At 48.9% G+C, this 45,557-nt stretch carries 45 protein-coding genes and 2 CRISPR repeat arrays; of the genes, 35 read left to right on the plus strand and 10 right to left on the minus strand.

Features of this window, described 5'->3' with window-relative positions; translation table 11 throughout:
- The first annotated feature begins 145 nt into the window (after nt 1-145).
- The 34 genes from QZ375_RS06650 to QZ375_RS06815 all read left to right on the plus strand — a co-directional run bounded on the left by QZ375_RS06650 (nt 146) and on the right by QZ375_RS06815 (nt 32,770).
- Complete coding sequence (locus tag QZ375_RS06650) at nt 146-1,057, plus strand: YicC/YloC family endoribonuclease (protein WP_295217140.1); 912 nt, start codon at nt 146-148, stop codon at nt 1,055-1,057.
- Between the two features lie 13 nt (nt 1,058-1,070).
- The gene (gene gmk / locus QZ375_RS06655) at nt 1,071-1,673 is read left to right on the plus strand and encodes a guanylate kinase (protein WP_295217143.1); all 603 of its coding nucleotides are present in this window, start codon (nt 1,071-1,073) and stop codon (nt 1,671-1,673) included.
- Nucleotides 1,670-1,882, plus strand: a complete 213-nt coding sequence (rpoZ, locus tag QZ375_RS06660; RefSeq protein WP_365728528.1) for a DNA-directed RNA polymerase subunit omega — start codon at nt 1,670-1,672, stop codon at nt 1,880-1,882. Before gmk ends, rpoZ begins: the two co-directional genes overlap by 4 nt.
- A 3-nt stretch (nt 1,883-1,885) precedes the next feature.
- Nucleotides 1,886-4,339 (plus strand): primosomal protein N', encoded by a 2,454-nt coding sequence (priA, locus tag QZ375_RS06665; RefSeq protein WP_295217146.1) that lies wholly within the window; start codon nt 1,886-1,888, stop codon nt 4,337-4,339.
- A gap of 83 nt (nt 4,340-4,422) precedes the next feature.
- Complete coding sequence (def, locus tag QZ375_RS06670) at nt 4,423-4,893, plus strand: peptide deformylase (protein WP_295217147.1); 471 nt, start codon at nt 4,423-4,425, stop codon at nt 4,891-4,893.
- Nucleotides 4,890-5,813 carry a methionyl-tRNA formyltransferase gene (gene fmt / locus QZ375_RS06675; RefSeq protein WP_295217150.1) on the plus strand — a complete coding sequence of 308 codons (924 nt, stop codon included), beginning with the start codon at nt 4,890-4,892 and terminating at the stop codon, nt 5,811-5,813. Before def ends, fmt begins: the two co-directional genes overlap by 4 nt.
- A gap of 19 nt (nt 5,814-5,832) precedes the next feature.
- Nucleotides 5,833-6,531 carry a zinc metallopeptidase gene (locus QZ375_RS06680; RefSeq protein ID WP_295217152.1) on the plus strand — a complete coding sequence of 233 codons (699 nt, stop codon included), beginning with the start codon at nt 5,833-5,835 and terminating at the stop codon, nt 6,529-6,531.
- Nucleotides 6,528-7,826, plus strand: coding sequence for a 16S rRNA (cytosine(967)-C(5))-methyltransferase RsmB (gene rsmB, locus QZ375_RS06685; protein ID WP_295217155.1), 1,299 nt, complete (start codon nt 6,528-6,530; stop codon nt 7,824-7,826). Before QZ375_RS06680 ends, rsmB begins: the two co-directional genes overlap by 4 nt.
- A 141-nt stretch (nt 7,827-7,967) precedes the next feature.
- Nucleotides 7,968-9,038: a 23S rRNA (adenine(2503)-C(2))-methyltransferase RlmN gene (gene rlmN / locus QZ375_RS06690; RefSeq protein ID WP_295217158.1), complete on the plus strand. Its 1,071-nt coding sequence runs from the start codon at nt 7,968-7,970 to the stop codon at nt 9,036-9,038.
- Nucleotides 9,035-9,772 (plus strand): Stp1/IreP family PP2C-type Ser/Thr phosphatase, encoded by a 738-nt coding sequence (locus tag QZ375_RS06695; protein ID WP_295217159.1) that lies wholly within the window; start codon nt 9,035-9,037, stop codon nt 9,770-9,772. Before rlmN ends, QZ375_RS06695 begins: the two co-directional genes overlap by 4 nt.
- Before the next feature lie 19 nt (nt 9,773-9,791).
- The gene (pknB, locus tag QZ375_RS06700) at nt 9,792-11,930 is read left to right on the plus strand and encodes a Stk1 family PASTA domain-containing Ser/Thr kinase (protein ID WP_295217161.1); all 2,139 of its coding nucleotides are present in this window, start codon (nt 9,792-9,794) and stop codon (nt 11,928-11,930) included.
- A 1-nt stretch (nt 11,931) separates the two neighbouring features.
- Complete coding sequence (rsgA, locus tag QZ375_RS06705) at nt 11,932-12,822, plus strand: ribosome small subunit-dependent GTPase A (RefSeq protein ID WP_295217165.1); 891 nt, start codon at nt 11,932-11,934, stop codon at nt 12,820-12,822.
- Nucleotides 12,819-13,436: a thiamine diphosphokinase gene (locus QZ375_RS06710; RefSeq protein WP_295217168.1), complete on the plus strand. Its 618-nt coding sequence runs from the start codon at nt 12,819-12,821 to the stop codon at nt 13,434-13,436. The genes rsgA and QZ375_RS06710 overlap by 4 nt, the downstream gene beginning before the upstream one ends.
- A 227-nt stretch (nt 13,437-13,663) precedes the next feature.
- Nucleotides 13,664-14,584: an ATPase, T2SS/T4P/T4SS family gene (locus QZ375_RS06715; RefSeq protein ID WP_295217171.1), complete on the plus strand. Its 921-nt coding sequence runs from the start codon at nt 13,664-13,666 to the stop codon at nt 14,582-14,584.
- Nucleotides 14,578-15,081 (plus strand): stage III sporulation protein AB, encoded by a 504-nt coding sequence (locus QZ375_RS06720; protein ID WP_295217174.1) that lies wholly within the window; start codon nt 14,578-14,580, stop codon nt 15,079-15,081. The genes QZ375_RS06715 and QZ375_RS06720 overlap by 7 nt, the downstream gene beginning before the upstream one ends.
- A gap of 109 nt (nt 15,082-15,190) precedes the next feature.
- On the plus strand, nt 15,191-15,385 hold the full coding sequence (gene spoIIIAC, locus QZ375_RS06725) for a stage III sporulation protein AC (RefSeq protein ID WP_295217177.1): 195 nt from the start codon (nt 15,191-15,193) through the stop codon (nt 15,383-15,385).
- A complete protein-coding gene (locus tag QZ375_RS06730; protein WP_295217181.1) occupies nt 15,382-15,774 on the plus strand; it encodes a stage III sporulation AC/AD family protein in 393 nt (130 codons plus the stop codon). Before spoIIIAC ends, QZ375_RS06730 begins: the two co-directional genes overlap by 4 nt.
- Complete coding sequence (locus tag QZ375_RS06735; RefSeq protein WP_295217184.1) at nt 15,771-16,925, plus strand: hypothetical protein; 1,155 nt, start codon at nt 15,771-15,773, stop codon at nt 16,923-16,925. The genes QZ375_RS06730 and QZ375_RS06735 overlap by 4 nt, the downstream gene beginning before the upstream one ends.
- A 30-nt stretch (nt 16,926-16,955) precedes the next feature.
- Nucleotides 16,956-17,405, plus strand: a complete 450-nt coding sequence (locus tag QZ375_RS06740; RefSeq protein WP_295217249.1) for a stage III sporulation protein AF — start codon at nt 16,956-16,958, stop codon at nt 17,403-17,405.
- Entirely contained in the window at nt 17,386-17,934 is a 549-nt protein-coding gene (locus tag QZ375_RS06745; protein ID WP_295217187.1) for a hypothetical protein, read from the plus strand. Before QZ375_RS06740 ends, QZ375_RS06745 begins: the two co-directional genes overlap by 20 nt.
- Nucleotides 17,935-17,962: 28 nt before the next feature.
- Nucleotides 17,963-18,625, plus strand: coding sequence for a SpoIIIAH-like family protein (locus tag QZ375_RS06750; protein ID WP_295217189.1), 663 nt, complete (start codon nt 17,963-17,965; stop codon nt 18,623-18,625).
- A 253-nt stretch (nt 18,626-18,878) separates the two neighbouring features.
- Nucleotides 18,879-19,325, plus strand: a complete 447-nt coding sequence (gene nusB, locus QZ375_RS06755; RefSeq protein WP_295217191.1) for a transcription antitermination factor NusB — start codon at nt 18,879-18,881, stop codon at nt 19,323-19,325.
- Nucleotides 19,303-20,259 carry a peptidase M22 gene (locus QZ375_RS06760; RefSeq protein ID WP_295217194.1) on the plus strand — a complete coding sequence of 319 codons (957 nt, stop codon included), beginning with the start codon at nt 19,303-19,305 and terminating at the stop codon, nt 20,257-20,259. Before nusB ends, QZ375_RS06760 begins: the two co-directional genes overlap by 23 nt.
- Nucleotides 20,247-21,440 (plus strand): exodeoxyribonuclease VII large subunit, encoded by a 1,194-nt coding sequence (gene xseA / locus QZ375_RS06765; RefSeq protein WP_295217196.1) that lies wholly within the window; start codon nt 20,247-20,249, stop codon nt 21,438-21,440. Before QZ375_RS06760 ends, xseA begins: the two co-directional genes overlap by 13 nt.
- Nucleotides 21,441-21,468: 28 nt before the next feature.
- A complete protein-coding gene (locus tag QZ375_RS06770) occupies nt 21,469-22,239 on the plus strand; it encodes a methyltransferase domain-containing protein (protein ID WP_295217251.1) in 771 nt (256 codons plus the stop codon).
- Between the two features lie 217 nt (nt 22,240-22,456).
- The gene (gene xseB / locus QZ375_RS06775; RefSeq protein ID WP_295217198.1) at nt 22,457-22,672 is read left to right on the plus strand and encodes an exodeoxyribonuclease VII small subunit; all 216 of its coding nucleotides are present in this window, start codon (nt 22,457-22,459) and stop codon (nt 22,670-22,672) included.
- Nucleotides 22,656-23,549, plus strand: a complete 894-nt coding sequence (locus QZ375_RS06780) for a polyprenyl synthetase family protein (protein WP_295217200.1) — start codon at nt 22,656-22,658, stop codon at nt 23,547-23,549. The genes xseB and QZ375_RS06780 overlap by 17 nt, the downstream gene beginning before the upstream one ends.
- Nucleotides 23,550-23,598: 49 nt before the next feature.
- Complete coding sequence (gene dxs, locus QZ375_RS06785; RefSeq protein WP_295217203.1) at nt 23,599-25,509, plus strand: 1-deoxy-D-xylulose-5-phosphate synthase; 1,911 nt, start codon at nt 23,599-23,601, stop codon at nt 25,507-25,509.
- Nucleotides 25,496-26,302: a TlyA family RNA methyltransferase gene (locus QZ375_RS06790; protein ID WP_295217206.1), complete on the plus strand. Its 807-nt coding sequence runs from the start codon at nt 25,496-25,498 to the stop codon at nt 26,300-26,302. The genes dxs and QZ375_RS06790 overlap by 14 nt, the downstream gene beginning before the upstream one ends.
- A complete protein-coding gene (locus tag QZ375_RS06795; protein WP_295217208.1) occupies nt 26,299-27,171 on the plus strand; it encodes an NAD(+)/NADH kinase in 873 nt (290 codons plus the stop codon). The genes QZ375_RS06790 and QZ375_RS06795 overlap by 4 nt, the downstream gene beginning before the upstream one ends.
- A gap of 8 nt (nt 27,172-27,179) precedes the next feature.
- The gene (locus QZ375_RS06800) at nt 27,180-27,626 is read left to right on the plus strand and encodes a hypothetical protein (protein WP_295217210.1); all 447 of its coding nucleotides are present in this window, start codon (nt 27,180-27,182) and stop codon (nt 27,624-27,626) included.
- Complete coding sequence (gene recN, locus QZ375_RS06805; protein WP_295217212.1) at nt 27,627-29,330, plus strand: DNA repair protein RecN; 1,704 nt, start codon at nt 27,627-27,629, stop codon at nt 29,328-29,330. It abuts the gene before it with no gap.
- Entirely contained in the window at nt 29,327-31,180 is a 1,854-nt protein-coding gene (gene recQ, locus QZ375_RS06810; RefSeq protein WP_295217215.1) for a DNA helicase RecQ, read from the plus strand. The genes recN and recQ overlap by 4 nt, the downstream gene beginning before the upstream one ends.
- A gap of 63 nt (nt 31,181-31,243) precedes the next feature.
- Nucleotides 31,244-32,770: an MATE family efflux transporter gene (locus tag QZ375_RS06815; RefSeq protein ID WP_295217217.1), complete on the plus strand. Its 1,527-nt coding sequence runs from the start codon at nt 31,244-31,246 to the stop codon at nt 32,768-32,770.
- Here the strand turns inward: QZ375_RS06815 and QZ375_RS06820 are convergent.
- The 7 genes from QZ375_RS06820 to sigK all read right to left on the minus strand — a co-directional run bounded on the left by QZ375_RS06820 (nt 32,730) and on the right by sigK (nt 38,106).
- Entirely contained in the window at nt 32,730-32,957 is a 228-nt protein-coding gene (locus QZ375_RS06820) for a PF20097 family protein (protein WP_295217220.1), read from the minus strand. The two genes, QZ375_RS06815 and QZ375_RS06820, sit on opposite strands and share 41 nt — an antisense overlap.
- Nucleotides 32,958-33,072: 115 nt before the next feature.
- Nucleotides 33,073-33,492 carry a hypothetical protein gene (locus QZ375_RS06825; protein WP_295217223.1) on the minus strand — a complete coding sequence of 140 codons (420 nt, stop codon included), beginning with the start codon at nt 33,490-33,492 and terminating at the stop codon, nt 33,073-33,075.
- A 2-nt stretch (nt 33,493-33,494) separates the two neighbouring features.
- A complete protein-coding gene (locus QZ375_RS06830; RefSeq protein WP_295217226.1) occupies nt 33,495-34,031 on the minus strand; it encodes a hypothetical protein in 537 nt (178 codons plus the stop codon).
- Between the two features lie 128 nt (nt 34,032-34,159).
- The gene (gene ybaK / locus QZ375_RS06835) at nt 34,160-34,660 is read right to left on the minus strand and encodes a Cys-tRNA(Pro) deacylase (RefSeq protein ID WP_295217229.1); all 501 of its coding nucleotides are present in this window, start codon (nt 34,658-34,660) and stop codon (nt 34,160-34,162) included.
- Nucleotides 34,661-34,749: 89 nt separating this feature from the next.
- On the minus strand, nt 34,750-36,072 hold the full coding sequence (xylA, locus tag QZ375_RS06840; RefSeq protein WP_295217231.1) for a xylose isomerase: 1,323 nt from the start codon (nt 36,070-36,072) through the stop codon (nt 34,750-34,752).
- Nucleotides 36,073-36,186: 114 nt separating this feature from the next.
- On the minus strand, nt 36,187-37,110 hold the full coding sequence (locus tag QZ375_RS06845; RefSeq protein WP_295217233.1) for a hypothetical protein: 924 nt from the start codon (nt 37,108-37,110) through the stop codon (nt 36,187-36,189).
- 318 nt (nt 37,111-37,428) lie between these two features.
- Nucleotides 37,429-38,106, minus strand: a complete 678-nt coding sequence (gene sigK / locus QZ375_RS06850; RefSeq protein WP_295217235.1) for an RNA polymerase sporulation sigma factor SigK — start codon at nt 38,104-38,106, stop codon at nt 37,429-37,431.
- Between the two features lie 199 nt (nt 38,107-38,305).
- Between sigK and cas6 the strand changes: the two genes are divergently transcribed.
- Nucleotides 38,306-39,025, plus strand: a complete 720-nt coding sequence (cas6, locus tag QZ375_RS06855) for a CRISPR system precrRNA processing endoribonuclease RAMP protein Cas6 (protein WP_295217237.1) — start codon at nt 38,306-38,308, stop codon at nt 39,023-39,025.
- Here the strand turns inward: cas6 and QZ375_RS06860 are convergent.
- Genes QZ375_RS06860 through QZ375_RS06870 form a run of 3 tightly spaced genes read right to left on the minus strand, consistent with a single transcriptional unit; the run spans nt 39,010 to nt 42,284 of the window.
- Nucleotides 39,010-39,915: a hypothetical protein gene (locus tag QZ375_RS06860; RefSeq protein ID WP_295217240.1), complete on the minus strand. Its 906-nt coding sequence runs from the start codon at nt 39,913-39,915 to the stop codon at nt 39,010-39,012. The genes cas6 and QZ375_RS06860 overlap by 16 nt on opposite strands.
- 15 nt (nt 39,916-39,930) lie before the next feature.
- A complete protein-coding gene (locus QZ375_RS06865; protein WP_295217242.1) occupies nt 39,931-40,539 on the minus strand; it encodes a TM1812 family CRISPR-associated protein in 609 nt (202 codons plus the stop codon).
- A 5-nt stretch (nt 40,540-40,544) separates the two neighbouring features.
- Complete coding sequence (locus tag QZ375_RS06870; RefSeq protein ID WP_295217244.1) at nt 40,545-42,284, minus strand: TM1812 family CRISPR-associated protein; 1,740 nt, start codon at nt 42,282-42,284, stop codon at nt 40,545-40,547.
- A 391-nt stretch (nt 42,285-42,675) separates the two neighbouring features.
- A CRISPR array of direct repeats spans nt 42,676-42,931; the repeat unit is 38 nt; unit sequence GTTGCAACCAACTTTAACTCCGTAAGGTGATTGAAACA.
- A 1,102-nt stretch (nt 42,932-44,033) separates the two neighbouring features.
- Nucleotides 44,034-45,518: direct repeats of the CRISPR family, unit length 37 nt; unit sequence GTTGCAACCGACTTTAACTCCGTAAGGTGATTGAAAC.
- Nucleotides 45,519-45,557: the final 39 nt, after the last annotated feature.

A 45,557-nucleotide genomic window follows, 5' to 3' on the forward strand; every position in this document is an offset into this window, starting at 1 on the left:
ATCTCAATCGCTTTTTCTATACCCTTGAGGTCTCACTTCTATTGTAACACTACAGTGTATCTGTGAAATTTTCGCATTTCCCCTTGATTTTTCTTCAGTGAAATGGTATAATAAGATATTATGAAAAAAATAAAGGGGTGATAGCATGAAGAGTATGACGGGATATGGCCGTGCATCGGCGCAAAACGGCGGTTATGATATCACTGTGGAAATTCGGGCGGTGAACCATCGGTTTTACGAATGTTCTGTAAAGCTGCCTCGTGTCTATAGCTACCTAGAAGAAAAAATCAAGGAGCAGCTGCAATCCCGGATCGCCCGGGGAAAGGTTGAGATATCTCTCACTATGCAGGCTGTAGGCGGGAAATCCCTGGAAGTTCAGGTGAATCATGCGGCAGTTTCTGCCTATTTTCGTGCACTGTTGGAGGAAAACCGGCGCTTGGCAGAGGAATTGGACGGTGGTGTTTCGGAACATGCTTTTTTAAAGCAGGATCTGTCGCTTTCCACTTTGCTGCGTCTGCCGGATGCATTTCAGATCCAGCAGGTGACAGAGGATGCAGAAGTGGTCTGGGCATCGGTGGAACCGCTGCTGCACGATGCACTGACGCAGTTTCTGTCCATGCGTGCAGTCGAGGGCGAACGACTGAAGGCAGATGTTGCGTTCCACCTGGATGCACTGGATCAAATGACAAATCGTGTGGAGGAACTGGCACCGGAGACAGTGCAGCTGTATTATGATAAGCTGTATCGGAAGATCGGGGAATTGCTGGCAGACCGTACAGTGGAGGAATCCCGTCTTGTGACAGAGGCGGCGGTTGTGGCAGAAAAAATTGCTGTAGATGAGGAATTGGTGCGGCTGCACAGTCATATTGCTCAGTTCCGCACCCTGTTGGAAAGCGATGTGCCTGTGGGGAGAAAAATGGACTTCTTGGTGCAGGAAATGAATCGTGAAGTGAATACCACCGGCTCAAAGGCACAGTCTCTGGAAATCACAAAGCTGGTTGTGGATATGAAATCGGAGATCGAAAAGATCCGGGAACAGATCCAGAATATTGAATAAAGGAAGCATGAAGATGAAAAAAGGCACATTGTTCGTGGTGTCCGGACCGTCAGGCTGCGGAAAGGGAACCATTTTGCATGAGGTACTCCAAAACCCTAATTTGTATTATTCTGTGTCGGCAACGACAAGGGAAATGCGTCCCGGCGAAGTGGACGGCGTGAACTATCAGTTTCTGACCAATGCGGCGTTTGAAGCGCTTATTGCCAATGACGGCATTCTGGAATATGCCCAGTATTGCAATCATTACTACGGTACGCCGAAGCAGCCTGTGGAAGATCATTTGGCACAGGGACAGGATGTTATCCTGGAAATTGAAGTAGTCGGTGCAATGAAGATTCGGGAAAAGTGTCCGGATGCCGTCTTTTTATTTATTATGCCCCCGTCTCTGTCCGAGTTGGAACGTCGTTTGCGGAAACGCGGTACAGAAGAAGGGGCAGTGGTGCAGAATCGTGTGGCACAGGCATCCCGTGAGATCGGTTGTGCTGCGCAATACGATTATATTGTCGTAAACGGCGAGCTGTCTCAGGCAATCGCTGATGTGAATGCGATTCTGCGTGCGGAATCGTGCAAAACAGAAAAATGTCAGACTTTAATTGAAGAGGTGCTTGGAAAATGAATATGTTGAGACCGTCTGTGAATCAGTTGATCACAAAAAATGAAAGCAGTTATTCCCTGGTCATCGGTGTGGCAAAACGTGCCCGTGAGGTTGCTGATGAATTGTACGAGGAGGGAAAAGTTCTGGAAGAAAAGCCGGTGAAAACCGCTATCCGGGAACTGGCTGCCGGAAAATACCGTATCGTAGAAGACGACGAAACGACACACTGATTTATGGAAACTTGTTCGGGTCTGCCCCAGATCTGGTGCGTTGGTGTGGCAGTCTGTGCAGCTGCCTATTCCTTTGACCGGCTGTTTTCTTATGTGGCAAGACAGGAAATCGCTGCTGGCTGTCGTGTGATCGTGCCTTTTGGAAAAGGCAATGCCAAACGTGTAGGGATCGTACTTTCTTGTACCCGGCAGGCACAGACGGAACAGCAGTTGAAATCTGTTTTGTCTGTGGTCGATGAACAGCCTATTCTCTCACCAGAAATGTTGGATCTGGTATTCTGGCTCAAGGAAATGACCTTTTGTACCTACTATGATGCTGTGCGGACGATTCTGCCTGCCGGGATGCAGGTGCAGTTGGTGGAGAGCATTTCACTTGCAGAAGTGCCGCCGCAGTTGCCGTTGACAGAGGAAGAGGAACACCTGCTGTTCTTTTTGCGGAAAGCCAGGACAAAGCGGGAATTCCGCCGGATCCTTGCAAATACAGACAGCCAGGGAAAGCAAATTGTGGATGTGCTGGTGGAAAAAGGGTTTTTGCACCGGGTGGAAACTGTCAAGGAAAAGACACATGGTCAAACGGGAACCCGTATGCTCCGCATGGCAAAAGGAAAGGATGAATTGCCCCAGGTGACGAAAACTCAGCAGAAGCTGGTACGGCTTATGCAGGAAGTGGGATCGGTCTCGGAAAAAGAGGCGTGCTATCTCAGCGGCGTTTCCACTGCTGTGGCGAAAAAGCTGGTGCAGCTGGGGGTGCTGGAGTCCTATATTGCAAAACCGCCTTTGCATTCGTACACGATAGAAAAACAGACCCAATCCCCAGAAGATCTGATCTTATCTCCGGAACAGCAGTCTGTCTATGAGCGGGTAGTGGCAGCACTCCATGAGGGAATGCACTGTTTTTTGTTACATGGCGTTACCGGAAGCGGCAAGACCAGCGTCTTTATCCGGCTTATTGACACAGTGGTGAAACAGGGCAGACAGGTGATCCTGCTGGTGCCGGAAATTGCACTGACGCCGCAGATTGTCGGACGATTTTACAGCCTGTTCGGGGAAATCGTTGCCGTGGTGCACAGTGAACTTTCACTGGGACAGCGCAGCGAAACCTGGCGGAAAATTGCTTCCGGCGAGGTAAAGATCATCATCGGTACCCGAAGCGCCGTCTTTGCACCGGTGCAGTCCCTGGGACTCATTGTGGTGGACGAAGAGGGCGAACGGACTTATAAATCCGACAGCGCTCCAAGATATCACGCCATTTCCGTGGCGAAAAAGCGATGTCAGACCCATGATTGTCCGCTGCTTCTGGCATCGGCAACGCCGTCTATTGAAAGTTACTATTATGCCAAACGTGGTGTATATACTTTATTGGAAATGAAACAACGCTATAACCAGGCACCGCTGCCCACAGTGGAAGTGGTGGATATGCAGGAGGAACGCACTGCCGGCAATGACAGCATGTTTTCTCTGACTCTGGCTGAAGCGCTGAAAGACAATCTGGCGGCTGGGAATCAGTCCTTGCTGCTTCTCAACCGCCGGGGATATCATACCATAATCAGCTGTGCATCCTGCAACAAGCCGGTGTACTGTCCCAATTGCAGCATTCCCATGACGTATCATAAGGTCAACGACAGCTTGATGTGCCATTACTGCGGCCATACCCAGGATCTGGTGCAGGTGTGTCCCACCTGCGGCAGCAAGCATTTGCGGAAAATGGGCTTTGGCACCCAGCGGCTGGAGGAGGAATTGCAACAGATCGTACCGGGAGCACGTATTCTGCGGATGGATGCAGATACCACCATGTCCCGGTATGCCTATGAAGAACGCTTCACGGAATTCCGGGAGGGAAAGTATGACATCATGCTGGGGACGCAGATGATCGGCAAGGGACTGGATTTCCCCCGTGTCACTCTGGTTGGTGTTCTTTCAGTGGATAAGGCGCTCTATGCCGGAGATTTCCGCAGCTACGAGCGAACCTTTTCCCTGGTGACCCAGGTGGTGGGACGAGGCGGCAGAGGCGATGCTCCCGGCCGTGCCATTTTGCAGACCAGTATGCCGGATCATTATGTGCTCCGATTGGCGGCGCAGCAGGCATATCCGGAATTTTATGCCCAGGAAATTGCCCTGCGGCGGCAGCTGATCTTTCCTCCCATCTGTGACATCTGTGTGATCGGTTTTACCGGTGCACGGGAACAGGAAGTACAGACTGCATCCCGGAAAACAGCAGAGATCCTGAAATCCCAGATAAGGAAACAGGAATTTTCCTATCCCATCTGGGTGCTGGAGCCAGTGCCGTGTATTTATGGGCGCATCAATGGAAAATATCGCTATCAATTGGTGATCAAGTGTAAAAACACAAAGCCGTATCGGGAACTGATCCATGCGGTACTGGCAGAAGCCGGTACAGACCGCAGCTGCGCAAGAGTGCATATTTATGCGGACATGAATGGTGACATCGGCGTATAATAGAATAGGTTGCGTTCAGGCAGCATTGCAGCGCAATGGGCAGACAAAAAGTATCAAAGCATTGAAATTGGAGGGAATGATCCATGGCGATCCGACGAATTGTAAAAGAAGGAGATCCGATCCTGCGGGCGAAATGCCGTCCGGTGACGGAATTTGATGAAAAGCTCCACCAGCTGCTGGATGATATGCACGAAACATTGGATCAGGCAGACGGTGTGGGACTGGCAGGACCTCAGGTAGGCTATTGCCGCCGTCTGTTTATTATGCATCTGGGTGATGTCCGGGTGGAGGCAATCAATCCGGAGATCGTAAAAACCAGCGGCAAGCAGCGTGTGTTGGAAGGCTGTCTTTCTGTACCCAACTGCTGGGGCTATGTCACACGTCCCAATAAGTGCAAGCTTCGTGCCCAGAATCGCAATGGTGAGTGGTTTGAGATGACGCTGACTGCATTGGGCGCACAGTGTACTTGTCATGAAAATGCGCATCTGGACGGTCAGCTATTCGTGGACGTGGTAGAGGAATTTGTAGACCCAAAGGATCTGGAGGAAGCATGAGAATAGTCTATATGGGAACGCCGGATATCGCTGTGCCGTGTCTGCGCCTTCTGGCGGAGAGCAAGCATGAGGTCGTTGGCGTTTTTACACAGCCGGATCGTCCCAAGGGACGTGGACATCATACCATTCCCACACCGGTAAAGGCGGCAGCGTTGGAATATAATATCCCGGTGTATCAGCCTCTGTCCCTGCGGAGAGGGGAGGATGCGGAAGCTGCTATGGAGACCCTGCGCCAGTTGGCACCGGATCTCATTGTGGTCATGGCATATGGACAGATCTTGCCAAAGGCAGTGTTGGATTTGCCGCCGCATCACTGTATCAATATGCACGCATCCCTGCTGCCGGCATATCGGGGCGCTGCTCCTATTCAGTGGGTGATCCTGAACGGTGAGACAAAGACCGGCATCACTGCCATGCAGATGGCAGAGGGACTGGATACGGGAGATATGCTCCTGAAAAAGGAAATTGACATTGGCTCGGAGGAAACGGCGGCTGAGCTGCACGACCGTCTGGCGGAACTGGCAGCAGAAACACTCCAGGAGACCTTAGCGGCATTGGAAAATGGAACGCTCACAGCAGAACCCCAGGACGATGCGCTGTCCAGTTATGCCAGCCGTATCACAAAGGAAATGTCAGAGCTGGATTTCACGAAGCCTGCCGCTGAACTGCATGATCTGATCCGGGGCATTACTGGATTCACCATGCTGGACGGTAAACGGCTGAAGGTCTACGCTTCAAGAGTAGTCGAAGATGTTTCTGGTGCGCCGGGAACGATCGCAGATCCAGCAGAATTTGTGGTGGCATGCGGTGACGGCAACGGACTGCGGCTGACAGAAATTCAGCCGGAGGGAAAACGCCGGATGGCTGCAGCGGATTTTTTACGGGGAAAGAAACTGACAAACGGGGAAACGCTCGGCTGAGCAGAAAGCGAGGCGTTATATGCTGCTTTACGGCGGTTACGGACTGGTGATCCTGGGACTGATCATCAGTCTCTGGGCATCATGGAATGTGAATGCCACATTCAAACGGTATGAAAAGGATTACAACAGCCGTGGGCTGACGGCAGCCCAGGTGGCACGGCAGATCCTGGATGATAACGGTCTATATCAGATTTCTGTTGAGCGTGTTTCGGGAAAGTTGACGGATCACTACGACCCACGTGCAAATGTCATCCGTTTGTCGGATTCTGTGCACGATTCTATTTCTGTTGCGGCAATTGGCGTAGCAGCACATGAATGCGGTCATGCGGTACAGCATGAAGTGGGATATTTTCCTATGAAAGTCCGCAGTGCAGTGATTCCGGTGACACAGATCGGGTCAAAATTCTGGTATATTATTTTTGTATTGGGGCTGATCCTAGGCGGCTCTTATATGGGCGAAACCTTGCAGCTGGTGGGAATCCTGCTGTTTACAGCAATCGTCTTTTTCCAGCTCATTACGCTGCCGGTGGAATTCAATGCCAGCAGCCGTGCCATGCAAACCCTGGAATCCCGGTATATTCTTGCAGGAGACGAACTGAAGAAGTCCCGGAAAGTGCTGACAGCGGCTGCATTGACATATGTGGCTGCGCTTCTGAACAGTATTTTGCAGTTGCTGCGGCTGATCTCCATTGCAAAGGGGAATGACAGACGAAGATGAATGCAAGAAAACTGGCGGTACAGCTATTAGACCGTACCGAACTGGAGCAGAGTTATTCCAATCTGCTGTTAGATAGTGCGCTGTCCCAGTCAGATCTAGAAGAACGGGACAAGCGGCTTTGCGCAATGTTGTATTACGGTGTTATCGAACGGCGCATCACATTGGATGCTGTTATTTCCCATTACAGCAAGCAGCCGCTGCGGAAACTGGACGGTACAGTGCGAAATATACTGCGGCTGGGTGTGTATCAGCTGTTGTATTGCGACCAGATCCCGTCCCGTGCGGCGGTCAATGAAAGTGTGAAGCTGACGAAAACCTGCCGGAAAGCAAGTGCTTCCGGGTTTGTGAATGCAGTGCTCCGGGGATTTCTCCGGGATGACTGTAAGATTCCCTATCCCAAGGACAAAAAAGCTGCTATGGCGGTAGAATATGCTGTGCCCCAGTGGCTGTTGGAACAACTGATGGATGCTTATGGTGAACAACGGACACGAGCTTTTCTGACAGATGCCCTGGAGCCGGCACCACGGTTTATTCGGCGTAATTCTCTGGCGTGTACCAGAGAAGAACTGGAGCAGGCGCTGGGGGATCAGATCACACCGGTGTCCCTTTTGCCGGATGCCTATACGCTTTACGCTGGAGATATCCGCAGCCTGCCGGAATTCCGGAAGGGCTGGTTCTATGTGCAGGATCTGGCATCCCAGATCTGTGCCCTGTCCATCGGCGCACAGCCGGGAGAAACTGTACTGGATCTCTGCGCAGCACCCGGCGGAAAGACCTGCACCATGGCAATTCAGATGGCGCAGTCAGGCAGGGTCTGTGCCTTTGATCTGGCGGAGCATCGGGTGAAGCTGATCGAGGAAAATGTGAAGCGTCTTGGGCTGACCAATGTGACGGCGGCGCAGGGAGACGCTCTGGTGTTCCAGGCGGAATATGCCGGCGCAGACCGTGTGCTGTGCGATGTGCCTTGCTCCGGCATGGGCGTTCTGCGGCGAAAGCCGGAGGTCAAGGAGAAAGATCCTGAGGAGTTGAAATCACTCCCGGCATTGCAGTTGGAAATTCTGGAAAATGCAGCACGTTATGTAAAATCCGGCGGTATTTTGCAGTATTCTACTTGTACGGTGCTGCCTGCGGAAAATGAACAGGTGGTGCAGCAGTTTTTGCAGAATCATCCGGAGTTTACACCGGAGTCGGTATGTCCGGCGTTGGGTGAAGCTTTTGAAAAGCCTATGATAACGCTGCTGCCGGAGCTTTGCGGCAGTGACGGCTTTTTTGTGGCGAAGATGAAACGAAACTAGCGGCAATACCGCACAAAGAGCGCCTGGCGGCTTTGCACGCCATATGCTTGCATCTTTTCCGTCATATGACGAAAAAACTGACGGCGCATCTGACGCACAATCCTTGTGCGATATTGCCTAGTCTTTTCCCGGAGGGAAAGTATGGAGCGAATGGATATTTTGTCTCTGCCTTTGGATGTGCTGGAGGCGCATATGGCAGAGATGGGCGAACCAAAATTCCGTGCAAAACAGATTTTTAACTGGCTGCACCAGAAGCAGGTGACGGAATTTGCACAAATGACTACACTTTCTCTCCAACTGCGGGAGAGATTAGACAGAATTTTTTGTATAAATAGACTAAATATTGCGAGAAGGCTTGCATCTTCCATAGATGATACGGTAAAATACTTATATGAGCTGCCGGACGGCAACTTTGTGGAGACCGTTCTCATGGACTATCACCATGGAAAGAGCCTGTGTATTTCTACGCAGGTGGGCTGCCGGATGGGTTGTCAATTTTGTGCGTCTACGATTGCAGGTTATGTCCGGGATCTGACTCCGGCAGAGTTGTTGCTGCAAATTTATGAGACGCAGCGGGATGCAGGCTGCCGGATCGACAGCCTGGTGCTCATGGGGATTGGTGAGCCTTTGGACAATTTTGAAAATGTGATACAGTTCTTTCGGCTGTTGTCAGATCCAAATGGCTTTGGCATGAGTCTGCGGCATGTGACATTGTCTACCTGTGGGCTGGTGCCCAGAATCCGGGCGCTTGCAGAGATGAAGCTGGGCGTGACACTTTCGGTCTCCCTGCATAGTCCCGATAACGGCCGGCGCAGTGAGATCATGCCGGTGAACCGACGGTATTCGGTGGAGGAACTGCTGGACGCATGTCGGTATTATTTCGAAAAAACCGGGCGGCGTGTGACGATGGAATATGCCGTTATTGATGGGGTAAACAGTACGAAAGCGGACGCAAAACGGCTGGCAGAACGGCTGCGTGGGATGCAGTGCCATGTGAATCTGATCCCGGTGAATCCCATTGCAGAGCGTGACTTCCGGTCGATGCGTCAGACGGTGGAACGGTTTCAAAAGGAACTGACAGCATTGGGTATACATGCGACCATCCGCCGGACGCTGGGCAGCGATATCCAGGCGGCATGTGGTCAGCTGCGCCGGGATGCAGATGGACGGAAAAATGCCCGGGGAATTTCTGATGGAGGTGGTAGAAATTGACGAGTGCATCGCAAACGCACATCGGATATGTACGGGATGAAAATCAGGATCGTGTGGGAATACGACAGTTCGGAGAAAATCTGCTGTTGGTGGTCTGCGACGGCATGGGCGGTGAACGCTCTGGCAGCAAGGCGAGCACCATGGCAACAGATGTCTTTTTCGAACATTTTGAAGAGGGATATATAGAAGATATGGACGCCTATAGTGTGCGTTCTCTGCTGCTTTCCTCGGTTTCTGCTGCAAATTCCGTGGTGTATACGACCGCACGGATGGATTATCAGAATTTTGGAATGGGTACGACTTGTGTTGCCGCTTTTGTCAGCGATACCTACATCGCTGTGGCAAATGTGGGGGACAGCCGGGCATATCTTTTGACAAACGAGAATATGGAGCAGATCACCACGGATCACACAGTGGTGCACATGCTCATGGAAAAAGGAGAGATCACAAAGGCGGAAATGGAAACCCACCCACAGCGGCATATGCTTATGAAAGCGGTGGGTGTGGAACGTACAGTGTGCCCGGACTTTTTCCGCATTGACCTGGAAGAGAATCAATCATTCCGGCTGCTGCTCTGCTCTGACGGACTTTCGGGATTTTGCTCGGATGCAGAGATCCAGGCGATCTTGAGTGAAGAATTACCGGCAGAGGAGATCACCCAGAAGCTAGTGGATGCAGCACTGGAAAAGGGCGGAAGAGATAATATTTCTGTTGCGATCGTAACAGCGTCATAAAATGGAGGAATCAGAAGGTATGGACAAGGATAAATTCATTGGAACAAGACTTGACGGCCGCTATGAACTGACAGAGCTCGTGGGCGAGGGCGGCATGGCAAATGTGTACCGTGCTATTGATGTGCTGGACAACCGCATGGTGGCTGTGAAAATTCTCAAAACGGAATATTCTGAGAGTGAAGAATTTCAGCGTCGGTTCCGCAACGAATCCAAGGCAATTGCAGTGATGTCCCACCCGAACATTGTCAAGATCTATGACATGGGCTTTTCGGATAAGGTACAGTACATTGTCATGGAGTATATTGACGGCATTACCCTGAAGGATTACATTGACAGTGAACGTGTTCTGAACTGGAAGGATGCGGTACATTTTGTCATCCAGATCCTGCGTGCTTTACAGCATGCACACAACCGCGGCATTGTCCACCGGGACATCAAGCCCCAGAATATCATGCTGCTGACCGATGGCACCATCAAGGTCATGGACTTTGGTATTGCAAAATTTGCCCGGGAAGAGAGCCGCACAGCAACGGATCAGGCAATCGGTACGGTGCATTATATCAGTCCAGAGCAGGCACGCGGCGATGTGACAGATGCGAAGAGTGATATTTATTCTGTGGGTGTTATGTTCTATGAAATGCTCACAGGAAAGAAGCCCTTTGATACGAACAATCCTGTATCTATTGCAGTGATGCATATGCAGAATGTGGCAGTGCGTCCCAGAGATATTAATCCGAATATTCCTTCCGGTCTGGAAGAGATCATTATGCACGCTATGGAAAAGGATTCCTCGAAACGATACCAGAGCGCCACAGACATGATCCGGGATATTGAAGCCTTCAAGGCAGACAACCAAATTATTTTTGGTTATTACAATGTGCCGGAATCTTCCGGAAGAACGCAGTACTTCACACCGCCGGTACAGAATGACGGCCGTCCTCAACGCGGCAATCATACCTATGATAATACGAGCCAGGATGATTATTATGGTAATTATACCAATGAACCGGATCAGGAACGAACCAAGTCTTTGGTTATCCCCATTCTGGCCGCGGTGACGTTTGCAGTTGTGGTTGTGGCTGCGATCATTATTTTCCTGATCGTAGGTCAGAGCACCAGCGGTTCCAACAGTTCCACTGACGAGGTGCCCTATGTCATCGGTATGAATTATGAAGAAGCAGTGTTAAATTATCCCAACATTGAATTTAAAGTTGCTGAAGAAGATTATACGGACAAATACGATGTGGATATTATCTATAAGCAGAATATCGAAGCCGGACAATTTGTCAAGAAAAATGACGACGGCAAGGTCGAACTGGCAGTTGCCGTTAGTAAGGGTGTTCAGAAGGTGCAGATTCCTGATCTGACCAATTATACTTCCGATGAAGCGGAAGAGGCATTGAAAGCACTTGGACTAGTTGCAGAATTGAAAAAAACGCAGAGTACCTCGGAGGAGAATATCGAAGCCGGTCATGTTATTAAGACAGACCCGGAGAAGTTGACCGAGGTGGCTGTTGGACAGACAGTTACGATATATGTGAGCCAGGGTGTTGCTGTAGACGAAACCGACGTGCCGAAATTTGTGGGCATGACACTGGAAGAGGCACAGAAGGAATGTGAGCACCGCAACTTGAAGGTAGAAGTGACTGAAGAGCCTTCCACAGAAGAAAAGGATGTTGTTATCAAACAGGATCCGGAGCAGGGCAAGGTCGTGGTTTCCGGCTCTACTGTGAAACTGACTGTCAGCAACGGTGAAGAACCGGAGGGTGAAGTTTCCTACGGCCTGCTGAATTTGCCTACTAGCAGCATGAGCGGTATGTATACCTTGAGTTTTACCACAGATGAAGACGGCGTGATCGCAAGTTATCAATTTGTGGCAGAAAATCTGAACGATGGCTCTGTGACTGCTAAGGTAAAGGGCAAGGGCAGCAAAACCGTAAAGGTTTCTGTAACCAGTTCTCAGAGCGGTAAGACCGCACCTGTGGGCACTTATACTTTTGATTTTGCCAACAAGACCTTTACAGCATCCAGCGAGAGCATCAACCAAGCATTTGCTTCTGTTGCTGTAGAGACAACACCAGCAATGACAGAACCACCTGCACCAGCGGAACCTGCGCCAGCGGAACCTGCACCGGCAGACGGAGCGGAGGCTGGATGATATGAAAAGTCCTGTTGCCATTCCAGAAGGTGCACAGGGCAGAATCTTAACATCGGTAGGAGGTCTCTATACAGTAGAGACCTTTTCCGGTATCTGCACCTGTAAAGCACGGGGTGTATTCCGCAAACGAGGGATTGTGCCCTATGTAGGAGACTATGTGCTGCTTTCTGACGATAATGTTATTTCAGATATCCTGCCAAGAAAAAACAGCATCCTGCGGCCGCCGGTGGCGAATCTGGATCAGATTTTGTTTGTGGTTTCTTCCTGCCATCCCTCCCCGAATCTGCTGCTGCTGGATTCCTTTTTGGCAGTGGCGATTTATCAGGAGATTGAACCGGTTCTGATTGTCACAAAAGTTGACCTGGATGCCGGAGAAGAATTGTGCCGGCTGTATGAACAGGCTGGGATCCCTGTCATGGCTGTGGATTATCAGAAGCCGGAGACGGTGGATGCCGTAGCACAGCGGCTGTCCGGCAGGATCAGTATGATGACTGGTAACTCCGGGGTGGGAAAGTCTACGCTGCTCAACGCCATCGAGCCGTCTCTCCAGTTGCCTGTGGGGGAGATCAGTGAAAAATTGGGACGCGGCAGACATACCACACGGCAGGTACAACTGTATCCCTGCGTCGGAGGGTATCTGGCAGATACACCAGGATTTTCCACCTTTGAGGTAGAGCAGTATCTTCAGATGGAAAAGGAACAGATCGCCGACTGTTTCCCGGAATTCCGACAGTATTTCGGCGAATGCCGTTTCTCGGACTGTGCCCATGTCTGCGAAAAGGGCTGTGCTATTGTAGGAGCAGTGCAGAACGGTGAGATCGCCAAGAGCCGTCATGATTCCTATGTATCCCTCTATCAGACGGCAAAACAGAGAAAGGCGTGGGAATCATGAAACGTGCAGTGATTTTTGGCGGTGCGCCGGTGATTCCATCGGAACAGCCGGCAGTGCCCGAGGCAGATTGTTATATTTGTGCGGATGCTGGAGTGCAGTTAGCACAGGCATTGGGCATAACACCGGACTGGATCGTGGGGGATTTCGACTCCCTGGGGAAAATCCCTGATGGGTCGAATGTGGTGGTCTATCCGGCGGAAAAGGATGATACAGATCTGATCCTGGCGGCGAAATATGCTTTATCGAAAAACTGTACGGAACTGATTTTTTATGGTGCATTGGGCGGCAGACTGGATCATACGATCGCCAATTTGCAGATGATGCGGATGCTGGTGGATGCCGGTGTACAAGGGATTCTGGTGGACGCCAGGCACTGGGTTACTTTGCAGCGAAGCGGTACGGTACGGTATCCCAGGCGTGAAGGATATTTTTCCCTGTTTTCCCTGACGGAGACCTGTGAAGATGTGACTCTGGAAGGTGTGGCATATCCGCTGGCGCATGGAACACTGTCCGGAGTGTTTCCATTGGGGGTCAGCAATGAAATTACGGCGGAGGAAGCCGTTGTAACAGTGGGAAAAGGAGATTTGTTGGTAGTTTTTGCGAGAGATCTGTGAGAGGCACAGACAATGAAGTTTTTGGCTCAATAATTTTTCAAAAATGCTGGTAAGGTCAAGGGACAAAGTCTCTTATTGCCGATCACAGAAAGCAAAATTACAAATATGATATCCGTCTTGCGGTGTGTGCCGCAGGGCGGATTTTTTGTGCCCATGTATCAGGTATATTAGAGACAAGCCGCACATAGAATGGAACAAAGCAACAGACAAGCCGAACAGGAGGACGTATGGAAACGAACGGAATCATGACAGTGATGCGATATTTACCTGCACAGGTACAGGCGGCGCTGCGGCAAATGCCGGGAGAAGAACTGGAACAGATACAGGAGATCCGGCTTCGGGCAGACCGACCAGTGGCAATTGCCATAGGGCGCTGGGAGCAGTTTCTCACGGAACACGGAACAAGAACGGATATTCCATCCCGAGCGATTTCTATGTCTCAGCAGGCAGTGGAACGGGTATTTCAGGCGGTATGTGAATATTCTGTCTATCGGTATACCAAGGAGATCTGCGATGGATTTGTCACTGTCTCTGGAGGAAACCGGGTGGGCATTGCTGGGTCAGCAGTCTATCGAGATGGTGTGTTTTCCCAGATTCGCCATATTAATGGACTGAATTTTCGAATCTCTCATGCAGTGACTGGCTGTGCCCAGACACTTTATGGACAAACATGCAGTACGAGACCCAACAGTTTGCTGCTTGCCGGTGCGGTGGGTTCAGGAAAGACTACCATGCTCCGGGATATGTGTCGTCTTCTGGGGGCATCTCATCGGGTAACGCTGGTGGACGAGCGCAGCGAAATTGCCGCAATGCACCACGGTGTGTCTAGATATGATGTGGGATTACATACGGATGTGCTGGATGGTTTTCCGCGTGCAGAGGGACTGCTAATGGCACTGCGTGTGCTGACACCGGAAGTACTGATCTGTGATGAGATCGGCACAGAGACAGACGCAGAGGCAATTCTTCGTATTCATGGATGCGGCGTACCGGTGATTGCTTCTGCTCATGCAGCGTCCTGGACAGATTTGGAACAGCGTCCGGTGCTGCGGAAGCTCATGGAGGAGGGGGTATTTTCCTATGTAGCAATGCTTTCAACAGAACAGCAGGGGGTGGTGCAGTCACTGCGCCGGGTGGCATCATGCTGAAGCTGTTGGGGCTGCTTTTCATTGTGCTTTCTGGAACTGGAACAGGACTTTTGGCGGCAATGCGGCTTCGTCAAGAGCGGATCGTCATGGAACGGCTTTGTCAGATGCTCCGTGAATTGTCAGTACAGATGGAATTCCATGCAGCTTCGGTACAAGAATTGCTGGAGCAGCTGACGCAGGAACCGGCGTATGAAATGTTTTCTTTTCCGGAACGGATGATGGCAGAATTGCAGTCCGGCGTGCCTCTTTGTACGGCATGGCGAACGGGATTGCAGGAAGATGCAGCAGTACCGGAAAACGCAAGACAGCTGCTGCTGCCTCTGGGGGAGGAACTGGGCGTCAGTGATCTCTGTGGACAAGTCGAAACACTGGCGCAATATCGGCAGCAATTGGAACCTTATGCAGAAGAGACACGAAACCGTTGTATCCAGCGTCAGCGGCTGTATTTCAGTATGGGCGTACTGGGCGGCCTGCTGGCGGCAATTCTGTTTTGTTAATGGGTCATATTTGTAGGGGCGAATATTATCCGCCCGCATACAAACAAACCTTGAAATCTTACCATAATCAAAAATAGCTTAATAAGTGGAAAGAAGGGATGTTTTCAAAATGGATATCGACCTTATTTTTAAAATTGCCGGGACTGGCATCATTGTTGCAGTGCTGAATCTGGTGCTGAAACGTGCTGAACGGGAGGAACAGGCGATGATGACCACCCTTGCCGGACTGGTGGTCGTGCTGATGCTTCTGGTGGATCAGATTGGTACACTTTTCGAGCGTGTCAAGTCGGTGTTCGGGTTATGATCGGCGAGACAACAACTGCTGCCGCAGTTTGCATTATCGCTGCCATTTTTGCAACGCTGCTCAAGCAGTACTGCCGGGAACATGCCATGTTTTGTGTCATTGGTGCTTGTGTGACTGTGGGAATAGCAGCGGTGGCATATCTGACGCCTATTGCAGAAAGTGTGAATGCATTGTTCAACAAAACCGGACTGCCGGCGGCGTATCTGGAAACCTTGTGGAAAGCGCTGGGCATTTGTTATCTTACCGGGATCGCCGGAGATCTTTGTCAGGACTGCGGCGAGACAGCGCTGGCACGGACTGTGGAACTATGGGGGAGATTGTCCTTGGTGCTTCTGGCACTGCCTTTACTGGAAACCCTTTTAAATACAGTGACGGAGGTGCTGGCATGAAAAAAATCTGGATCTTTCTGACGATTACAGTACTTCTGCTGGTGACTCTGGGTAGGTGGTGCGCTGTGTCAGTGCAGGCGGAAGAAGAGAATATGACCCAGACTTTTGCAGAGGAAAGCGGGAGTACAGATGTGACAGACTCACTGGATTGGGACGTGCAGTCAGTGCTGGACAGGCTGGGACTTTCTGTTTCTGATGCCGGGGATATCAGCGATAAATTCACTCTTTCTGCAGTGTGGGATGTGCTAGGGGAATATATTTCGGAACATGTGGAGCGTCCCTTTCAGATGCTTGCCGGACTGTTGACGGTGATTATTTTTGCAGCATTGCTGCAGGGACTTCACAGCGGTAACATGCGTGCCGGGACAGAACAGGTATTTGAGTTTCTCTGTGCTCTGGCGGCAGTGGGAATCCTGGCAGACCCTTTGTGTCAAAGCTTTGCCGCCGTGGAGACTACGCTGAATCAGGGTGCAGAATTTATGCTCATCTTTGTGCCGGTGTTTGCCGGAATCCTGGCAGCAGGGGGTACTGTCAGTAGTGCTGTTTGTTACCAGACAGCTGTTATTGCACTGGCGGATGGGGTCATGCAGATGATCACTCGTGTACTGCTGCCTTTTTGTACCATGGGTTTTGCCCTTGCCATTGTGGATGCAGTCAGCCCCTCGGTTTCTGTCAGCGGACTTCTGACCCTGTCCAAAAAAGTGACCACCTGGGTATTGGGTCTGTTTATGTCCATTTTTCTGGGTGTGCTGTCCATGCAGAACTGGATCACCGGGAGTGTGGATACGGCAGCGACGAAGACCACAAAATATGTCATTTCCAATTTTGTACCGGTAGTGGGAAGTGCTGTTTCTGATGCATATACTGCTGTGCGAAGCAGCCTGCAAATCCTGCGCAGTACTACCGGCGTTATCGGCATAGCGGCAATCTGTATTCTGTTTCTGCCGCCTCTGGTACAGCTTCTGCTGTATCGCGGCGTTGTGGCAATTGGCACGGCGGCAGCGGAACTATTTGGCACTCAGCGCTTGCTGCGGCTGCTGCGAGGAACACAGCAGGCTCTTGCCATTGCATTTGCGTTACTGGTGTGCTTCGGTATTATGTTCGTAGTGGCAACAGCAATCGCTATGACGCTGGGAAAGGGAAATGCGTGATAAGAATGAGGAGGATTTTCTGTGGAAACGATGCGTGCTATTGTACTGATCACATGTGTGATCAGCTTGCTTAGCGGCGTGCTGGATGCTCTTCGTCCGAATGCCAAGTTTGACCGGCAGATGCGGCTGCTGTTGTCAGCAGTATTTTTGTTGGCAATTCTGACGCCCTTGGTGAAAGGTGCAGGGAAAATGCAGATGAACTGGGACAGTGATATGACTGTATCTCAGGATATGGCTGCCGCCATGGCAGTGCAGACAGAGGTTTGTGCTGCGGAAAATCTGGAAAATACATTGCAGGAGTTGCTGCAAAAGGGCGGTGTTACAGATGCGAGAGTAAAGGCGGAAGTGCATATTGCAGAGGATAACAGCATAGAGATAGAGCATGTAACGGTTTTCTGTGGGGATGCTGAGACGGCAAAGTCGCTGCTGGCAGAATGCCTGGGAGAAGAGGTGAAAATTGATGTGGAAACAGCTTCTTGAACGGCTGAAAGGCAGTTTGAAAGGAGAACGTGGTGTACGGCTGGTGGTGATCCTGGGCGTTGCCGGTTTGGCACTGATCCTGCTTTCCGGTTTTTTGCCGGAAAAGGAAAAACAGGCAGAGGAATCTGCGGCGGCAGAACTGTCGTCCTTTGATACCTCTGCGGAATTGCAGGGGTATTGCCATACACTAGAGGAACGTCTGGTGACCATTCTGGAGCAGATAGATGGCGTGGGGCGTTGTCAAGTAATGCTGACTGCTACTGGCACTGCGGAAACGGTCTACGCTCAGGATGAAGAGGAAGATCAGGCAGACTCCCGGACGCAATCCCAGCGGAAGTGTGTGATCGTCTCTGACAGCGATGGTGAACGCCCTTTGGTGCAGCAAATCGTTTCGCCGGAGATCAGTGGAGTCATTGTGGTATGCAGCGGTGCATCCAGCAGTGTGGTACAGGAGCGTGTGACTAACGCCGTACAGGCTGTGCTGGATATTTCGGCGAGTCGGATCTGCGTTGTCCCCACGCAGAAATGAAAATTTATATTGGAAAGGGAAGATTACTATGAAAAAACCATCTTTGATCATCGGAAAAAAACAGATCATTTTGTCCTGCCTGACGTTGATGCTGGCAATTGCAGTGTATGTCAATTATGCCATGTCCGACGGAGAACTGAAAACAGCAGAGGTGCAGTCGGATGACGGTATTACCTATGGCGATACGGCATTTGTCAATGCACAGGCAGAGCCTGTTTCAGAAAAGGATGATGCAGAAGCCACAGAAAATAGCGAAGATGCGACAGCAGAAACTGTCGGCGCATCTTCGACTGCGGCCAATGCAGAGGATGTGGCTTCAGATCTGGAGGCGGCAGGCAGTGCGGAAAATTATTTTGCTCAGGCACGTTTGGAGCGGACTGCTAGCCGGGACGAAAGCGTGGCAACGCTCCAGTCCATTCTGGGCGGCGGTGATCGGACGGAGGATGAGCTTGTGACAGACGCCATTGCTGCAGTGGAAACTTCCAAGCTCATTGAAAGCGAAAGCACCATTGAATCTCTCATCAAAGCCCAGGGTTATCCCGACTGTATCGTCTATCTGGACGGGGAAAGCGCCAAGGTCGTGGTGCAGACTGAAGGGTTGGATGCAGCTCAGGCAGCAGCCATCAAAGACATCATTTTGGGGGAGGTATCAATTTCCGCAGAAAATATTCGAATTTTTGAGGTAAAATAGTTGTCTCAATCGATTTTTTTTGGTATAATAGAAGAAAGAACTTGTTCGGACGGCGGAAATTCCGGTGGCATACTACAGGCGATTTCTTTGGATTATGCAGAAATACATAGTCATATCAGAAGAAAGAAAATCGAAATGTGGAAAGCTGCTGCATCTGCCGTTGCATCAGCTTTCTTTTTTGCTGTATTTCGAATTTAATGGGATCGCCCTTTTTTAGAGGAAGATCTGTAAAAATCAGGATGTGGAGGTTGTTATGACAAAACACGAAACCAGAGAATATGCTTTTTTATTGTTATACGAGGCAATGGTACGAGCTGAGGAAATTGATTCCATCGAAGCGCTGTATACATCAACGGAGGAAATGCTGGAACTGCCCGTGCCGGATCGTGTGAAACGCTATGTTAGCGGTGTGCTCTCTCAGACACAGGAACTGGATCAGATCATCGAAGCACACAGCAAGCAGCGCAGTCTGAGTCGTGTGCCTGCGATCAACCGGTCTATTCTGCGGCTGGCACTCTATGAGTTGAAAAATATGCCGGATATCCCGGTGAACGTGGTTATCAGCGAGGCAGTCCGGCTTTCCCAGGCGTATGCCTATGCGGAGGATACAGCTTTTATCAACGGTGTGCTGGGCGCCTATGCACGGTCTGAGAAGGCGGCAAAGGAGGATGCCGGGAATGGCACAGATTCTGGGGATTGATACCAGTAATTATACCACGTCTGTAGCATTGCTGGATCTGGAGACGGGTGCGGTGCACCAGGAAAAGCAGTTACTTCCGGTAAAAGCCGGTGCAGCAGGACTGCGGCAGAGTGATGCCGTATTTCACCACACACGGCAGCTGCCGGAACTGATGGAACGGCTTCAATCCCGGATGCAGGAAAAGGAACTATGCGCCATTGGTGTTTCATCCCGACCACGGAATCTGGAAGACTCTTATATGCCCTGTTTTCTGACGGGACTGGGGACGGCACGGAGTATTGCTTCTGTGAATGGACTGCCCCTGCATGTGACGTCCCATCAGATCGGTCATGTATTGGCGGCACTTTATTCTGCGGGAAAACTGGCATTGTGCAAGCAGTCCTTTCTGGCATTCCATGTCAGCGGCGGCACAACAGATTCTTTGTACTGTGAGCCGGACGAAACAGATTGGCTGCGGATCACACCCTGCGGCACGTCTCTCGATCTGAAAGCGGGACAGGCAATTGATCGTGTTGGTCTCATGCTGGGACTGCAATTTCCCTGCGGTGCGGCACTGGAACAGCTGGCGCTGCAAAGCTGGAAGCAGATGCGTGTCCGTCCCGTGATCCGGGGCATGGACTGCTGTCTGTCCGGACTGGAAAACAAGTGCCGTTCTATGCTGGAACAGGGCGAGCTGCCGGAGGATATTGCAAAGTTCTGTCTGCTGACTGTGGCGGAGACTATTATTACCATGACAAAGGCGGCGCAGGAAAAGTATGGCGCACTGCCGGTGATCTATGCCGGAGGCGTGATGTCCAACCGGATGATTCGTCCCATGCTGTCTGCCCAGGCGGAATGTTATTTTGCAGAACCGGATTGTGCCTGCGACAACGCCGTAGGCGTGGCAGTCTATGGGGCACTGCGGGAAAAGAGAGGCGCATTATGGCAATTTTAAGTGTAACGCAGCTGAACCGCTATGTGGGATTCAAGCTGAAAGAGGATCATGCTTTACAGGGAATCTTAGTGCGTGGTGAGATCTCCAATTTCACCAATCACTATCGTTCGGGGCATCTCTATTTTACGCTGCGTGATGAAGAAAGCGGCGTAAAGGCTGTTATGTTCCGGGGCAATGCTCAACGGCTGCGGTTTGTACCCCAGGATGGTATGCGTGTCATTGCAGCGGCAACGGCATCTCTCTATGAACGAGACGGCGTATTTCAGCTGTATGTAACAGATTTGCAGCCGGACGGTGCCGGAATGCAGGCACTTGCCCTGGAGCAGCTGAAGAAAAAGCTGACGGCAATGGGTGTATTCGATACGGCAGCAAAGCATCCTCTTCCGCCCATGCCACGGAAAATCGGCGTGATTACGTCGGATACGGGTGCGGCATTACAGGATGTGAAAAACGTGGTGGGACGGCGGTATCCCATTGGGCATCTGCTTGTCTATCCGGCGCAGGTACAGGGAGATGCGGCGGCAGATTCCGTATGCCGTGCCATTGATGCGGCGCAGTGTGACGGCTGTGATGTCCTGATCGTGGGACGCGGCGGCGGTTCAGCAGAGGACTTGCAGGCGTTCAATACGGAAAAAGTGGTCATGGCCATCTACAATTGTACGGTGCCCATTGTCTCCGCCGTGGGACATGAGACAGACTGGACACTGGCGGATGCGGCGGCAGATCTGCGTGCACCTACGCCGTCAGCGGCGGCAGAACTGGCAGTGCCGGATGTGCGGCAGATGATACAGCAGGTACAGGAACTGACACGGCGGATGGAATCAGCTGTGGAGCAGCAGTTGCTGCGGAAACAACAGGAACTGGGACGGCTGTGCGATCGTCTGCGGATGCAGTCGCTGGAGCATCGCCAGGAAATGGCGCAGAAGGAACTGGAATCCTTGTATCTGCGTCTGGTCAAGAGCGGTGCCTCTGTTCTGGAACGCTGTGAGCAGCAATTGCAGCAGCAGGCGACACGGTTGGATATGCTCAGTCCTCTGAAGATCCTGGGGCGTGGCTATGCGCTGGCGTATCACGGGGATACGCTGGTACGCAATGCGCAGCAGGTAAGTGCTGGTGATGTGCTGCGGATCCAGCTGGCTGAGGGTGAGATTAAAGCAGAGGTGTGCAATTCCTGTGAATAAGAGATTTTGGAAAAGGATGGTGTGGATGATGTGGGATGCAATATCTTATCATCGGTTTGAAAAAGAACGAATACAGCCATCTATAGATTTGGCAAATCGGATTGAGATAAAAGAATGCAAACGGATACTGGATGTCGGATGCGGTTCCGGGATGAGTACGATTTCCATCCGAAACCGGTTTCCGGATGCTGAAATTGTTGGAGTTGATTTGTCTGAAAATATGCTGGAAAAAGCAAAGGAATGCATGAATGATGTGACCTGGATCCAGCGGGATTGTAGCAAGCCGCTGACAGATCTGGGGACTTTTGATCTTGTTTTCTCAAATGCATTTTTGCAGTGGCTGGACAATCAGGAAGAATTTATTCAGAACACAAAGGCTCTGCTAAATCCAGATGGTGTGCTGGCGATGCAAATTCCAGACTTTGATGAGATGCCGATTTCTGATATCATCAAGGAAACGGCGCAATCATACGATAGGAAAAATAAGCTCTTTTGCTTTGAACGTACCTGTAACAACTTTTCAGCCAGGGCTTATTATGATATGTTCACATCCTGTTATTCTGATGTGGAGGTCTGGCAGACGAACTATTATCATCAGATGGACAGCAGCGATGCAATCGTAGATTTTGTGCAGAGTACGGCATTGATTCCATATTTATCATGTCTGACAGAAGAACAAGCAGCAGAATTTATTGCAATGCTGAAATATGAAACAGCAAAACAATATCAACCATGCGGAGATGGAACGGTTTTGTTTCCATTCTATCGGCTTTTCTTTATCGCAAGGAATCATTCATAGCCGATGTAGGGCAACACCGCACAAAGAGCGCCTGACGGCTTTGTACGGTATTGCCGTAGGAATAATGGCATTTGAAGAATATTTGGAATAGCTGTGGGAAATGACTCGAAGCTGGAACAGGGGAATCATTATGTTTGGGCGACCAATGGTCGTCTCTACACAAAGTATCCCGATTTTCACAATATGGTTGATATAAAATAGAAAGGAGCGGAGTGCCATGGCATTTGAAGAACACATGAAACAGCTGCGGGAACTGACCCAGAAGCTGGAACAGGGGAGTCTCTCGCTGGAAGAAGCGGTAAATGTATATACACAGGGCATGCAGCTGGCGGCGGCGTGTCAGGAGGAATTGCAGACAGCAAAGCTGCAGATCTCCAAGCAGACTGTGCCCATGCAGGAAAAGGAGGATGCGGCAGATGGAAGCGAAGCATAAACAGCGGCTGGAAGAACTGGCGGCAGCAGTGGAACAGCAGCTTCTGACCTATGTCCAGGTAACGCCGGAGACACAGCGGCAGGCAAAGGTAGTGGAAGCCATGCGTTATTCTCTGGAGGCAGGGGGTAAGCGGATTCGCCCGGTGCTGGTGCTGGAATTCTGCCGGCTCTGCGGCGGGACACAGGAGCAGGCGATGGCGGCAGCTTGTGCCATTGAAATGATACACACCTTTTCCTTGATTCACGACGATCTTCCGGAAATGGATAATGATGATTACCGCCGGGGCAGACCGTCTTGTCACAAGGCATTCGGCCATGCAGTGGCATTACAGGCAGGAGATGCGCTTTCGACAGCAGCATTCGGGGTACTGATCGACGATCCTGTGTTGGAACCATCTGTGAAGATACAACTGCTTCATATTCTGGTGGAGATCACTGGCGCTGCTGGTATGATCGGCGGTCAGATCATGGATATGGCATTTGAGACACGCAGCGATGTGACACTGGAGGAACAGGAGGCTATGTGCGCTGCAAAGACCGGTGCTCTGATCCGGGGCGCATGTCGTCTGGGATGCACAGCAGCAGGTGCTTCGGCAGAGCAGATCACTCTTGCAGATCAATACGGTGCAAAGCTGGGATTGGCGTTTCAGATCGTGGATGATATCCTGGATGTGACTAGTACCTCAGAGGTATTGGGTAAGCCGGTAGGCAGCGATGCACAGGAGGGAAAGGTTACTTTTGTAACGCTGCTGGGATTGGAACAGGCACGTCAAAAAGCGGCTGCGCTGACAGAAGAAGCAAAAGGGCTTCTAGCGCAGTTTCCGGATCATGAATTTTTGCTGGATCTGACAGAAGAGCTTTTGATGCGTGAAAAATAAATGAAAGGAGTGAAACCTGCGGTAATCAGAGGGCGCAGGAAATGAAAAAATGGATCAGAAAAAATTGTCGGATCCCGGCGAATCGCTGCTGTCTCAGCTGCATTCTCCGAAGGATCTGAAAAAAATGACACCGGCACAATGTCAGGCGCTCTGTCAGGAGATTCGAAGTCTCCTGGTGGAGACCATTTCGAAAACCGGTGGACATTTGGCTTCGAATCTCGGTTCTGTGGAACTGACGGTGGCAATGCACCGGGTGTTTTCTTCTCCGGACGATAAATTTGTATGGGATGTGGGACACCAGTGCTATACCCATAAAATCCTCACAGGACGGATGCAGCAGTTTTCCACCATCCGGCAGGAAAATGGTATTTCCGGTTTCCCAAAGCCGAAGGAATCCGAACACGACAGCTTTATCAGCGGGCATAGCAGTACTGCTATTTCTGTGGCATGTGGTATTGCCGAGGGTATGCGGCTGCAGGGTGACCGGGATCATTTTGCCATTGCTGTGGTAGGTGACGGTGCCATGACCGGCGGCCTTTCCTATGAGGGACTGAACAATGCCGGAAAATCCGGGAATAATCTCATTGTGATCCTCAACGACAATGAGATGTCTATTTCCAGAAATGTAGGTGCACTGGCACGCTATCTGTCGTCTATGCGCAGCAGCGAGGGCTATGTTCGCACCAAAAAAGCGGTGGAACGCCGTCTGAACCGGACGGCTGTCATTGGTCCGTCTGTGGCAAAGGTCATCAAGAACTCCAAGAGCGTAGTGCGTGAGGCACTGCTTCAGTCGGCTACCATGTTCGAGGATTTCGGGTTTGTCTATCTGGGACCTGTGGATGGGCATAATATTGAGGAGCTAGAAGAAGTGCTTCTGGCGGCAAAGGAATATCACAAGCCGGTCTTTGTCCATGTACATACCGTCAAGGGCAAGGGCTATGCGCCAGCGGAGGAAAATCCCGGCGAATACCACGGCATTTCCAAATTTGACATAGAAACCGGTAATCCAGAGGTATCGGGAACGGATTCTTATTCCGATGTATTCGGCAAGGAACTGGTGCATCTGGCGCAGCAGGATCCCCGGATCTGCGCTGTGACGGCGGCAATGGAGCACGGCACAGGACTCCATCATTTTGCCCGGAGATTTCCAGGACGCTACTATGATGTAGGCATTGCCGAACAGCATGCGGTGACTTTTTCGGCTGCGCTGGCATCCACAGGTGAGCTGCCTGTGTTTGCAGTGTATTCCTCATTCTTACAGCGTGCCTATGACCAGCTGATGCATGATGTCGCCATCGGCGGTCTCCATGTGGTACTGGGTGTAGATCGTGCCGGTGTGGTTGGTGAGGACGGTGAGACCCATCATGGCTTATATGATGTATCCTTTCTGAGCACTGTGCCGGGGGCGGTGATCTATGCGCCTGCATGTTATGATGAGCTTCGTCTCTGCCTGCACCGGGCACTGTATCGGGACAAGGGGCTTGCCTGTGTGCGCTATCCCAGGGGTGCTGATAACAGTGTCTTTGACAAGAGTGCGCTGAATACGGAGTATACCCATGTTTCCGGCACAAAAACCGATGTACTGTATATTTCCTACGGACGTGTTTATGACTATTTGTATCGTGCCAGCCGCCGTGCCAGAGAACAGGGGATGCCCTGCGATCTGCTGAAGCTGACCCGTATCTTTCCACTGGCGGATGCTGTGGCGGAAATTGCCATGTCCTATGGACATGTGGTATTTCTGGAAGAGGCGTATTATTACGGCGGTATTTCCCAGTTGTTCGGCGATCTGCTGATGGAACGGGGATATACCGGCATCTACCGCCGCATTGCACCGAAGCAGTATCTGCCTCAGGCATCTATTGCCTCCCAGATGGAGACCATGGGACTTTCTGAAAATGCCATTTACCGGGATATGCAGCGTGTGTTCCAGGAGGAAACTCATCATGTCAAGGCTTGATCTTGCAGTGGTGCAGTGCGGTTTTGCTCCCAGCCGTCAGCGTGCCAAGGTTTTGATACAGAACGGGCAGATCCTGGTGAACGGCAAGGTCTGTACCAAGCCGGCATTTTCAGTGACAGAGGCAGATCAGCTGGTCATGGAGGGAAATGATATTCCCTTTGTAGGAAGAGGCGGCTTAAAATTGGAACATGCCATACAGACTATGCAGTGGAAACTGGACGGTATGGTCTGCATGGATATCGGCGCATCTACCGGCGGCTTCACGGACTGTATGTTACAGCATGGTGCTGCAAAGGTCTATGCAGTGGATGTGGGGCACGATCAGCTTGCTCTGTCTCTCCAGGAAGATCCACGTGTGGTGAACTGGGAAGGAACGGATATTCGGCAGGTTCGTCCGGAGCAATTGGAAGAACCTATCGACTTTTTTTCCGTGGATGTGTCATTTATTTCCTTGCATCATGTACTTCCGGCGGCAGTTTCCTTTTTGAGACCTGGTGGCAGAGCTGTGATCCTCATCAAGCCGCAGTTTGAAGCCGGCAGGGAAAATATCGGAAAAAACGGGCTGGTATTGTCCCAGAAGGTGCATTGCCGGGTGCTGGCAGAGATGACAGAATTGTTCCGGAAACTGGGATTGGCAGTGCAGCTGCTGTGCCCTTCGCCCATTCAGGGCGGTTCGGGCAATGTGGAATATCTTGCGGCAGTGGAAAAAGGGGCAGCAGAAACAGTACTGCCGGATATTGCAGAATTGGCAGCCACTGCATTTGCAGCAGCGAAAAAGGAGAAAACAGGATGAAAGTGGTGTTATTCCATCATTTGCAGAGGGGCAATGCTGCCCAGGTGGCACGGCATGTGTGCCAGGCACTGCATCGCAACCGCATGGAGGTTTGGGCAGACCCGAAGTGTCTGGAATTGTTCGAGGATATGCCCTTTGTGTGCTATGCGCCTTTTTTGGAGGCAGTGCGGGATGCTGATGTGGCGATTGCCATTGGCGGCGACGGGACGATTCTGCACTGCGCACGGCATGTGGTGGGAACTACGGCAAAGCTGTTGGGCATTAACACCGGACGATTGGGATTTCTGGCGTCTATGGAACCGGATCAGATCGGAGAAGTGGCACGGCTGCAAACGGGGGATTATCGGGTGTCCAGACGGATGCTTCTCCAGGGAAAGGTGATGGACGCTTCCAGAAAGTGCATCCGAGAGATGACGGCACTCAATGATATTGTTATTTCCCGGAATTTTTCCCGGGTGGCGGAGTTTACGGTTTCCCGGAATAATGTGGTGCTGGGCGAATACCGTGCAGACGGTATTATTTTCAGTACGCCTACAGGCTCTACTGCATATGCTCTGTCTGCAGGAGGTCCTATCATAGAACCGGAATTTTCCTGTATTGAAATGAATGTCATCTGTCCTCACGCCCTTTCTGCACGTCCCATTTTATTTTCTCCCCACAACGATTTGCAGGTAAACTGTCGGCTGCGGGGAGAACAAGATGTTTATCTCTGTGTGGACGGAGAGAAGCCGACAGCGTTTTTGTCATCCCATACGCTGGAAATATCCGGTTCAGCCCAGACGCTGGATATCCTGGATCTGAGTGGAAATACGTTTTTTGATTCTCTGAGCCGGAAAATGATGCAGTCTCTGAAAGATGGAAAGTCGTGAGGTGTGCCATGAAAAAGGAACGGCAGGATGCCATTTTAGAATTGATTGCCAAAGAGGAGATCCCTACCCAGGAAGTATTGCGGGATCGCATGGCGGTACTGGGATTTGATGTGACTCAGGCAACGCTGTCGAGAGATATCCGGGAGCTAAAGCTGACCAAGGAACGGCGGAGCGGCAGACGTGCTTGTTATACAGCACCAGTATGGCAGGGGATCACCGGGAACATCTGGCAGGGGGCTGCATTGCGGACAGACTATGCTGGAAACACGGCGGTGATTCACTGCCGTACTGGAACGGCGCAGGCTGTTGCAGCAGTACTGGATGCCATGCATCGGGAAGATGTGGTGGGTACCATTGCCGGAGACGACACCATATTTGTTCTGCTGCGCACGGAAACATTGGCACGGGAATTTGCGCTTTCTTTTGCAAAACTTATGGAAACGGGAGGATTTTAAATGCTAGCTGAGCTGGAAATTGAAAATTTGGCAGTCATTGCTCATGCAAGGATTCCGTTTTCGCCGCATTTGAATGTGTTTACCGGTGAAACCGGTGCCGGAAAGTCCATTCTCATTCATGGTATTCACGCCGTTCTGGGGCAGCGGGTCACAAGGGATATTGTGCGGACTGGCTGTAAAAAAGCTGTGGTCACTGCACTGTTTACCCATCTGGATGCGGCAGTCTGCGCACGGCTGGATGCGCTGTCTATTTCCCATGAGGATGACGAACTACTGTTGACACGAGAGATCGCCGCAGATGGCGGCAGTGCGGCACGGGTCAATGGGCATACCACCACAGTATCTGTGCTGCGTGAGATCGGGGATGCACTCATTACCATTCATGGTCAGCATGACAATCAGGTGCTCTTGTCTCCGGAATGTCATTTGCAGATTTTGGATGCTTTCGGCGGTGATGATGCACTGCTGCAGCAATATCAGGAAACGTTTCGGAATTTGCAGCAGACAGCAAAGCGGCTGAATCAGCTTGTGAAGCAGGAACAGGAAAGAGCTCACCGCCGGCAGCAGCTGAAAGAACTGGTAGCAGAGGTGGATGAACTAGGGTTGGAGATCGGCGAAGAGGATGCGCTGGAGGAGGAACTGAACATTTTGCAGAATGCTGAGAGTATTGCATCGGCACTTCAAAATGCGGCAGATGCCCTGGATGGCGCCGATGCGGATGTGTCGGCAGTGATGTTGACAGACGCCGCCGCTGATGAACTTTCAGCATTTTCAGAACTGCGCACAGATTTTGCCGCTCTGGGCGAACGCTTGACTACTGCCGGCATTGAGCTGGGAGATATTGCCGCAGAATGCCGCAGTTTACAGGAACAGATGGATCTGGATCCGCAGAGGTATGCTCAAGTGCAAAAGCGGATGCAGGAGCTCCGCCGTATCTGCCGGGAATATCAGTGCACCGGGGATGAACTGGTGGAGCAGCGGGAGCTTGCAGAGCAGGAATTGGAACAGATGCAGAGCGATACTGTGGAAATCGCCGCACTGCGTCGGGAAAAGGCTCAGCTTTTGGAGACGGTTTCTGCCCAGGCAAAGGCACTGTCGGAATACCGTACGAAAACACTGGAGCGCTTTGTGACAGAGGTAACTGCACAGCTGGAATTTCTCAATATGCCCAATGTGGTTCTGGTGGGAAAGCATACTACCGGAAAGCTTACCATTCATGGCATGGACAGTCTGGAATTTCTCATTTCCGCAAACCGTGGAGAAGAACCTCGTCCCTTGGCACGCATTGCATCAGGCGGTGAATTGTCCCGTATTATGCTGGCACTGAAATGCGTCATTGCCGACCGGGATAGTATTCCCACTCTGATCTTTGATGAGGTGGATACTGGCGTCAGCGGTAAGGCTGCCCAGAAAATCGGCATGAAATTACAGGAAGTGGGGCGAATCCGACAGGTGCTCTGCGTGACGCATCTGTCGCAGATCGCCGTTATGGCAGACCATCACCTCATGATCGAAAAGCAAACGGAATGCGGCAGGACAGAGACCCATGTCATGCCCCTGGATGCTGATGGACGTATCCATGAAATTGCCCGGATCATGGGCGGTGACAACCCCAGCGAATTGCTGCTGCAATCGGCGCAGGAGGAACTGGAACGCTGGCAGACAGACGGACTGCCGGAAAGTGCAGGTGAACAGGGAATATGATAGAACCAGAGGCACTGTTACAGCAATATTTCGGACATGCGTCTTTTCGCACAGGACAGAAAAAGGCAATTGATGCGATTTTGCAGGGCAGAGATGTGTTGGCTGTCATGCCCACTGGTGCCGGAAAATCAGTCTGTTATCAGATCTCTGCACTGCTTCTTCCAGGAATCACCATTGTCATATCCCCGCTGATTTCCTTGATGAAAGATCAAGTGGAGGCACTGCACCAGGTGGGCGTTCCGGCGGCGTATGTGAACAGCAGCATTTCTTCTGAGGAATTCCACATGACCATGCAGCTGGCACAACAGGGAAAATACAAGATCCTCTATGTTGCCCCGGAACGTCTTATGACAGATCGTTTTCTTTGGCTGGCGGAGCGGGTGCAGATCAGTATGGTCGCAGTAGACGAAGCGCACTGCGTTTCTCAGTGGGGACAGGATTTCCGTCAGAGTTATCTGGATATTCCCATGTTTGTCCAGCAGCTGCCACGGCGTCCTATCTGCACGGCATTTACGGCAACGGCAACACAGCAGGTAGAACGGGACATCGCTGAGATCCTACAGCTGCAAAATCCGGAGATGATCAAGACCGGTTTTGACCGTAAAAATCTGTTTTTCGGTGTGCGGCGGCCAAGTAACAAAACAGCAGAATTGTTAGAACTTCTGAGGGAAAATGTCGGAAAAAGCGGCGTTGTCTATTGCTCCACCCGGAAGGCGGTGGAGGAGGTCTGTGATGCCATCTGTGACGCAGGCTATGCGGCAACACGCTATCATGCCGGACTTTCTGACGGAGAACGCGGGCAGAATCAGGAGGATTTCCTCTATGACAGGAAGCCCATTATGGTGGCGACCAATGCCTTTGGTATGGGCATCGACAAGTCCAACGTTTCCTTCGTCATCCATTACAACATGCCCAAGGATCTGGAAAGCTATTACCAGGAGGCAGGGCGTGCCGGACGGGATGGAGAGCCGGCGCAGTGCATTCTGCTGTACAGCGGAAGAGATGTGCGCACTAATACATTTTTGATCGAACGCAGCCGGGAAACTATGGATGTGGAGGACGAAGCGCTCCGTGAATTCCTCATTGAAAAGAGCAAGGAGCGGCTGAAGCAAATGACATTCTATGCCACCTCTACCAGCTGTCTGCGCCATCGGATGCTCTGGTATTTCGGGGAAAATTCACCGGAAAGCTGTGGGAATTGTTCCTGCTGCCAGACAAATTACAAAGAAGAGGATGCTACGCTGGAGGCAAAGAAGATCCTTTCCTGTGTGTATCGTGCTCAGAAAAGCGGCTATCACCTCAGCCGTACGATGGCGGCAGATGTGCTCATCGGCAGCAAAAAGGAAGTTGTCCTGCGGATGCGGCTGGATCAGCTGTCTACTTATGGCATTATTGATAAGATGTCCCATCGGGAAGTGGTACAGCTGATAGACGAATTGATCCAGCGAGAAGATCTGGCGCTAAGGCAGTTCAAGGAGTATCAGGAACTGGCACTGACTGCTGGATCGGTGGAGATCATCCGGGATCAGAAACAGGTGACAAGGCGTGTGCCCATTGTTCGGGAAAAACTGGCAGCGCCTACGGGAACGACAGATCCTACCATGACAGCAGAGGACAATGCACTCTTTCAGAAGCTGCGTGAAATGCGGACGAAACTCGCTAAAAACGAGGGTGTACCGCCGTATTTTATTTTTGCGGATGCCACACTTCGGGATATGTGTCGGAAAAAACCGCATACTATGGGGGAAATGCGGCAGGTGTCCGGCGTAGGCGTGATCAAGGCGCAGAAATATGGAAAGCAATTCCTGGGTGTGATTACAGGGCATTTGGAAACTTTAGAGTCTGTTTAGGCATGTTTCTTCGAGGCTTGGCATAAGTTGAATTGTGCGGAAAGCCACGAAGGGGGAATTGCCATGCGCAAGCGCAGTGTTGTCCGGGATACCATTCAAATGACAGTGATCCAATTTTTTCTGGAATGTCTGTCGCTGCTGTTCAACGCCTGGATAACACGGCGTGTCGGTGCAGCAACGGTGGGGACGCTTGCCCTTGCCGGTTCTTTTTTCAATCTGGCAGCTATGGTTGCTGGTGGAAATGCCGTGCTTTGTGCTAGTCGCTTTGTGTCTGAAGAACTGGGATACAAGGAAGGCTGTCCCGGAAAGATCTTGCGCTATGCCATTTCTTTTTGCCTGATGTTATCGCTGCCGGTGGTCATGGCAATTTTCTGGTTTGCTCAGCCCTTGAGCCGTCAGTTTTTGCAAAGCGAAGCCATGGCAGATTCCGTGCGGATGATGGCATTATTGTTGCCGCTTGGCGGAATCAGTGCCTGTCTGAAAGGTTATTTCAATGCAGTGTGCCGAGTGATTGTGACAGCATTTTGCGATGTTATCGAGTTTCTTCTGCGTGCTGGGATTTTGGTAATGCTGCTATTCTGGAGCGGTGCTGCAAAGCCGGAACAGGTTTGCACGTATTTGGTATACAGTATGGCTGTCGGGACAATTTTTACGGCAGTGACATTGTCTGCTTTGTATATCCGCCGTCGGGAGCACAGCACCGGACAATGCAGTGTCAGCTTTTGGCGATATATACGGCTTGCCGTGCCGGTCGCCTTCGGGGGATGCCTGACCTCTGCGCTCAGTACAGCGAATGACGCACTGATTCCCATGACCCTGCGGCAGTTTGGGGACAGCACCAGCCGTGCATTACAGCAGTTCGGCACTTTTGAGGGCATTGTGATTCCCGTTTTGTTTTTTCCGTCGACCATTTTGTGTGCCTTGTCGGGTATTCTGATTCCGGAAGTGGCACGAGCCAATGCTGCCGGGAATCGGGAACGGGTGTGCCAACTGACAGAACGTGTCATTGAAATGACGCTGATCTTTGCCATTTTAATTGCGGCGGTGCTTCTGAAATTCGGCGGTGTCATTGGCTATTGGATGGATGGCGGCACGTTGTCCGGGCGCATGATCCGGATTTTGGCACCAGTTGTACCGTTTATCTATCTGGAAATCGTACTGGAAGCGCTCATCAAGGGCATGGGCAAGCAGAACTTTTCCTCTCTGAACTATCTGGCGGAATATGTCATCCGCATCTGCGTGGTGCTCATTTGTATTCCGTTGTTCGGTTTTTATGGTATTGTGGCATCTTATTATACCAGCAACGTGTTCGGAAACTGCAATCGGGTGCGCATGGCAGTAAAAACGGCAAACCTGCGGTTTCGCTTTGGAAAGCTTGTGGGGAAACCGCTGTTTGCCGCTGGATTTTCTTTTGCAATGGCATCTTTACCGGGTGTATTTTGTCCGGCATTATGGGACAGTATGCCAGGTATGGTGCTGTTTCTGGGTATTGCACTGGTGCTGTATGGGTTGGTGTTCTGGCTGCTGCGGGAAAAAGAGAAGCAGCCGGTTATCCGAACATCGGTTTTGTCGCTTCAAAGACAGCCATGATTTTGTTGCAGTCGGTGCAGTACCAGCCCACGGGAGTGGAATAGATCTGCTCTGCCTTTTTGGGGTTCTGAGAGTGGTCATGGGGTATAAATTTCAGTGTGGCTGGTTTGTGGAACAGCACGCTGGCGAATTCGTACAGTTCGATTTCACCGCTCTGCATTTCTTTTTGACAATAGGGACATTTCATGGGGGTGGCTCCTTTCTTTTGTTAATTGAGCTTGAGAAAATACAAATTATTATTTATCTAAGCACAGCTGGTGCAGTTCAAAGACACTTGCAATGTTCCAATAATTCCATTAAGTTTATATCTTTTTCCAGAAAATGCAGTCAAAAATCATTTCATAAGCAGAACAATACTTTTCTTGGCGGTAAAAGGGAAATTGTGCAATGATATTGTGAAAAAACTCATTTAAACCGCCGTAGTCGTATAAACAGTCCAAGTCGCTTAAAAGATCGGGATAAATATTTAGGAGTCGATGCGTTTCTTGCTCGATTCTACAGCGAATCTCATTTTCAGAATGAATAGTATCATAGTCTTGATAAACCTCATCCAGAAACAAATCCAGTTCCATGGTTAATTCGTTTTCAATATCTTGCGGGAGTTGTTCATCATCGTATGCAGCCCAGTTGTATGCCCACCATACATGGTTAGATGTTGTGTATGCAGCATTTGAAGGTACAGTGCTTTTCATATATAAAAGATTATCTTTTTTTGTGTTCATTTTCAACGCACCGCTGTCATATAGGTATTATATCGTTCGCTTGCTTTATCCTGCAATTGAATATATAGTTGACGAATATCTATATTTTCAGAAAGCAGCAGATAACTGTCAGATTGAATGATGCGAATGATCTCACTGATTTGTGTGTAGTACAGAGGATTTTCCGGATATCGGCTGATTATTTCAAGATAGGTGTGCATTACATCAAAATATGCGCCTTCAGCTTCCCGGGCAAGGCACTTTTTTCGTACTTCGTCCGGATATTTGGAAATATAGTTCCCGAAAAGAGAAGCATGTTCATCCGGGGTACCATAGGTGTAGAACATACCCGAAGGATTCCGGCGGTGTTCTACACGATGCCAATGTTTCAATTCCGCATAAGTGAGGCTGACATTTGACAATACACAATGCAGTGAAGAAACAGAAGTAAATTGTCCTTTTGCAATCTCTCCAAAAATTGCAGCATTTTTTTCTGTTTCGTTTGTTTTCGTCAAAGATGCCCAATAGATATAATTATTATCAACTACACCAACAATCAAGACGTCATTTTTCGGACTGAAAAACAATTCGAGATAAGTATGCTTTCTGTTGAGTGGATATCCTGGATTTTTTCTGTTTTGAACATTCACAAGATTGAGCGTTTGGATGTCGTGATGGGAGAATAGCATCATAAAAGTTCCTTTTCTACAATAATATCCGCCAGCCGAAAAGGTACAACTTTCCCCAATCCCTCCAAGGAAAGCTCCAGCTGGTGTCCGATTTTTCCGGCGCTGCACAGAATCGTGGGGAAATCTGCCGCTGTTCGATGGATGGTTGTGCGGAACAGCTTTTTCATGCCTACGGGAGAACAGCCGCCATGAATATATCCCGTCAAGGGAAGTAATTCCTTTGATTTGCACATAGAAACCGCCTTTTCTCCTACTGCGGCGGCAGCTTTTTTCAAATCCAACTCCTCTGCAACGGGGACGAGGAATACATAATGCTCTCCGGATTTTCCCACTGTGACCAGAGTCTTGAATACCTGCGATGGGTCTTGACCCAGAGCGGCGGCAAGCTCTACACCTGTGTGCTGTCCTGTAGCTTGTTCCCAACATCGGTGGACATAGGGTACTTTTGCCCTGTCCAGAATGCGCATGGCATTTGTTTTTTCCACTTTTTCTTTTGCCAATCTGATCTCTCCTATTCTACCAAAACGGAGCGCTGAACATGTGCAGACATGTCCATGCGCTCCGTTATACTTTTATTTATAAATCAATCTCAGAGGCTGAACATGATCTCATTCATGATGGATTCCAGCAGTTCCTGACGACCACTGGTGAGAGAAGCGGTAACTTCGCCCTTTTCCAGTGCATATTTTTCCAGATCAGCCATGGTAGCCTTGCCAGCAATGATATCAGCACCGATGCCGGTCTTCCAGCTTGCATAACGATCCTCGGTGAACTTGTCGATTCTGCCATCGGTGATCATCTTGTCCGCAATGCGCAGGCCCAGTGCAAATGCATCCATGCCAGCAATATAGCTGTGGAAGATATCTTCCAGCTCGAAAGATCCACGTCTTGCCTTGGCGTCAAAGTTCAGACCGCCGTTGGTGAAGCCGCCTGCCTTCAGTACTTCATACATGCAAAGTGCAGCGTCATAGACATTGGTCGGGAACTGGTCGGTATCCCATCCTAGCAGCGGATCGCCCTGGTTTGCATCGATAGAACCGAACATGCCGTTGGTTCTTGCGACACGCAGCTCATGCTGGAAGGTATGCTGTGCCAGTGTTGCGTGGTTTGCTTCGATATTCAGCTTGAAGTCCTTCTCCAAACCGTACTTGTTCAGAAAACCGATAACAGTTGCAGAGTCAAAATCATACTGGTGCTTGGTGGGTTCCTTGGGCTTCGGCTCTACATAGAAGTCCCCGGTAAAGCCGATGCTTCTTGCATAGTCCACTGCCAGGTGCATCAGACGAGCCATGTTGTCCAGTTCCAGACCCATGTTGGTGTTCAGCAGGGTCTCATAGCCTTCACGGCCGCCCCAGAATACATAGCCCTGACCGCCCAGCTTTACAGTGGCATCAATGGCATTCTTGATCTGTGCAGCAGCAAATGCGAAAACATCAGCGCTGGGGGAGGTGCCTGCACCGTGCATGAATCTCGGGTGGTCGAAGCACTTTGCGGTACCCCACAGCAGCTTTTTACCAGTCTTGTCCTGCATTTCTTTGCACAGGTCTACGATCTCAGCCAGTTTCTCGTTGGTCTCGCTCAGAGAACCATATTCCGGAGACAGATCTCTGTCGTGGAAGCAGTAGTAGTCAATGCCCAGTTTATCCATAATTTCAAATGCAGCATAAACCTTTGCCTTGGCACGCTCAGTGGGGTCGGAACAGCCCCAGCTCTTATCAGTAGTGCCACAGCCGAACATGTCTGTGCCGTCACCACCCATAGTGTGCCACCATGACAGCGCAAACTTCAGCTGTTCGCGCATGGTTTTTCCAGCAATGACTTCGTCTGGATTATAGAATTTGAATGCCAACGGGTTCTTGGAATCCTTTCCTTCATAGGCAATTGTCGGAATATTTTTGAAAAATTCGCTCATGATAAAATCCTCCTGAAAATAGAAGTAAAATAATATATTGAAAAGTGCACTGCTGCTTATAATGTATTACTTTATAATACACAGCGCACATTTCATTTGGAGAAAAACAAGCATTTACAGCAAAGAGATTTGTCGGTCTTCTTTTGCAAAATAATCTTCCAGAACAGCAATATAAGTGCGGAAGCAGACAGAATCCTGACAGGTCAGTACATCATTTTCCTCTGGAATTCCCAGTTGCTCCAGCTGTGTGTCGGACAGATCCTTTAAATAAACCGTTTCGGTATCCGGCGCGATTCCGGTTAGGGTTTTCTGGGATGCACTCAGTTCCAGTGTGATGTCTTCTGAAATTTCCAGAAGCTGTGCTGTGATCTCCGAACGAGAGACCGTCGTCCACTCTGCATGTACTTCTTCGTTAGGAACAGGCCGTTCCAGGTATACAGTACGGTCATAGCCAACAGCCACAAAAGAAATAAACGGCAGATTCACGTCACGATCATTCGGTTCTACATGCACGGCAACATTACCGCCTGAACTGTCATCGGTCTGGATGATCTCATAACGATACGCTCCAGAGGGAGATGTTCCGGATTCCAGTATGGTTTGCTGAGTTGTGGGGGTGAAAAAAGAGATCATCATAAAGTATGCCAGAGATCCCAGCACATAAAGCAGCAAGTAGATGACACCAAAAATCGATTTTGTGGTTTCTCCGGCACCAGATAGGAAAAAGATAATGAGTGCTGTCACAGCAATAGGAAGGATCAGTTCCCATTCGCCGAAGCATAGCAATACCAAAGGCAATATGACTGGCAACAGGACAATTCCTACGAAACGTGTCAGAAACTGGAATCGGCTGTACAGCATTGCCGCCAGAGATAAAAAAGAAACAGCACACAAGACAATACAGAATGTGGTTTTATTGGGGATAGAAACTTCATAGAACACTGCCAGGTAGGAAAACCAGCACATGAGAGCGCAGTAGCCGGCACCCAACAGTGAAACAATCCGTTTCCACCAAATATTTGAAGAATTTGAATTCATGAACCAAGACCCGTCTGTACACAAGTGTACAGACTTTTCCTTTCCTTTGCCGGAGATGCCTTTGGAAAGCAGGAAAATCCTTTTCCGGCTGAGATATCCGCTGTTCATCGGCCGACGGAGGGCTGTTCTTCCGATCAATGCAGTGTACAGACACCATGATTTCAGAGCGATTAGGCTGAAATCCGCAATGAACAACATTTTTTCATTCTTATTATATCATTTTTTTTGAGCCGTGGCAAGTACTATTGCAAAAAAAATTGAAAATTCGCAGGGAAAGGTTGGTATTGAGAAAATCGGCATAGGATCTGACAGAAGGAATTATGGCATATGGTACTTCTTCCGCAGCTTTTCAATGGCATGCTTTTCCAGGCGGGATACATAGGAACGAGAAATATCTAGTTTCTTTGCTACTTCACGTTGGGGCATAGGTGCACGACCGTACAGACCATAGCGATGCACTAGGATTTCAAATTCGCGGGGATCTAGACATTGCTCTAGATACTGGTACAGCTGTTTGGATTGAATCATGGTATCCACCAGCTCCGGGAGATCCGTACCGTCATCAATAATATCCATGAGTGTCAACTGGTTACCATCTCCGTCGGTTTCGATAGGTTCGCCCATATAGATTTGATCGGCATGCTTTTTTTGGGAACGGAAACTCATGAGTATTTCATTTTCAATACATCTGCTTGCATATGTGGCGAAACGTGCACCCTTGCTGTTATCAAAGGAATCCACAGCTTTCACCAGTCCCACAGTGCCAATAGAAATAAGTTCTTCCTGCTCAGACTGAGGAACGCCGTATTTTTTTGTAATGTGTGCCACAAGCCGCATATTATGCAGGATCAGTTTTTCTCTGGCTTCACGGTCACCTTGCGCCATTGCTTTGAAACAGTCCTCTTCTTCCTGCTTGCTCAGAGGCTTTCGGAACGAGCCTGCATCACTCACATGCAAAAAGAAAAAGAATACGTGTTGGAAAAGTTGTAAAAACATCGAATCACCTCATGAAAAGGTATGCAATGTCGCTTGTACGGTATGCAATTAGAGTCTGGGAAACGTTGCTCAAAGAGTATCTGACGCACGATCTTTGCTTGGTATCGCCTAAGTTCTTCCGTTTTTTCTTGATTTTCCTTAGAAAACATGGTATAATAAAATTAATTTACGATTATCATTGAAAAAAGGAGCATTTCATATGTTGTATCGTGCAGAAATTGTGTATCACTATACTGGGAATACGTCTTTGGATTCTGATCTTGCCATAAAGATCCATGGTGCAGCCATGCGCTGCATGTCTTCTGCCACAGTGGAAAAACTGCATTTGCCTCAATATCATGCTCTTTCCATGTATTGCCTTTCTGATAATGCAGGAAATATAACACTCCATATTTCTGCATTGGATGCAGAATCCAGCAATGTGATTGCTAAGCTCATTACGCTGCCCAGCATACAGATTTATGGCAGTAATGTGCCTCTTGTACAGGTGCAGGCAAAGGTGAAACCGGCTTCTTCTTTGGATGTATTGACAAAAGCGCTGCATAATCGTGAAGTGAAGCTGATATTTGCTACTCCGACAGTCTATAAAACTGCTGGAAAGTATACTGCGCCGCCTTCCTCTGAAAAATATTTTTATTCTGTGATACGAAAGATGAATCAATTTTCCGGCATAGCTTATGCTTATGAAGATTTTTTGCAGGCTTGGGCGCAGTGCCGTATCAAAGAGTATGAATTGTATACCAAAGCACATCTTGTTACCGGATATACTTATACAGGAATGACTGGGAATATGACCTTGGTTCTGCCAAAAGAAGCAGCTGCTGCACAACGAATGAAAGAGGTGCTTTGCTATGCGGTGTATAGTGGATTGGGTTCAAAAACTGCGCAAGGTATGGGCGGATTTCAAATTCTTAGCTGATCATGCAGAAATGTATCGAATTCTTTCCTCTGCTGTGAAATTGCCGCATTGCTGATGGAAAAGCCGCAGGTTTTTAAAAAGGCAATGTATACGATAGCTTTAAATGGAATTTCCAGCTGCATGTTCTTTTTGGATGCCGGGACATCATCAGAAATCTGAGCATAGATCTTAGGTTCTGCCTTTCGGATCTCTTCTACTGTGCGGCACGGTTTTGTGAATGCAAAATCAATCAGGTCATAGTTCAGAACGGTGTACAATATATTCGTATTAATTTTCAAGATATCGACAGGCACATTTTGCAGAATATCAACGACTTTTCCGGTGAAGAACAATTGTCTATAGTCTTTTTTCTTTGGTTTGTTGTGCTGGCGGTACTTCGCATACACGGTGATAAAACGAATGATAAGCTCTTGCTGTTGGATTGTTTCCCATGGAGATTCTGATGTGTCCGGGAATTCAATTTCTGTTTCTTCGCTGTCTCCGTTGTCATTCGTTTGATGCTGTTTTGGCATTTCGCAAGTTCGTTCTTTCAGTTTGGTTTCTTTGCGGTTGTATTCCATTTTTTCGAATTTCAGAAGCTGTATGAGATATGCAGAGAATTTGTCGCACTTTTCCGGCGAATAAGTTTCTGATGCTTTATAGACTGCGTCTGTGATCATATCATAAAAGTCGGTATCAGAAAATCCGCTGCCGCCGTTTTTGCGAATGAAATTGACAAGAAAGCGGTAATATGCGTTGGTATCGTCCAACACGATCATCAGGATCTTTTTCTGATACATTTTTTGTGCTGCAATATCGTCAATTTCTTTCATTTGTATGGCGTACATGTTGAGCTGCATCTGTAAATTGTAGATTTCAGGGGACATCGTGCTTTTTTTCTTTTCTGGCATTTTGACACCCCCTTCTTATTCAGACAGCAGCATACGAATCGTTTTTGCAGGATCTTTTACTTTGTTATCTGCCAGTGTGCGGATCATCTCATCCATATAGAAAAGGGATGTCACATCATAGATCTTTGCCAGCTTCGTATTGAAATCGACAGCGCCATAGACAATGCAGCCGATATCGACATTGTGATGGAGTCGATAGCAATAGTTCAGCGCAAGCATTTCTACCAAGGGCGTTGCCTTTGTGCCGTATGTGATGCAGGTGTAGATGGCGTCGTTATCGCCGAGGTGCTCAATTAAGTGAGAGAAAATTTGAAGCTGGGTATCCAGAGTATCATCATATGGAACACGCAGTAGTGTCAGTTGATATGAGATTTCCATTTCTGTGCAGAGTGCCTGTAGTTCCTTTTGGAAGATCTCAAGATTTTTTTGGGCATTGATGTAATCAGAGAGAATCACCAGGACCTCAATACTTTCACCCTTCTCTGCATATCCGTGAATGGCAGGGAGGATGGGAAAGCTGACGGCTTTATTGTACTGGAGTCTGGTATTATCCTTGGCATGATAAATGGTACAGTTCAGACCGCCTTCTTTTTGATAAGGGCTTGTCATAATAAATTTTTTCATGTTTATCAGTTCCTTTCTATTGAGAATTTATCTTCACGTGCGTTCTGGATCGTTTGAATCTGGTTGATAGAACGGAGAATGACACTTTTAACATTGTCAGTTTGCAGCACATCATCGGTGTTGTATCCAGCTGCCTGGAAATAGGCAGCATATTCCTCAAGATTTTCGGTATCACTGCTGGCATGATTCACGACGTTTCGCACGAATACCTTGATGTACAGATAGTCCTTTGCGATCTGCTGCATTTCTGCGATGGATAAAAATTTTGCCAGTTGAAAGTCATTGGTTTCTTTGAGAAGCCGCTCCAACTGATCAATGGTATTCAGCTTTCCATTTTGATACTTTCCCTGCGGCAGGACAGAGCCTTGTATTGCCGACAACAGCTGCTTTGGCTCATTGACAGCGGCTTTCAGCAGTGCAAGCGGTGTCTTATATCTCAAAAGTCTGTCTGCGTATTTCTGATATTCCGGGAATTGCTTCAGATTCTTGGGGTGTTTCTGCTTGCCGTATCTGTCGAACAGAATATTTTTCAGTGTATAAAATCGATTTAACCCATGGATCAGATCCGGTGCGCTTTTGGCAGAGGGGAGTGCTGTTTTTTTGCGAAGCTGTTCCACATTATCTGCGTTACAAATCGCATCCAGTATATTGTCATTTTCCTTATATGGAATGAGAAAACCAGCCAGTGCATTGGGTGGTGTCACGTTATCATAAAGGCTGAGGAAAAAAACATAAAACAGCTCATATCCAAAGGGATAAACACTTTTTCGTTCTTTGATCTCTTTTGCTTTCTGCGGAGAAACAGTTAAGAAACTGTGCTGACAGAGATAGTCAGGCAGTTTCTCCACATAGACGGTGATCGCCTGCTGCAGCAAGTTATTGTCCAGACACCATCGGATGATATCCAGATAGTCGATTCTGGTTTTTCCATCTGTAAGGAAGAATTTTTTTCGGATCATGCCGATAATGCGTTGGAACAGCATTTCATTTTCATCCGTAAGCGTTTCACCTGATAAAGCGCAGAGGCTTTCGTTCAGTTCGTTTAATGTATCATCCAGATTGGTGCGGCAGAGCTGAATGGCGTCAGAAAACTGATGCATGGCATTGATCGTACGGTGAATGACGGGATTTTTATGGGAACGGAAAATAGAATCCAATTCGTTGACATTGCCGAATACTGCGAAGGTGTTTGCTGCATTGATCAGATGAAACATCTGATAGAGACTGGTCACATCCACAATGGCGTTCGTCGAACCAAGACTGCTGTAAACAGCCTTTTCCAATCTGACATTGTCGTATTCCAGGAAACGCACCAGAAACATCAGCAGATAGCTGGTGTTTCTGGCACCGCCGGTGGTGTCGAGAAAAATGCTGTCATTGGCGTGAATGTGGGAAAGGATTTCCCGAATAGGCTGTGCGATCTGAAATGACGAGAATGCATTTGGAATCGTGATGATTTCCGGCAGAGGACGTCCTTGGCTGCTGCAATGTGCACTGACCATGTCGCAGAACAGATCATAAGCGGATCTTGAAGCCTGTTCCATGGGTATCAGTGTTTCCTTTGTCGCAATACAGAGAATTTTGTCCAGTGTTTTTCCTTCGCTGTGCAGGAGCTGAAATATGTATTTCACAGGGGCATCGGGTGTATATCTGCCCGAAATCGTGCCTTGGTCACTGATATATGTTTTTGTTTCTGAGATCTCTTTTGTAATTTTACTTAGGCTGACAAGAAGAATGTTTGCCATGTTATCCCTCCCATTGGGGCTGATGTAATTTTAGATGATTATACCATGTTTTCTAAAAAAATGCAACCGCAGGGAAAAAGTTTCGCATCATTGCTATTGTACTTTTATATCGGTAGGAGATTCGCACTTTTTCAGCAAAATTATTGTAAACAAAATGTATCTAAATGAAATCTGCGTCTTAATATTTTGTAAATCATAGCGAAAAAGCTTGACAAGCAGTGCTGTTTCTTGTATAATAATGATAGGTTGTAATGATGCGTTATCTGATCGCTTCTGCGATGGATTCGTGAAAAAAGTGATAGAATGGTGATATCTGTGCGTGTAACTCATTTCACAAAGTGGAAAAAATATCGGAATTGCGTTCAAAACAAAGATTTCCCTACCGCTTGCAGTTGCAACCAACTTTAACTCCGTAAGGTGATTGAAACCCTTTTCAAATGCTGTTAGTATGATGCTATCATTTTGGTTGCAACCAACTTTAACTCCGTAAGGTGATTGAAACAATACTAGCATAATCCATTACTTTAACACACATTGGTTGCAACCAACTTTAACTCCGTAAGGTGATTGAAACAGCTGCACTTGCTGGAACAGATCCAATGCGTGCCAGTTGCAACCAACTTTAACTCCGTAAGGTGATACCACAAACAAAAAAAGGACTGCACTTTGGTTTGCAGTCCTTTTTCAACGCAGAAAAAATGTCCCATGCCGTGTCATATACAGCATGGGACGTTGTCCTTGTTATCATATTCGTGTTGTTCCGGTTGGGTCATGTCTTACTGTCCTTTCGTGTTTTCAGAAAATCAAATGCGGCAGACAATGTCTCATAGAGCACACCTCCTTTTTTTCAGTTTCAATGCTTACCAGCCTTGGTTAATGTTCGGGAATACCATCATATCGTTTCACCTCTTTGCCGTGCTTCAGGAGGGCGGATCACATGAAAAATTGAATGGGGCACATGAATGCACAGTTGAAAAAGGGGGTATTTGCGAAAAGGGAATTCATAAATTGCAGTGCTTGTTTCCAGATGTTCCATGTTGACATAATTTTCACCTTTCCTTTCGGTTTTGCTTTTCGGAGGAGCTTACCAACTGATTGTGGTGCTGATTGTAATTGGCATATGTCTCACTGTCCTTTCCCTTTTATATCGTTATGAGTTTTCGTTTTTTCAGATTTTTCCGATGACAATTGGCGGCAGATGAATGATCGGCATACGAGTCACCTCCTTGTTCCATTTTTTCTGTTCTACTTAAAGGGGCTGAAATACCAGAACCATCATATCGTTTCACCTCGCTTTCGGTTGTTTTCGTGCGTTCTTACCAACTGATTGTAGTGCTGATCGTAATCGGCATATGTCTCACCGCCCTTTCACTTTTATATCGTTGCCAGATGATTTTTTTTCAGGTTTTAGAAAAATTTTTTTGAAGTAATCAGCGTGATTGCTTTTGTACTTTTATATCGGTATGAGATTCGCACTTTTTCAGCGGAAAAATGTAAAGAAAGTGCATCTAAATAAAATCTATGTCTTAATTTTTTGTAAACTATAGCGAAAAAGCTTGACAAGCAGTGCTGTTTCTTGTATAATAATAACAGGTCGCAATGTTGCGTTATGTTGCGTTATCTGATTGCTTCTGCGATGGATTCGTGAAAAAAGTGATAGAATGGTGATACCTATGTGTTTGAATGATTTCACAAAGTGGAAAAAATCCCGGAATTGCGTTCAAAACAAGGATTTCCTTACCGCTTGCAGTTGCAACCGACTTTAACTCCGTAAGGTGATTGAAACTATCTGCGGTGGACTGGCATCTGCCGCAGAAATGGTTGCAACCGACTTTAACTCCGTAAGGTGATTGAAACAGCTGCTATGAGTGCAGTGGGACAGGGGGCAAGCCGTTGCAACCGACTTTAACTCCGTAAGGTGATTGAAACGGCACTGGGGGAATATGTCAAAAACAGTGAACGATCAGTTGCAACCGACTTTAACTCCGTAAGGTGATTGAAACTTTCACTCGATCCATTGGTTCCAGACGACGAGTCATAGTTGCAACCGACTTTAACTCCGTAAGGTGATTGAAACACAGGGAAATAAAGGTGGTGAAAAAATGGCAGACTGTTGCAACCGACTTTAACTCCGTAAGGTGATTGAAACTCCATTGCTGTGAGCGCTTTTTTGGTGTACCTCGTTGCAACCGACTTTAACTCCGTAAGGTGATTGAAACCTTTGACGGATTGGGCAACCCTATCGACAACGGCCCGGGTTGCAACCGACTTTAACTCCGTAAGGTGATTGAAACGCAGTTCCGCACACCATCTTGTCAGCTGTATTGCTTCGTTGCAACCGACTTTAACTCCGTAAGGTGATTGAAACTGCAGCCGAATCGGGCTTTCCCATGTGCAAGGCTCACCGTTGCAACCGACTTTAACTCCGTAAGGTGATTGAAACCGTTCACTTGATAACCAGTCAGACTTGTACTGGCAGTGTTGCAACCGACTTTAACTCCGTAAGGTGATTGAAACAGGCGAATCTGCTGACAGCGCTGGACGATCTTGTGTTGCAACCGACTTTAACTCCGTAAGGTGATTGAAACCTTTTTCATCGAATACGGAATAGCCTACGGGGCAGTTGCAACCGACTTTAACTCCGTAAGGTGATTGAAACTTCCATGTGACATAAGTGTTATCTTGCAGTTCTGTTGCAACCGACTTTAACTCCGTAAGGTGATTGAAACCATTTCTATTTATTGTATTTATCACCTCCTTTTGGTTGTTGCAACCGACTTTAACTCCGTAAGGTGATTGAAACCTCATAAGAAAGCACAAGCATTCCTGCCATTTCGGTTGCAACCGACTTTAACTCCGTAAGGTGATTGAAACTATGTAATGGCATTTCCGTCAGAGCCATTTACCGGTTGCAACCGACTTTAACTCCGTAAGGTGATTGAAACTTTCTGCCATCGTTGGTGATCGAAAGCATGTTATGTTGCAACCAACTTTAACTCCGTAAGGTGATTGAAACCAATCCATTTCATTGATATTTACCTCCAAAGTCTCATTGTTGCAACCAACTTTAACTCCGTAAGGTGATTGAAACGAAGCCGGTTATGCTTTGAACACCAATAAAACCATGTTGCAACCAACTTTAACTCCGTAAGGTGATTGAAACAAAAAGCACAACGGTATGACACCCTCGGCATACCGTTGCAACCGACTTTAACTCCGTAAGAGCCTGTTCAGTATCTTTACACCAAGTTCTAAAAGAAGTATAATAAAAAG

It is taken from the genome of Ruminococcus sp., assembly GCF_019417665.1.
Lineage (GTDB): Bacteria > Bacillota > Clostridia > Oscillospirales > Ruminococcaceae > Ruminococcus_C.

Bases quoted from the DNA above. Each gene is read 5' to 3' on its own strand.
- rlmN (WP_295217158.1), top strand. From the start codon at position 7,968: ATGGAGCGAATGGATATTTTGTCTCTGCCTTTGGATGTGCTGGAGGCG.
- priA (WP_295217146.1), top strand. From the start codon at position 1,886: ATGGAAACTTGTTCGGGTCTGCCCCAGATCTGGTGCGTTGGTGTGGCA.
- QZ375_RS06650 (WP_295217140.1), top strand. From the start codon at position 146: ATGAAGAGTATGACGGGATATGGCCGTGCATCGGCGCAAAACGGCGGT.
- pknB (WP_295217161.1), top strand. From the start codon at position 9,792: ATGGACAAGGATAAATTCATTGGAACAAGACTTGACGGCCGCTATGAA.
- gmk (WP_295217143.1), top strand. From the start codon at position 1,071: ATGAAAAAAGGCACATTGTTCGTGGTGTCCGGACCGTCAGGCTGCGGA.
- QZ375_RS06760 (WP_295217194.1), top strand. From the start codon at position 19,303: ATGGCACAGATTCTGGGGATTGATACCAGTAATTATACCACGTCTGTA.
- QZ375_RS06820 (WP_295217220.1), bottom strand. From the start codon at position 32,957: ATGAAATGTCCCTATTGTCAAAAAGAAATGCAGAGCGGTGAAATCGAA.
- QZ375_RS06715 (WP_295217171.1), top strand. From the start codon at position 13,664: ATGGAAACGAACGGAATCATGACAGTGATGCGATATTTACCTGCACAG.
- rsmB (WP_295217155.1), top strand. From the start codon at position 6,528: ATGAATGCAAGAAAACTGGCGGTACAGCTATTAGACCGTACCGAACTG.
- QZ375_RS06730 (WP_295217181.1), top strand. From the start codon at position 15,382: ATGATCGGCGAGACAACAACTGCTGCCGCAGTTTGCATTATCGCTGCC.
- QZ375_RS06745 (WP_295217187.1), top strand. From the start codon at position 17,386: ATGTGGAAACAGCTTCTTGAACGGCTGAAAGGCAGTTTGAAAGGAGAA.
- rpoZ (WP_365728528.1), top strand. From the start codon at position 1,670: ATGAATATGTTGAGACCGTCTGTGAATCAGTTGATCACAAAAAATGAA.
- recQ (WP_295217215.1), top strand. From the start codon at position 29,327: ATGATAGAACCAGAGGCACTGTTACAGCAATATTTCGGACATGCGTCT.
- QZ375_RS06800 (WP_295217210.1), top strand. From the start codon at position 27,180: ATGAAAAAGGAACGGCAGGATGCCATTTTAGAATTGATTGCCAAAGAG.
- recN (WP_295217212.1), top strand. From the start codon at position 27,627: ATGCTAGCTGAGCTGGAAATTGAAAATTTGGCAGTCATTGCTCATGCA.
- xseA (WP_295217196.1), top strand. From the start codon at position 20,247: ATGGCAATTTTAAGTGTAACGCAGCTGAACCGCTATGTGGGATTCAAG.
- QZ375_RS06710 (WP_295217168.1), top strand. From the start codon at position 12,819: ATGAAACGTGCAGTGATTTTTGGCGGTGCGCCGGTGATTCCATCGGAA.
- rsgA (WP_295217165.1), top strand. From the start codon at position 11,932: ATGAAAAGTCCTGTTGCCATTCCAGAAGGTGCACAGGGCAGAATCTTA.
- QZ375_RS06845 (WP_295217233.1), bottom strand. From the start codon at position 37,110: ATGAATTCAAATTCTTCAAATATTTGGTGGAAACGGATTGTTTCACTG.
- sigK (WP_295217235.1), bottom strand. From the start codon at position 38,106: ATGTTTTTACAACTTTTCCAACACGTATTCTTTTTCTTTTTGCATGTG.
- def (WP_295217147.1), top strand. From the start codon at position 4,423: ATGGCGATCCGACGAATTGTAAAAGAAGGAGATCCGATCCTGCGGGCG.
- cas6 (WP_295217237.1), top strand. From the start codon at position 38,306: ATGTTGTATCGTGCAGAAATTGTGTATCACTATACTGGGAATACGTCT.
- QZ375_RS06865 (WP_295217242.1), bottom strand. From the start codon at position 40,539: ATGAAAAAATTTATTATGACAAGCCCTTATCAAAAAGAAGGCGGTCTG.
- QZ375_RS06870 (WP_295217244.1), bottom strand. From the start codon at position 42,284: ATGGCAAACATTCTTCTTGTCAGCCTAAGTAAAATTACAAAAGAGATC.
- dxs (WP_295217203.1), top strand. From the start codon at position 23,599: ATGGATCAGAAAAAATTGTCGGATCCCGGCGAATCGCTGCTGTCTCAG.
- QZ375_RS06825 (WP_295217223.1), bottom strand. From the start codon at position 33,492: ATGAACACAAAAAAAGATAATCTTTTATATATGAAAAGCACTGTACCT.
- QZ375_RS06790 (WP_295217206.1), top strand. From the start codon at position 25,496: ATGTCAAGGCTTGATCTTGCAGTGGTGCAGTGCGGTTTTGCTCCCAGC.
- QZ375_RS06795 (WP_295217208.1), top strand. From the start codon at position 26,299: ATGAAAGTGGTGTTATTCCATCATTTGCAGAGGGGCAATGCTGCCCAG.
- QZ375_RS06860 (WP_295217240.1), bottom strand. From the start codon at position 39,915: ATGCCAGAAAAGAAAAAAAGCACGATGTCCCCTGAAATCTACAATTTA.
- QZ375_RS06780 (WP_295217200.1), top strand. From the start codon at position 22,656: ATGGAAGCGAAGCATAAACAGCGGCTGGAAGAACTGGCGGCAGCAGTG.
- fmt (WP_295217150.1), top strand. From the start codon at position 4,890: ATGAGAATAGTCTATATGGGAACGCCGGATATCGCTGTGCCGTGTCTG.
- QZ375_RS06735 (WP_295217184.1), top strand. From the start codon at position 15,771: ATGAAAAAAATCTGGATCTTTCTGACGATTACAGTACTTCTGCTGGTG.
- QZ375_RS06815 (WP_295217217.1), top strand. From the start codon at position 31,244: ATGCGCAAGCGCAGTGTTGTCCGGGATACCATTCAAATGACAGTGATC.
- QZ375_RS06680 (WP_295217152.1), top strand. From the start codon at position 5,833: ATGCTGCTTTACGGCGGTTACGGACTGGTGATCCTGGGACTGATCATC.
- xseB (WP_295217198.1), top strand. From the start codon at position 22,457: ATGGCATTTGAAGAACACATGAAACAGCTGCGGGAACTGACCCAGAAG.
- spoIIIAC (WP_295217177.1), top strand. From the start codon at position 15,191: ATGGATATCGACCTTATTTTTAAAATTGCCGGGACTGGCATCATTGTT.
- QZ375_RS06770 (WP_295217251.1), top strand. From the start codon at position 21,469: ATGTGGGATGCAATATCTTATCATCGGTTTGAAAAAGAACGAATACAG.
- QZ375_RS06740 (WP_295217249.1), top strand. From the start codon at position 16,956: ATGCGTGCTATTGTACTGATCACATGTGTGATCAGCTTGCTTAGCGGC.
- QZ375_RS06750 (WP_295217189.1), top strand. From the start codon at position 17,963: ATGAAAAAACCATCTTTGATCATCGGAAAAAAACAGATCATTTTGTCC.
- nusB (WP_295217191.1), top strand. From the start codon at position 18,879: ATGACAAAACACGAAACCAGAGAATATGCTTTTTTATTGTTATACGAG.
- xylA (WP_295217231.1), bottom strand. From the start codon at position 36,072: ATGAGCGAATTTTTCAAAAATATTCCGACAATTGCCTATGAAGGAAAG.
- QZ375_RS06720 (WP_295217174.1), top strand. From the start codon at position 14,578: ATGCTGAAGCTGTTGGGGCTGCTTTTCATTGTGCTTTCTGGAACTGGA.